48 protein-coding genes and 1 pseudogene (1 of these 49 running past the window's edge) are annotated in these 48,782 nt (G+C 60.5%); 23 read left to right on the top strand and 26 right to left on the bottom strand.

Annotation, left to right across the window (positions count from 1 at the left end; translation table 11 throughout):
- The first annotated feature begins 409 nt into the window (after positions 1 to 409).
- Positions 410 to 739: a hypothetical protein gene (locus tag FBY10_RS28580; protein ID WP_131700292.1), complete on the top strand. Its 330-nt coding sequence runs from the start codon at positions 410 to 412 to the stop codon at positions 737 to 739.
- A gap of 24 nt (positions 740 to 763) precedes the next feature.
- Positions 764 to 1,135, top strand: a complete 372-nt coding sequence (locus tag FBY10_RS28575) for a PH domain-containing protein (protein ID WP_145338487.1) — start codon at positions 764 to 766, stop codon at positions 1,133 to 1,135.
- Between the two features lie 323 nt (positions 1,136 to 1,458).
- Here FBY10_RS28575 and FBY10_RS28565 read toward each other — a convergent pair whose 3' ends face one another.
- The 3 genes from FBY10_RS28565 to FBY10_RS28555 all read right to left on the bottom strand — a co-directional run bounded on the left by FBY10_RS28565 (position 1,459) and on the right by FBY10_RS28555 (position 4,146).
- Positions 1,459 to 2,010 carry a hypothetical protein gene (locus FBY10_RS28565; protein ID WP_145338488.1) on the bottom strand — a complete coding sequence of 184 codons (552 nt, stop codon included), beginning with the start codon at positions 2,008 to 2,010 and terminating at the stop codon, positions 1,459 to 1,461.
- 124 nt (positions 2,011 to 2,134) lie between these two features.
- Entirely contained in the window at positions 2,135 to 3,487 is a 1,353-nt protein-coding gene (locus tag FBY10_RS28560) for a sensor histidine kinase (RefSeq protein WP_145338489.1), read from the bottom strand.
- Complete coding sequence (locus tag FBY10_RS28555; RefSeq protein ID WP_145338490.1) at positions 3,484 to 4,146, bottom strand: response regulator; 663 nt, start codon at positions 4,144 to 4,146, stop codon at positions 3,484 to 3,486. The genes FBY10_RS28560 and FBY10_RS28555 overlap by 4 nt, the downstream gene beginning before the upstream one ends.
- Positions 4,147 to 4,293: 147 nt before the next feature.
- Between FBY10_RS28555 and FBY10_RS28550 the strand changes: the two genes are divergently transcribed.
- Genes FBY10_RS28550 through FBY10_RS28530 form a run of 5 tightly spaced genes read left to right on the top strand, consistent with a single transcriptional unit; the run spans position 4,294 to position 9,016 of the window.
- On the top strand, positions 4,294 to 4,560 hold the full coding sequence (locus FBY10_RS28550) for a PepSY domain-containing protein (RefSeq protein WP_048722823.1): 267 nt from the start codon (positions 4,294 to 4,296) through the stop codon (positions 4,558 to 4,560).
- Positions 4,560 to 5,105 carry a cytochrome b/b6 domain-containing protein gene (locus tag FBY10_RS28545; protein ID WP_131700288.1) on the top strand — a complete coding sequence of 182 codons (546 nt, stop codon included), beginning with the start codon at positions 4,560 to 4,562 and terminating at the stop codon, positions 5,103 to 5,105. The genes FBY10_RS28550 and FBY10_RS28545 overlap by 1 nt, the downstream gene beginning before the upstream one ends.
- A gap of 22 nt (positions 5,106 to 5,127) precedes the next feature.
- Positions 5,128 to 6,396, top strand: a complete 1,269-nt coding sequence (locus FBY10_RS28540; protein ID WP_145338491.1) for an exo-alpha-sialidase — start codon at positions 5,128 to 5,130, stop codon at positions 6,394 to 6,396.
- On the top strand, positions 6,396 to 6,995 hold the full coding sequence (locus FBY10_RS28535) for a hypothetical protein (RefSeq protein ID WP_145338492.1): 600 nt from the start codon (positions 6,396 to 6,398) through the stop codon (positions 6,993 to 6,995). Before FBY10_RS28540 ends, FBY10_RS28535 begins: the two co-directional genes overlap by 1 nt.
- Positions 6,995 to 9,016, top strand: a complete 2,022-nt coding sequence (locus tag FBY10_RS28530; protein ID WP_145338493.1) for an LTA synthase family protein — start codon at positions 6,995 to 6,997, stop codon at positions 9,014 to 9,016. The genes FBY10_RS28535 and FBY10_RS28530 overlap by 1 nt, the downstream gene beginning before the upstream one ends.
- Here the strand turns inward: FBY10_RS28530 and FBY10_RS28525 are convergent, their stop codons facing one another.
- Positions 9,017 to 9,391 (bottom strand): cytochrome c family protein, encoded by a 375-nt coding sequence (locus FBY10_RS28525; protein WP_131700284.1) that lies wholly within the window; start codon positions 9,389 to 9,391, stop codon positions 9,017 to 9,019.
- 43 nt (positions 9,392 to 9,434) lie between these two features.
- Positions 9,435 to 9,977, bottom strand: a complete 543-nt coding sequence (locus FBY10_RS28520; protein ID WP_256663603.1) for a demethoxyubiquinone hydroxylase family protein — start codon at positions 9,975 to 9,977, stop codon at positions 9,435 to 9,437.
- Positions 9,978 to 10,174: 197 nt separating this feature from the next.
- Here FBY10_RS28520 and FBY10_RS28515 point away from each other — a divergent pair, with 197 nt between their 5' ends.
- From FBY10_RS28515 to FBY10_RS28480, 8 genes are all read left to right on the top strand, one after another.
- Positions 10,175 to 10,555 carry a response regulator gene (locus tag FBY10_RS28515; protein WP_131700283.1) on the top strand — a complete coding sequence of 127 codons (381 nt, stop codon included), beginning with the start codon at positions 10,175 to 10,177 and terminating at the stop codon, positions 10,553 to 10,555.
- Between the two features lie 196 nt (positions 10,556 to 10,751).
- Complete coding sequence (locus FBY10_RS28510; RefSeq protein ID WP_131700282.1) at positions 10,752 to 11,366, top strand: biliverdin-producing heme oxygenase; 615 nt, start codon at positions 10,752 to 10,754, stop codon at positions 11,364 to 11,366.
- On the top strand, positions 11,363 to 13,606 hold the full coding sequence (locus FBY10_RS28505; protein WP_145338494.1) for an ATP-binding protein: 2,244 nt from the start codon (positions 11,363 to 11,365) through the stop codon (positions 13,604 to 13,606). The genes FBY10_RS28510 and FBY10_RS28505 overlap by 4 nt, the downstream gene beginning before the upstream one ends.
- 186 nt (positions 13,607 to 13,792) lie before the next feature.
- Positions 13,793 to 13,993, top strand: coding sequence for a hypothetical protein (locus FBY10_RS28500; protein ID WP_131700280.1), 201 nt, complete (start codon positions 13,793 to 13,795; stop codon positions 13,991 to 13,993).
- A 120-nt stretch (positions 13,994 to 14,113) separates the two neighbouring features.
- Positions 14,114 to 16,012 carry an alkaline phosphatase D family protein gene (locus FBY10_RS28495; protein ID WP_131700279.1) on the top strand — a complete coding sequence of 633 codons (1,899 nt, stop codon included), beginning with the start codon at positions 14,114 to 14,116 and terminating at the stop codon, positions 16,010 to 16,012.
- Positions 16,013 to 16,148: 136 nt separating this feature from the next.
- Entirely contained in the window at positions 16,149 to 17,162 is a 1,014-nt protein-coding gene (locus tag FBY10_RS28490) for a diguanylate cyclase domain-containing protein (RefSeq protein WP_145338495.1), read from the top strand.
- A gap of 149 nt (positions 17,163 to 17,311) precedes the next feature.
- A complete protein-coding gene (locus FBY10_RS28485; protein ID WP_145338496.1) occupies positions 17,312 to 18,562 on the top strand; it encodes an aspartate aminotransferase family protein in 1,251 nt (416 codons plus the stop codon).
- 130 nt (positions 18,563 to 18,692) lie between these two features.
- Positions 18,693 to 19,409 (top strand): hypothetical protein, encoded by a 717-nt coding sequence (locus tag FBY10_RS28480; protein ID WP_145338497.1) that lies wholly within the window; start codon positions 18,693 to 18,695, stop codon positions 19,407 to 19,409.
- A gap of 48 nt (positions 19,410 to 19,457) precedes the next feature.
- Here the strand turns inward: FBY10_RS28480 and FBY10_RS28475 are convergent, their stop codons facing one another.
- The 9 genes from FBY10_RS28475 to hmpA form a co-directional block, all read right to left on the bottom strand.
- Positions 19,458 to 20,540: a pyridoxal phosphate-dependent aminotransferase gene (locus FBY10_RS28475; RefSeq protein ID WP_145338498.1), complete on the bottom strand. Its 1,083-nt coding sequence runs from the start codon at positions 20,538 to 20,540 to the stop codon at positions 19,458 to 19,460.
- 149 nt (positions 20,541 to 20,689) lie between these two features.
- Entirely contained in the window at positions 20,690 to 21,388 is a 699-nt protein-coding gene (queC, locus tag FBY10_RS28470) for a 7-cyano-7-deazaguanine synthase QueC (RefSeq protein ID WP_145338499.1), read from the bottom strand.
- Positions 21,389 to 21,491: 103 nt separating this feature from the next.
- Entirely contained in the window at positions 21,492 to 22,379 is an 888-nt protein-coding gene (gene cyoE, locus FBY10_RS28465; protein ID WP_027607620.1) for a heme o synthase, read from the bottom strand.
- 11 nt (positions 22,380 to 22,390) lie between these two features.
- Entirely contained in the window at positions 22,391 to 22,732 is a 342-nt protein-coding gene (gene cyoD, locus FBY10_RS28460; protein ID WP_131700273.1) for a cytochrome o ubiquinol oxidase subunit IV, read from the bottom strand.
- Complete coding sequence (locus FBY10_RS28455) at positions 22,732 to 23,358, bottom strand: cytochrome o ubiquinol oxidase subunit III (protein WP_131700272.1); 627 nt, start codon at positions 23,356 to 23,358, stop codon at positions 22,732 to 22,734. The genes cyoD and FBY10_RS28455 overlap by 1 nt, the downstream gene beginning before the upstream one ends.
- Before the next feature lie 3 nt (positions 23,359 to 23,361).
- Entirely contained in the window at positions 23,362 to 25,380 is a 2,019-nt protein-coding gene (gene cyoB / locus FBY10_RS28450) for a cytochrome o ubiquinol oxidase subunit I (RefSeq protein ID WP_131700271.1), read from the bottom strand.
- Positions 25,381 to 25,383: 3 nt separating this feature from the next.
- Complete coding sequence (gene cyoA / locus FBY10_RS28445) at positions 25,384 to 26,325, bottom strand: ubiquinol oxidase subunit II (RefSeq protein ID WP_027607622.1); 942 nt, start codon at positions 26,323 to 26,325, stop codon at positions 25,384 to 25,386.
- A gap of 791 nt (positions 26,326 to 27,116) precedes the next feature.
- A complete protein-coding gene (locus tag FBY10_RS28435; RefSeq protein ID WP_131700270.1) occupies positions 27,117 to 27,623 on the bottom strand; it encodes a disulfide bond formation protein B in 507 nt (168 codons plus the stop codon).
- Positions 27,624 to 27,773: 150 nt separating this feature from the next.
- Positions 27,774 to 28,955 (bottom strand): NO-inducible flavohemoprotein, encoded by a 1,182-nt coding sequence (gene hmpA, locus FBY10_RS28430; RefSeq protein ID WP_145338500.1) that lies wholly within the window; start codon positions 28,953 to 28,955, stop codon positions 27,774 to 27,776.
- A 147-nt stretch (positions 28,956 to 29,102) separates the two neighbouring features.
- On the opposite strand from hmpA, the gene norR reads away from it, so the two are divergent.
- A complete protein-coding gene (norR, locus tag FBY10_RS28425; protein WP_145338501.1) occupies positions 29,103 to 30,647 on the top strand; it encodes a nitric oxide reductase transcriptional regulator NorR in 1,545 nt (514 codons plus the stop codon).
- Between the two features lie 65 nt (positions 30,648 to 30,712).
- Here the strand turns inward: norR and FBY10_RS28420 are convergent, their stop codons facing one another.
- Positions 30,713 to 31,624, bottom strand: a complete 912-nt coding sequence (locus FBY10_RS28420; protein ID WP_145338502.1) for a DMT family transporter — start codon at positions 31,622 to 31,624, stop codon at positions 30,713 to 30,715.
- A gap of 136 nt (positions 31,625 to 31,760) precedes the next feature.
- On the opposite strand from FBY10_RS28420, the gene FBY10_RS28415 reads away from it, so the two are divergent.
- Complete coding sequence (locus tag FBY10_RS28415) at positions 31,761 to 32,633, top strand: helix-turn-helix domain-containing protein (RefSeq protein WP_145338503.1); 873 nt, start codon at positions 31,761 to 31,763, stop codon at positions 32,631 to 32,633.
- Here FBY10_RS28415 and FBY10_RS28410 read toward each other — a convergent pair.
- From FBY10_RS28410 to FBY10_RS28375, 9 genes and pseudogenes are all read right to left on the bottom strand, one after another.
- On the bottom strand, positions 32,630 to 35,131 hold the full coding sequence (locus tag FBY10_RS28410) for a LuxR C-terminal-related transcriptional regulator (RefSeq protein ID WP_131700265.1): 2,502 nt from the start codon (positions 35,129 to 35,131) through the stop codon (positions 32,630 to 32,632). The genes FBY10_RS28415 and FBY10_RS28410 overlap by 4 nt on opposite strands.
- 181 nt (positions 35,132 to 35,312) lie before the next feature.
- The gene (locus FBY10_RS28405; protein ID WP_131700264.1) at positions 35,313 to 36,671 is read right to left on the bottom strand and encodes a DUF1329 domain-containing protein; all 1,359 of its coding nucleotides are present in this window, start codon (positions 36,669 to 36,671) and stop codon (positions 35,313 to 35,315) included.
- A gap of 26 nt (positions 36,672 to 36,697) precedes the next feature.
- Positions 36,698 to 38,479 carry a DUF1302 domain-containing protein gene (locus tag FBY10_RS28400; RefSeq protein WP_145338504.1) on the bottom strand — a complete coding sequence of 594 codons (1,782 nt, stop codon included), beginning with the start codon at positions 38,477 to 38,479 and terminating at the stop codon, positions 36,698 to 36,700.
- Between the two features lie 482 nt (positions 38,480 to 38,961).
- The gene (locus FBY10_RS28395) at positions 38,962 to 39,873 is read right to left on the bottom strand and encodes an SDR family oxidoreductase (protein WP_131700262.1); all 912 of its coding nucleotides are present in this window, start codon (positions 39,871 to 39,873) and stop codon (positions 38,962 to 38,964) included.
- A 95-nt stretch (positions 39,874 to 39,968) separates the two neighbouring features.
- Positions 39,969 to 40,082 (bottom strand): annotated as a pseudogene (locus tag FBY10_RS31925) (outer membrane lipoprotein carrier protein LolA); the annotation flags it as partial.
- A gap of 28 nt (positions 40,083 to 40,110) precedes the next feature.
- Positions 40,111 to 41,013 (bottom strand): alpha/beta fold hydrolase, encoded by a 903-nt coding sequence (locus tag FBY10_RS28390; RefSeq protein WP_145338505.1) that lies wholly within the window; start codon positions 41,011 to 41,013, stop codon positions 40,111 to 40,113.
- A complete protein-coding gene (locus tag FBY10_RS28385) occupies positions 41,013 to 41,795 on the bottom strand; it encodes a class II aldolase/adducin family protein (RefSeq protein ID WP_145338506.1) in 783 nt (260 codons plus the stop codon). Before FBY10_RS28385 ends, FBY10_RS28390 begins: the two co-directional genes overlap by 1 nt.
- Before the next feature lie 153 nt (positions 41,796 to 41,948).
- Positions 41,949 to 42,635, bottom strand: coding sequence for an LrgB family protein (locus FBY10_RS28380; RefSeq protein WP_145338507.1), 687 nt, complete (start codon positions 42,633 to 42,635; stop codon positions 41,949 to 41,951).
- The gene (locus FBY10_RS28375) at positions 42,625 to 43,011 is read right to left on the bottom strand and encodes a CidA/LrgA family protein (protein ID WP_145338508.1); all 387 of its coding nucleotides are present in this window, start codon (positions 43,009 to 43,011) and stop codon (positions 42,625 to 42,627) included. The genes FBY10_RS28380 and FBY10_RS28375 overlap by 11 nt, the downstream gene beginning before the upstream one ends.
- A gap of 98 nt (positions 43,012 to 43,109) precedes the next feature.
- Between FBY10_RS28375 and FBY10_RS28370 the strand changes: the two genes are divergently transcribed.
- Complete coding sequence (locus FBY10_RS28370; protein WP_131700257.1) at positions 43,110 to 44,006, top strand: LysR family transcriptional regulator; 897 nt, start codon at positions 43,110 to 43,112, stop codon at positions 44,004 to 44,006.
- Here the strand turns inward: FBY10_RS28370 and FBY10_RS28365 are convergent.
- Entirely contained in the window at positions 43,987 to 44,442 is a 456-nt protein-coding gene (locus FBY10_RS28365) for a flavodoxin (RefSeq protein ID WP_131700256.1), read from the bottom strand. The genes FBY10_RS28370 and FBY10_RS28365 overlap by 20 nt on opposite strands.
- A 129-nt stretch (positions 44,443 to 44,571) precedes the next feature.
- On the opposite strand from FBY10_RS28365, the gene FBY10_RS28360 reads away from it, so the two are divergent.
- Both FBY10_RS28360 and FBY10_RS28355 read left to right on the top strand, forming a co-directional pair.
- Complete coding sequence (locus FBY10_RS28360) at positions 44,572 to 45,039, top strand: PAS domain-containing protein (protein WP_131700255.1); 468 nt, start codon at positions 44,572 to 44,574, stop codon at positions 45,037 to 45,039.
- A gap of 59 nt (positions 45,040 to 45,098) precedes the next feature.
- Positions 45,099 to 45,704, top strand: coding sequence for a hypothetical protein (locus tag FBY10_RS28355; RefSeq protein ID WP_131700254.1), 606 nt, complete (start codon positions 45,099 to 45,101; stop codon positions 45,702 to 45,704).
- Between the two features lie 2 nt (positions 45,705 to 45,706).
- Here FBY10_RS28355 and FBY10_RS28350 read toward each other — a convergent pair whose 3' ends face one another.
- The gene (locus tag FBY10_RS28350) at positions 45,707 to 46,666 is read right to left on the bottom strand and encodes a MerR family transcriptional regulator (RefSeq protein WP_145338509.1); all 960 of its coding nucleotides are present in this window, start codon (positions 46,664 to 46,666) and stop codon (positions 45,707 to 45,709) included.
- Between the two features lie 215 nt (positions 46,667 to 46,881).
- On the opposite strand from FBY10_RS28350, the gene FBY10_RS28345 reads away from it, so the two are divergent.
- The 3 genes in view from FBY10_RS28345 to folE are tightly spaced (at most 57 nt apart) and all read left to right on the top strand, a layout consistent with a single transcriptional unit that may run on beyond the window.
- A complete protein-coding gene (locus FBY10_RS28345; RefSeq protein WP_131700252.1) occupies positions 46,882 to 47,442 on the top strand; it encodes an antibiotic biosynthesis monooxygenase in 561 nt (186 codons plus the stop codon).
- Positions 47,443 to 47,499: 57 nt separating this feature from the next.
- Positions 47,500 to 48,210 (top strand): dihydromonapterin reductase, encoded by a 711-nt coding sequence (gene folM, locus FBY10_RS28340; RefSeq protein WP_145338510.1) that lies wholly within the window; start codon positions 47,500 to 47,502, stop codon positions 48,208 to 48,210.
- Between the two features lie 20 nt (positions 48,211 to 48,230).
- Positions 48,231 to 48,782, top strand: the 5' portion of a protein-coding gene (gene folE, locus FBY10_RS28335) for a GTP cyclohydrolase I FolE (protein WP_024077360.1). Its footprint extends 9 nt past the window's final position; 552 of the gene's 561 nt are visible here — the first part of the coding sequence; the start codon lies at positions 48,231 to 48,233; its stop codon lies beyond the right edge, outside the window.

The raw sequence follows: 48,782 nt of genomic DNA, 5'->3' as shown, positions 1-48,782 counted from the left end.
TTTGCTGTCAAGTGATTATTTTCAGAAGCTTTCGAAGATTTCTTCAACAACTTCAACCACTTGCGCTTCCGATCTCTCGTCAGCGGGAGGCGAATAATACAGTATTGAATTGCGTGGTCAACCCCCTTCTGGAAAAACTTTCCTTAACAAAAGCCCCACACACCACGACGCAATAAAGGCCTTCTTATTAAAGGGGGCGTCATTGCTTCTATATAGAAGGTGTACTTGGCCAGCAGCCAAGAACCACGGCCGTGTTGTCAGTGACATCGAACCGTGAAGTCAGGCCGGCCGCATACGGGTTCTCATCAATACTGCAGAACATCCGAAACCCGGTACGCACCAGGTCTTTTTTTTCACGCCCAGAACAGTGATCATCGCCCTCCGCCCCGAACCCTGAGGAACCGACACCATGGAATTGACGCTGGAAGCCGTTGCGCTCTTTGCACTCAAGCTCGTGCATGAGGAGGACGGCGGCAGCCCGGTGTTGAGGGATGACCTGGTGATGGATGGGTATGAGCGGGAGGTATTTGGGTTGCTGGTGCGGCAGGGGGATCTGTCGGGAATTCTGCTGAAGATAGATGAGTGTGTGGTGCAGGCGCTGACCACTTTGGGTGGGGCCGATACGGTGTTGGGGCGTGAGTTGCAGTGGTTGTCTAGCGACGTACAGCAAGTCAGCACGCTGGAGGAACTCAACCCACCGCTCGTGGCACTGAAGGACTACCTTAAAGCCATCCAATAACCGACTCACCACAAGGACCGTCACATGATCGACTTCAACAACAAAGGCTTCTTCAAACTCAAACAAAACAACGAATACGCCGAACGCGTCGCAGCCCTGCTGCTGGACGACGAAGAAGTCGTCGACGCCTACAAAGCCATGCGCGACGGCGTGGTATTCACCACCAAACGCATCATCGCGGTGAACGTGCAAGGCATCACCGGCAGCAAGAAGGACTTCACCTCGCTACCGTACAAAAACATCGTCGCGTACTCGGTGGAAACGTCCGGGACGTTTGACCTGGATTCGGAACTGGAGATTTACTTTTCGTCGCTGGGAAAAGTGAAATTTGAATTCACCGGTAAGACCTCGATTGTCGAAATCTCCCGCCTGATCTCCAAGCACCTGCTGACTTGATCGGCGGGCATGCTTGAGGGGATCACCGATGACGCTGACTGATCGTCATCCACGCTGTTGAACCGAGCCCGATTAATCTGCCACGGCAATGCCGGCTGCGAGCGGACTTTCTTGTGTTTGTCACGAAATCTTGTGGAAGGTAATCAAACCACACCGAAAATTCTGGCGCATTGCGCTCAACAGTTGATCAAGGTTGCAGGCCACCTGGTTGAAGCACGATCAGACGAAGCCCCTGACGGAGAGCGCTGGAATTATCAAACCTTCAGGCCCTTCCAAGCGCAGCATCCGCATTTGTTCGGCCGTCCACCTAACCCTCTTTCGCCTCACTCCCCTCCCCCCACAATCAGAACCCGATTCGCCGGATCCGTAATATCAAACACCTGCTGCGCACACGACGAAGGTTTGAACTGGAACTCCACCAGATACACCTTGCCCTTTTCAGGCTGGAAGCTACTTAACAGAGGCCCGCAAATGGCGTAGATGCCAGGGCGTGAGTCGGTGGACGAACTGGCGACGGTCAGCTTCTTGCCAGGATCTGCCTGGATCTCCAACTGCGGGAAGCGCTTGAACCCCGCGCTGGCTACGGTCTGGTTGAGCTTTGCAATCCAGTTGAAGACGCGGCCTTCACCTGTATCCATCACCGTGCCCAGGGTTTCCATGCGTTCATCGGGGTCGCCTTCGCGGCGTATCGAGAACTCGACGGGAGCGGTGCCGCCATAGGCTTTCATGATGACTTTGGCGTGCTCAGCATCGACGGTCACGGTTTTCTGGCGCAGTTGAATACCATCCTTGAGCAGGCTGGGGGATGAGTCGCGTTGGTTGGATTGGCAGGCGCACAGGGCCAGGGCGAGGGAGAGCAGTGCGATTCGCTTCACGGGAGGATGTCCTTATCAGGGTGACAGATCATGAAAACTGGACCAGTGATTAAACAAAATGTTCCGCAGTGGAGCGACCGCGATGCAGGGGCTCGACAGCTCCCACATTTGAGCAGTGATCGCTTCAGGCCTCGTTAAACACCAAACGCGCGCACAACCCGCCCTGCTCCCGGTTATGCAGCGCCAGCCGGCTGCCGATCTTGCCCACGATCATCTCCACAATTGCCAGCCCCAACCCTGCGCCATTGGCATTGCCACGGCTGTAGAACCGCTCGAACAAACGCCCCATTTCCGCCTCATCAATGCCCGGCCCCTGGTCCTCCACGCTGAGGCAATGGGCACCAATCACTACTTTCACTTCGCTGCCCGGCGGGGAGAAGTTGAGGGCGTTGGTCACCAGGTTTTGCAGGGCGATGGTCAGTGCTACCGGCTCGGTTTCGATCCAGCAGTCTTCATCCCCTTCCAACACCAACTCCACGCCTTTTTCCATGGCCAGCGGTGTCAGTTCGGCGAGTTCTTCGCGCACCAGCTCGGTGAGTTGTACGCGGCTGCGCTTAGGGTTGTTCAACTGCGGCTCGATGCGCGCCATGGTCAGCAGTTGGCTGCCAATGCGGGTGGCGCGGTCGACGCCGTTGACCAGGAAGTCCAACGCTTCGCGCCGCTGGGCCTCGGTGCCGGCACTTTGGGCGTTTTGCGCGTGGATGCGCAGGATTGCCAGAGGGGTGCGAAGTTCGTGGGCAGCGTCAGCGATGAAACGGCGTTCGCGTTCCAACAGGTCATCCACTTGCACCAACAGCCGGTTGAGCGCGGTTTGCATCGGCTCCAAGTCGCTGGGCAGCGGCTTGAGGTGCAGCGGTTGCAGGGTCCCGGCAGTGCGCCCGCGAATCTTGCGGGCCATGGCGCGCAAGGGCTTGAGGCCCCAGCCGATCACCAGCCAGATCAATACAGTGAGCAGCGGCACGCCGATCAAGGTGGGCCAGAGGGTGTGGCGCATGATGCGCTGGATCACGTCCTGACGAATATCGTCGCGCTCGCCCACCCAGATCAGCAGGCCCTGTTGCGGGTCGGCAAGGAGAAAGGCGCACCAGTCGTTGCCGTTGTCGAGGATGTCGTGGGAGCCGAGGGTAGCCGGCGGTGCGGCCAACACTGGCGCTTCGGCGGAGCGTACGAGTAATTGGCCGTCGCTGCGCCACACCTGGAAGGTCAACCGCGTTTCATAAGGGTGGGCGACACCGTCCTCGCCGACACGGCTCATCGCCTGATCGAAGGCCTGATACAAGCGGTCCCAGTCGGCTTCGCCAGGGTCGCGCTGGCGCAATACGCCTTGCAACAGGCGCGCGCTTTGGGCGAGTTGGGCGTCGTAGACTTCCTCGATTTCGTGGTGGCTGTCGCGCAATACCAGCCAGCTGATCAGGGCGTCGCCCAACAGGATCAGCACCAGGACAGGGATGAGGATGCGTGCACGCACGGAGGTCATGATTTAAGCGCCAGTACATAGCCAACACCGCGCACGGTGCGGATCAGCTCGGTGGATAACTTTTTACGCAGGTTGTGGATCAACACTTCCAAGGTGTTGCTCTCGACCCGGTCCTGCCAGCCATACAACGCGCGGGACAGGCGCTCGCGGGTCACCACTTTGCCGGGGCGTACCATCAGTTGGTGCAGCAGTTGGTATTCCATGGGGGTGACGATGATGTCTTCATCCAAATACCGCACTTGCTGAGTGGCCGGATCGAGGCTGACGCCGGCATGTTCCAGCATCGGTTGCGCGCGGCCCTGACTGCGGCGCAACAAGGCGCGCACGCGGGCCTTGAGTTCTTCCACATCGAAGGGTTTGACCAGGTAGTCGTCGGCACCGGCGTCCAGACCGGCGATGCGCTCGGCGGTGCCGTCGCGGGCAGTGAGGATCAACACCGGTAGGTCGTGCTGCTCGGCGCGCAGTTGCTGCAACAAATCCAGGCCATCGAGGCGCGGCAGGCCGAGGTCGAGCAGCAACAGATCGAAGTTTTCCGTGCGCAGGGCATACAGGGCCGCAACGCCATCCTGCAGCCAATCCAGGGTGTAGCCTTCAACGCCCAATGCCACGCGAATCCCTTGGCCAAGGGCACGATCATCTTCGACAAGGAGTAGGCGCATAGCAAAGTCTCTGTGGGAATCGGCGGCATCATGCCGGGTTCTGGCCGAGGCTATTTCGGCAAAGATGTTACCGCGCGTTGCCAACTAAGGTTGCGCTAAGGTTGATTTTGCATTGTGAAATCTCCCACATCTGCTGAGAGCTTTTCCATGCGCAAAATTCTCCTGCTGTCCCTGATTATCGCCAGCCCCCTGGCCGTTGCCGGTCCGCAATGCACCACCGCCGAACGCTCGCAATGGCAAGACGAAAAAGCCTTCCAGGACAAGCTCAAGGCCGAAGGCTACGAGATCAGCAAGTTCAAGGTCACCGACGGCAACTGCTACGAGATCTACGGTTTCGACAAGGACAAGCGCAAGGTCGAGATCTACCACGATCCGGTGACCGGCAAGGCTGTGAAGACTGAGATCAAAGGCTGATGCCAGGCGAATCCCTGCGCCTGTGGGACCCGTTGGTAAGGCTGTTTCATCTGTCGATCGCCGGGGTCTTTGTCGCCAATTACTTCTTTAACGAAGCGGGCGACGACTGGCATGTCTGGCTGGGCTATTACGCCATGGCCTGGCTGCTGGTACGAACGGTGTGGGGATTCATCGGGCCGCGCAGCGCACGCTGGGCGGACTTCTGGCCGACCCCGAAACGCTTGAAAACCCATCTGCGCTCGCTGCTCAACCGCCGCCCGCAGCATCGCCTGGGCCATTCGCCCATCGGTGCGCTGGTGATGCTGTTGATGTTGCTGGCGTTGCTGACCATCGGCATCAGCGGCTTTTTGATGCAGGAAGTGGATGCCCTGTGGGGCGCCGATTGGCCCCTGCAAATCCATGAAACCGCCGCCAATGTGCTGCTGGGCCTGGTGTGCATCCATGTGCTGGCCGCGGTGTTTGAAAGTATCCAGGTGCGGGACAACCTGCCGTTATCCATGCTCACCGGTCGCAGGAAGCGCCTGCCGGATGAACGTGCGCAGTAATCCTTTTCTCGACAGGTCCTCTATGCGCTCCGCCTTACTGATCTGCAGCCTGCTCGCCGTCTTCGTGGCCGCGTGGCTAAGCCACCCGCCCCATGTGCTGGCCCCCTTTGCCCAAGTGGCGCCGAACACCATGAAGGTGGCGGCGGCACCACAGTACACCAGCCGTTTTGTGTCTTCGCAGCTCACGGACTTTGTGCATTCATCCTCTGTTACCGCCCTGCCCGGTGGCGACCTGATCGCAGTGTGGTTTGCCGGTTCCCGTGAAGGCGCCGCCGATGTGCAGGTGCGCACCGCACGCTTCGATGCGCGCAGCGGCGAATGGGGCACCGAGCAGGTGCTGGCCACGCGGGAAAGCACCCGCGACGGCACCCAGCGCTATATCCGCAAACTCGGCAACCCGGTGATCGCCCTGGGGCCGGATAAACGCCTGTGGATGTTTTATGTCTCGGTGTCGGTCGGCGGCTGGGCCACCAGTGCGATCAACCTGATGGTGTCGGATGACCTCGGCACCAACTGGTCGGCGCCCCGGCAATTGGTGACCTCTCCGTTTTTCAACATCAGTACGCTGGTGCGCGCAGCGCCGGTGTTCCACGCCGACGGCTCCATCGGCCTGCCGGTGTACCACGAGTTCATGGGCAAGTTTGCCGAGTACCTGTACTTGAGCGCCGACGGCGCGGTGATCGATAAATTCCGCATCAGCCGCGGCAAGAACTCCCTGCAACCGACCATCGTACCGCTGGATGGCAAGCGCGCGGTGGCGATGTTGCGCTACGCCGGCGACACCCACCACCGCGTCCTGGCCAGCCGCACCGAAGACGCCGGGCAAACCTGGAGCGAGCCGTACCCGCTGGAACCGGCCAACCCCAATTCGTCGTTGGCGGCGGTGGGCACGGTAGATGACGGGTTACTCGTGGCCCTCAACGACCTGCAGGATGGCCGCTTCAAGCTCAGTCTCTACGGCACCGACGCCCAGCTCAGCCAATGGCGCACCGTGGCGCAACTGGATGAATCACCCGACCCGCTCGGCCAACCCTTCTCCCCCGAGGCCTATAAAGAAATCATCGGCGAAGGCTTCCGCGCCTCCAGCGGCGCCAAACGCCTGCCGCTGGAACAGCGCTTTCTCAGCAACCTCGACTACCGCGTGTGCAAACCCCGGGGCTGCGATTTCGAATACGAGTACCCGTACTTCAGCCGCAGCCCGGACGGCATGTACCACTTGGTGTACTCGTGGAATAACACCTTTATCAAACATGTCAGCTTCAACGAAGCCTGGCTGGCGGAACGTCTGTGATGGTTTCTCTGTGGCAGGCCCATTTGAGTTTTGTGCTGCTGGGGTTTGTGCTGTTAAGCACGCTCAGGTTTACCGCACCCTGGCGGCCATGGCTGCTGCCGGCGCTGGTGGCGGTCAGTTTTATCCCGGTCAACGAGCTGCCGCTGGCGGCGTATGTGCGCAGTTTTACCGATGACCTGGCGATCAGCACATTGGTGTTGTTGGCCTGGGTCGTGCTCAGCCGTCTGGGCGTCGTGCAGCCGCTTGCTCGCCGGCATCAGGTACAGATGTTGCTGCTGTTTGGCCTGTTGAGCCTGGTGTTGTATCCGGCCACGTTGGGCCTGACCTACTTCGACCCGTACCGTTGGGGCTACAACCCGCGGCCGATGATCGTCCTGGCGGCAGCGGCCGCACTGTTGATGTTGTGGCGGCGTAATACGCTGTCGGTGTGGATGTTGGCGATGGGCACGTTGGCTTTTGCGTTACGGCTCAAGGCGTCAGAAAACTATTGGGATTATCTGGTCGACCCGTTGCTGACCGGTTACTGCCTGATCGCCGGCGCGGGGCTGCTGATCAGCGCCGCCTGGCGCCCTCTTTTGAAATGGCACAGGGGTCAATGATGAGTGCGTTGCAATCACGCCGCCTGCGCTACGGCGTGGGCGCGATCGGGTTGGTGTTTGTGTTGCTGGCTGCGTTGCGGCTGGTGTTTGTGCTGGGTTTTTCCGGCCTTGACTTGAACACTCCGGCGCTATTGGAAACCCTGGGTATCGGCCTGCGTTTCGACCTGCGCCTGGCGGTGTTGATCCTGCTGCCTCTGGCCGTGGTGGCATGGTTGCCGCGCTGGAACCTCACCACCCTGCCGGCCCTGCGTTGGCTGGCGCGCGGTTATCTGGTCATCGCACTGGCAGTGGTGGGGCTGGTGTACATCATCGACTTCGGCCACTACGCCTACCTCGGCGTGCGTATCAATGCGACGGTGCTGCGCTACCTGCAAGACGCGCAGATTTCCCAACAGATGGTGTGGGAAACCTACCCAGTGCTGTGGATAACCGCCAGCTGGCTCGCGGCGGTGGCGCTTTGGGTCTGGGCGTTGGTCTGCCTGGAGCGGTTGACCCTGGATCGAGCGCCCGCCGCTATCAGCAAGCCGACACTGACGGTGGTGAGTGTGATGGGCGTCGTCGCGGTGCTGCTGGCCCTGCTCGGCCGTGTCGCCCATCTCAACCTGGAGAACCCGGTGCCCCTGCGCTGGAGCGATGCGTTCTTTTCCGGCAACAGCCAACTGGCCGCCGTGGGCCTGAACCCGGTGCTGTTTTTGTATGACACGCTCAAGGTCGGCCAATCGCAGTTCGATGAAGCCCAGGTTCGCGAGTATTACCCGCACGTCGCCCAGTACCTGGGCGTGGCCCAGCCCGATGCCCAGTCCCTGAACTTCATTCGCGAACAAGGCGTACAGCCCTATCGACTGGCCGGCGAGCGCCCGCCCAACGTGATTTTCGTGATGCTCGAATCCCTCGGCACCAGCGCCGTGGGTGCCTATGGCAACCCGCTCAACCCCACGCCGAACCTGGATAAACTGGCGACGCAAAGCTGGTTCTTCAAACACTTCTACGTCCCCGTCACCGGCACAGCCAAAACCGTATGGGCCAGCATCACCGGTGTGCCCGACGTCACCCGCCAGGAGACCGCCACGCGCAATCCGCTGATCACGCGGCAACACACGTTGATCAATGCATTCGAGGGCTACCAGAAGTTCTACATGATCGGCGGCAACGCCGGCTGGGCGAATATCAATGCACTGATCCGCCAGAGCATCGACGATGTGCAACTGTTCGAGGAGAGCGACTGGCAATCGCCACGGGTGGACGTGTGGGGGATTTCCGACCTGGACCTGTTCAAGGAAGCTGACGGACTGTTAAGCGCGGTGCCCAAAGACCAGCCGTTCTTCGCCTATCTGCAAACCTCCGGCAACCATCGTCCCTTCACCATCCCCAAGCACAACGATGGCTTCCAGCTCAGCGACGTGACGCTGGAACAGGCCCAGGCCGCGGGTTCCCGCAGTGTCGAGCAGTACAACGCCGTGCGCCTGCTGGACTACAACATCGGCCGGCTGATGGACATCGCCAAGGCCGGCGGCTACTACGACAACAGCATTTTTGTGTTCTTCGGTGACCACAACACCCGCATCAGCCAGATCCCGCACATGGCGCCGGCCTTCGAACAGCTGGGCCTGGAAAGTAACAACGTGCCGCTGCTGATCCACGCCCCCGGCCTTGAGCCCCGGGTGATCGAAGAAGCGGTGGGGCTGGCCGACCTGCTGCCCACCGTGGCCGGCATGGCGGGCGTACCGTTTCGCAATGGCGCGATGGGCCGGGACATCCAGCAACCGGCGCCCGAGGGCGAACGCGTGGTGCCGCTGGTGTTGCGCGAGGGCACCTTCCCGATCATCGGCGGCGTGACCCAGGACTTCCTGCTGCAGATGCAATACGACGGCAGCTCTCCGACCTTGCATGACCTGGCATCACTCACCCCGCGTGACGATGTGGCCGCGCAGCACCCCGAGGAATTTCAGCGTTTGCAGGCGCTGACCCGTGGGCTGCATGAAAGTGCGCGGTTGATGCTGTTCAGGAATGTGCGTGAGTGATTACTTGGGCTGGAACGTCTCAAGGTACGCCAGGATGTTGTCGATTTTTTCCGGGTCGCTGATGCCCCAGAAAATCATGCGCGTACCACTCACCACCTTTTTTGGCGCTTCGATATAGGCCGCCAGCTTGTCGCGGGTCCAGACCACGCCGGAGTTTTTCATCGCGTCCGAATATTGATAGTCGGCGGTGGTACCGGCGGGTCGGCCGATGATGCCGTTGAGCTCTGGGCCAAAGCCACCGCGCGCGCCTTCGCCGACGCTGTGGCAGCCGCCGCAGGTCTTGCTGAAGAGCTTGGCGCCAGCCTCGGCATCGCCGGCCGCATTAGCCGTGCCGGTGTTGAGGATGAGCGCGAGGGTCAGTAGGACGTACTTCATGGGTGACTCCACATCGGGTGTTGCCGGCGATTATGCCTGTTTGTCAGGAGCGCATGCCCATCCAGATCACCGCTTCGGTCCACGCCGTTACAACCGGCGTCAGCGCACGAAACCAAGGATCCTGCACATCGATCTGCGCAGCCGAGTGGTCGTGGTGGTGTTGTTCTTCTTCGACGATGGAGGCAATGGCCGCCACGGCCAGCGGGTCTACGTCGCGTAAAGCGTGAAGTTGATGAGCCAGGTGCTTGAGCACCACGCTTTCCACCGCCACGGTGGTGGCGACGATAGCCTTGCGCCCGCACACCCCGGTGAGCAGGCCCAGCACCAGCCCACCAAGGCCACACAGCCAGTAGCTGCGGCAGCGTCGGTAGCCTCGCCGTTGCAACTCAGCCTGAAACACGGCGCGGTGGCGGCGCTCGTGGGCGAGGAACTCCTGGAGCTCCCCCACCATGCCGGGGGCGAACAACCGCGCCATAAACAGCTGGCCACTGTAGATACAGATCGCGCCATGTTCGCCGGCGTGGTCGACTTTGATCATGCGGTTACCCAGGTTCGGGTCGATCAAGGGGGCAGCGGAAGCGTTCACGGTTGACGACCTTGTGCGAAGGCCCGTGGGGTTCGGGCAGATCCTGATTGCAGAGCGCCGGTATCGTGCCGTACCACCGCGCAAATGCGCAACCTAGACCCTCGAATCGACCACCCATCGCCCCGTGCAGATCCAATAGAACCTATCCAACCCTATTCCACTCCACCCTACTGAACCCTGATGGTGGAGTAACGATCATGGCTCAGCCATCGATTTTGGTATTGGAAGACGACGAGATCATTCGGTCGTTGATGGTGGATGTACTGGAGGATTTCGGCGCGACGGTGACCTCTTTCCCTTCGGCCGATGAAGGGATGATTTACCTGGAGCGTGGCGATGACCCGGTGGATTTGATTGTCAGCGATGTGCAGATGCCGGGGTTGCTCAACGGTTATGACCTCAGCCGGGTAGTTGCACACCGCTGGCCGTCGGTGCCGGTATTGCTCACCTCGGGAAACGCCAGACTCGCAGAGCAATTGGGAGGCTCCGTGCGGTTCCTGCCCAAGCCGTGGAGCACCGAACATCTACTTGAGTGCGTGCAAACCGCGTTGACCCAGCAGGGGTCGTCCATGCATTGATAGCGTCGCGATATCATTTATGCCGAACTTCACAGCTGGCCTTATGGTCACTTAATTAAGCAGGGAGCGACTTTTCTGATCCACTGGTCAGCCTTTTCGCTTTGTGCGTTCAACTGATGCTTACGTGTTGTGTAGAATCGTCGCCTTTTTTAACGCGTCATTCATGGCCGAAAGGCCCACAGTTCGAGCTCATTGAATGCATTCACAGGCCCATGATGGTGGTACGCCCTCATTGCTGGAAGCGTTGCGCGCAGGCACTGGCCTATTGCACGTAGCGCTGGAAAAACGCCTGCCGTTTTTTTCCGAGCACCTGGATGCCGGCTGGTACCAGCGCTTGATCCAGGCGTATTACGGGTTTTATGGGCCGATGGAAGCGGCGCTGTACGGCTGCGACTTCATCCCTGAAGGCTTCGACCCGGCGCTGCGTGTGAAAACACCGACCCTGTTGGACGATCTTCACGCCCTTGGCCTGGATGCCCCCGCGATCAATGCCTTGCCACACTGTGTGCAACTGCCCTCCTTCGACACCCCCGCAGCCTGCCTCGGCGCCCTGTATGTGCTGGAAGGCGCAACCTTGGGCGGCCAGGTATTGCGCCGGGAAATGGCCCTGCGCCTGGATCTGGACGCCGATAACGGCGGTGCGTTCCTCGATGTATACGGTGCCGAGACCGGTCGGCGCTGGAAGGATTTTCTCGACTATCTGGGCCGTCAGCCGCTGGACGCGCCAGCCAAACAGCGTGCGGTGAACGCGGCACGTTCGACATTCAGCTGCTTTGAGCAATGGCTCGACAGCCAGGAGGTACTGCTATGAAACCCGAAGACTTTGAAGAGCTGCTTGCCAACTGTGCCGACGAGCCCATCCGCTTTCCGGGGGCGATCCAACCCCACGGCGTGCTGCTGACGCTGTCGGAACCCGACCTGAACATCATCCAGGTCAGTACCAACGTCGCCGCCTTGTTCAACCGCGCCCCCGAATCGTTGCTGGGCCAGCCGCTGCACACGCTGGTGGGTGCCGAGCATGCCCAGGCCGTGCAGGTCATGGCGGAACACAACAGTTTTGTCGATGCGCCGCCGCTGCATGTCACGTTCAACGGCGCCGAGTTCGAAGGCCTGTTGCACCGCCATCAGGATGTGCTGGTGCTGGAGTTCGAGCCGCGGCTCAAGGACTTCCGGCCACGGGCGCTGAAGGGTCGCAGCAGTGACTTGGGCAAGATGCTGCAACGTCTGCAATCAGCGAAAACCCTGCAAGCGCTGTACGAAATCAGCGTGACTGAAATCCAGGCCATGACCGGTTACGACCGGGTGTTGATCTATCGCTTCGAAGAGGAAGGCCACGGCCAGGTGATCGCGGAAGCGTCGGCACCGTCCATGGAGCTATTCAACGGGCTGTTCTTCCCAGCGTCCGACATCCCGGAGCAGGCCCGCGAGCTGTATCGCACAAACTGGCTGCGCATCATTCCGAATGCTGCCTACGAGCCGGTGCCACTGCTGCCCAAACTGCGCCCGGATACCGGTGAACCGCTGGATTTGAGCTTCGCCACCCTGCGCAGCGTGTCGCCGATTCACTGCCGATACATGCAGAACATGGGCGTGTTGTCGTCCATGAGCATTTCGCTGATGAAGGGCGACAAACTCTGGGGCCTGATCAGTTGCGGCAACCGCGAACCACTGTTGGTGCCCAATAACTTGCGCATCACCTGCCAGACCATCGGCCAGGTGTTGTCATTGCAGATCAGCGCCATGGAAGCCCTGGACCTGAGCCGTCAGCGTGAGGAAAAAGTTGAGGCCTTGGCGTTGCTGGATAAAGCCATGAAGGCGTCAGAAGAAAACGTGTTCGACGGCCTGGCCCAGCGCGGTCAGTTGCTGATGGACCTGACCTTGTCCAGCGGCGTGGCGATCATCGAAGACAAGCAACTGCACCGCTACGGCAACTGCCCGGAACCCGCTCAGATCCGTGCATTGCACAAGTGGTTGCAAGACAGCGGCGAGCCGGTGTTTTCCAGCCATAACCTGGTGTCGGTCTACCCGCCAGCTGCCGAATTTCAACAGGTGGCCAGTGGTGTCCTGGCAATGAGCCTGCCAAAGCCTGTGGATAACGGCGTGCTGTGGTTCCGCCCGGAAGTGAAAGAGAGCATCAACTGGAGCGGCGACCCGAACAAGCCGCTGGCCCTGGAAAACTCCAACGCCGGCCTGCGCCTTCGCCCACGCACCTCGTTTGAAATCTGGAAAGTGGAAATGGCCGGTATCTCCACCAAATGGAGCCACGGCGACCTCTTCGCAGCCAATGACCTGCGCCGCTCGGCCCTGGAAAACGATCTGGCCCGCCAGGTGCTGCGCGAGCAACAAGCCGTGCGTGCCCGCGATGACCTGGTGGCGGTGGTATCCCACGACCTGCGCAACCCGATGACGGTAATCTCCATGCTCTGCGGCATGATGCAAAAGGCTTTCAGCTCCGACGGCCCGCACACATCGCGCCGCATTTCCTCGGCCATCGACACCATGCAACAGGCCGCCGGGCGCATGAACGTATTGCTGGAAGATTTGCTCGACACCTCGAAAATCGAGGCCGGACGCTATGTGGTCAAACGGGTGGCCCTGGACGTCAGCCAAATGTTCGAAGAGGCCTATTCCCTGCTGGCGCCACTGGCGATGGAAAAAGGCATCGACCTGTCGTTCAACGCCGAGCCTGGCCTGCAGATCAACGGCGACCCGGAGCGATTGTTTCAGGTGCTGTCGAACCTGATTGGCAATGCCATCAAGTTCACCCCGCGCCAAGGCCATATCGGCATCAGCGCATTGAGCAATGGTGAAGAGATCGTGTTTTCGGTGCGCGACTCCGGTGAAGGCATTGCGCCTGAGCAATTGCCGCATGTGTTTGATCGCTACTGGACCAAGGCCGAAAACAACCCCACCGGTACGGGTCTGGGGCTGTATATCACCCAGGGGATAGTCCAAGCCCATGGCGGCAAAATCGTTGCCGAGAGTGAAGTCGGACGTGGCAGTGAGTTCCGCTTTACCGTGCCGAGAGTGATCGAGGACTCCCATACCTGACCGCTCCTGTGGCGAGCCTGCTCGCCACGCAAAAATGGCGGGATGACGTCTGAAGCCGGTTGCCAACCGCCGTCATATCTTGCAGCAGGGCGTTTATAGCCCACCTTCTCCAGGCTCTATAAGTTTGGCGCCACTTCGCGCCAAGGGGCGAAGTAACCCACGACTAATAGAGAGAAGGACACGTCCATGATCAGCTCCATCAACGCCGTACAACTCCCCCCTCAATACCCCACTGCGCCACAGGATGATGCAACCCTCCAACGCAAGAAGCGCAGCATCGAAGCACCTCAGTCGCAACTGGAGCCTCAAGAAGCCGACGGTTCGGCGCGCAACCGCCGAACCGGAAGTGGCGGCCTGGACAGCCTGGGCAGAGGAAACCTGCTCTAAACCGTAGGAAGAAGGGCAGCACACTGCCCTTCTTCTTTACTGACCGCCGCGCCTTAACAAAACACTGACATCCGTTGCGCTAACCTTGCCGGTTCAACCCTGGCCGGAGCCTGTTACTGCATGCCACATCCCGACACATTGCCCGCCGTACTCGCCGGCCCTCTGCTGCGGCGCCTGGAACCCCGGCGCCTGGTGCTGTGGCTGGTGGGAAGCCGGGCATTGCCCCTGACCCTGAAGCTGCACTGTGCCGAACGGAGCCTGGAAATACCCCTGGGCCAGGACCAGTGCCAGATCGTGCCAGTGGGGCGCCAGGCGTTTATCCATCTGATTGATGTACGGTTGGACGAGGCGCTGCCACAGGACGTGGTCATCAACTATGACCTGCTGGTCGACGATGCCGGCATTGCCGAGTGGGCACCGCACCTGCTGTACGCCGACACGCGATGCCCAAGTTTCGTACTGCACAGCCATATCCATCAGTTGGTACACGGCTCGTGCCGTAAACCTCACCACAAGGCCGACGAAGGCCTGCTCTGCCTCGATCGCCTGCTGGCCGATGCACAGACCCCAGCCGACCGCCCAGCTTTGCTGATGATGAGCGGCGACCAGGTGTACGCCGACGATGTCGCCGGCCCGATGTTGCGGGCGATCCATGGGCTGATTGCGCGTCTGGGCCTGTTCGATGAGTACCTGGAAGGCGCCGTGGTAGACGACAGCGCCAGCCTTTACGGGCATCACGCCAGCTACTACAACCGCGCGGATCTGCTACCTGCGCTGGACAGCAACGAGACCCTGCGCGAACGTTTTTTTGGCGGCGTGAAAAAGCCGATTTTCACCAGCAGCACCGCCGACAATCACCTGGTGACGTTCGCCGAGGTCATGGCGATGTACCTGCTGGTGTGGTCACCTACCCCCTGGTCACTGATCACCCTACAGCCACCGCAACTGAACGCCGATGAAGCTGCGCGCTATGCCCGCGAACAGGTGCAGGTGGATAAATTTCGCGATGGCTTGCCGGGCGTGGCGCGGGTATTCGCCCATCTGTCCACGTTGATGATCTTCGACGATCACGACATTACCGACGACTGGAACCTCAGCGCGCAATGGGAAGAAACCGCCTACGGCCATCCGTTCTCCACACGCATCATCGGTAACGCCCTGCTTGCGTACCTGTTGTGCCAAGGCTGGGGTAATAACCCGGACGCCTTTGATGAGTTGGTGGGCCACACCCAGGCACTGGCTACCCAGGCGCAGAACAATCACCTGGACGCCCAGGCACAGGATGATTTACTCGCGGCGCTGCTGAAGTTCCAGCAGTGGCACTATGTGCTGCCCACCACCCCGGCCATGGTGGTGCTCGACACCCGCACCCGACGCTGGCGCAGCGAATTCACCCTCAAGCAACCGTCCGGCCTGCTGGACTGGGAAGCCTTGAGCGAACTGCAACAGGAACTGCTCGACCACCCCTCGGCCATCATCGTCTCCCCCGCGCCGATCTTTGGCGTCAAGCTGATCGAGACCGTGCAGAAAATCTTCAGTTGGTGCGGCCACCCCTTGCTGGTGGACGCGGAAAACTGGATGGCCCATCGCGGCGCGGCCCAGGTGATCCTCAACATCTTCCGACACTCGCGTACACCTGGTAACTACGTGATCCTCTCGGGCGACGTGCACTACTCGTTCGTCTATGAAGTGCTGATCCGCCATCGCAACGCCGGCCCCAGGATCTGGCAGATCACCAGCAGCGGCATCAAGAATGAATTCCCAGCGCGATTGCTGGAATGGTTCGACCGCCTCAACCGCTGGCTGTACTCACCGCGGTCGCCGCTCAACTGGTTCACTCGCCGCCGCACCATGCAGGTAGTACCGCATATTCCGGAGCATGCCGAAGCGGGTGAGCGGCTATGGAATTCGGCGGGGATTGGCCAGGTGTTTTTCAATGAACACGGCCAGCCGGAAACGATTTACCAGCACAACGCGGATGGGAAAGCTCGGACGAGGATGATGGCGCCGAAACAATAGCCTATTGCCACCCCTCTATAACCGGCCATCCGCCCTATTCAAAGCGCACAAGCCCCGTTGTACAGTAGCCCCAGCCACGGAGTATCGGCATCAATATGGCTGGCCCTGGACGCCAGCCCATGCAAGGAGCGCGCAGATGGACGATACCTCCGACGACGGCAACCTGAAGAGTGATATCTCTCACCTCAACGCCGACATGCTGCATACCGTGCTGGAGCTGGTCAGCGACGGAATCTGGGACTGGAACGCCAATACCGGGTTCGTCTACCGCAACCCAGGCTGGTACGAAATGCTGGGCTACCCCCGCCACTCCCTCGAAAACAGCGTGTTCACCTGGGAGACCGTCATCCACCCGGAAGACTACCCCCAAGTGATGACGCTGTTTGATGACTACATCAACCGTCGCGCCCCCCATTATCAAATCGAATACCGTTGCCGCAAAAAAGACGGCAGCTACCTGTGGATCGAAGACCGGGGCTACGTGATTGCACGTAACGCCGATGACTCGGTGGCGCGGATGGTGGGCGCCCATCGCGATATTCATACACGCAAGTGCTCCGTCGAACAGCTGGAGCGGCGCAACCAATCCCTTGAGGCGCTGGTGGCCGAGCGCACGCGCGAGTTGTCACGGGTCAATCAGCAGTTGCAATTGCAGTTGGACGAAAACCGCTCCCTGGCCGAACGGGATGCATTGACCCTCGTTGCCAACCGCTACCGCCTGGAAAAAGTCCTGCTGGAAGAGTGCGACCGTGCCCAGCGTTTTCGCCTGCCACTGGCATTGATCGCGATGGATATCGATGACTTCAAGCCGATCAATGACCAACATGGTCACGGCGTGGGCGACCAAACCCTTTTGCAGGTAGTGGAATGCCTGGAAAGCTGCCTTCGCCAAGGCGACCTGCTGGCCCGCTGGGGAGGCGATGAGTTCATGGTGGTGCTGCCCAAAAGCTCGCTGGAAACCGCCACGGCACTGGCCGAAAACATCTGCCAGACGATGCGCAAGATTCCGACGCGCAGCAACCTCCACGTCACCCTGAGCCTGGGTGTGGCCGAGCGCCGTATGAATGAGTCCCCCGCCGCCCTTATGGCACGTGCCGATCAGGCGTTGTATCGCGCGAAGGCGGCGGGCAAGGATGGGGTGTCGACGTAGCATCGACGGGGCTACGACGTTGCCAAAAACGAGCTTTTGGCAACAGCTCCTTCCGATTTGGAATGACCCGGCGACTTTATTTCGTTTGCGGCAGGGCCTGGTCCACGGCTTAGATAAAAACACGCCCGCCACTGCCGAGTCCGAGATTCATGAGCCGCGAAACCATCAGCCAGTCGATTTCCATCGTTCATCCCATCAGCCTCAGCCATGGCAGGAACGCCGAGGTATGGGACACCACGGGCAAACGCTATATCGATTTTGTCGGCGGGATCGGCGTGCTCAACCTTGGCCATTGCCACCCGGGCGTGGTGGCGGCGATTCGTGAACAGGCGACGAAGTTGACCCACTATGCGTTCAACGCCGCGCCCCACACTCCCTACATCGAACTGATGGATCGCCTGACCGGGTTTATCCCGGTGGACTACCCCGTCAGCGGCATGCTCACCAACAGCGGCGCAGAAGCTGCAGAAAATGCCTTGAAGATCGTCCGCGGCGCCACTGGCCGCACGGCGGTGATCGCCTTTGACGGTGCCTTCCACGGCCGCACCCTGGCCACCCTCAACCTCAATGGCAAGGTAGCGCCCTACAAACAAAAGGTCGGCGTACTGCCCGGCCCGGTGTATCACCTGCCCTACCCCAGCGCCGATAACGGCGTGAGCTGCGCTGAAGCGCTGAAAGCCATGGACCGCCTGTTCAGCGTGGAAATCGACGTCAATGACGTCGCCTGTTTCATCATCGAGCCGGTGCAGGGCGAAGCCGGTTTCCTCGCCTTGGATATCGAGTTCGCCCAGGCGTTGCGGCGTTTGTGCGATGAGAAAAACATTCTGCTGATTGCCGATGAAATCCAATCCGGCTTCGGTCGCACCGGCCAGCGTTTTGCCTTCTCACGCCTGGGCATCGAACCGGATTTGATCCTGCTGGGCAAAAGCATCGCCGGCGGCGTACCGCTGGGTGCGGTGGTCGGGCGCAAGGCATTGATGGATAACCTGCCCAAAGGCGGGTTGGGCGGGACGTACTCCGGCAACCCCATCGCCTGCGCAGCGGCGCTGGCCACCCTCGATGCAATGACCGATGAACATTTGCAGGCCTGGGGCTCGCAGCAGGAAGCAGCCATCGTCGGCCGCTATGAAGCCTGGCGTTCGCAGCACCTCTCACCGTACCTGGGCCGCCTGACCGGCGTCGGAGCCATGCGCGGCATCGAACTGACCAGCGCCGACGGCACGCCCGCGCCCCAGCAACTGAACCAATTGCTGAGCCTGGCGCGAGACGCCGGGTTGCTGTTGATGCCCAGCGGCAAGTCGCGACACATCATCCGCCTATTGGCACCGCTGACCATTGAGCCTGCGGTGCTGGACGAAGGACTGGATATTCTCCAGGCGTGCCTCAAGCAGTTGGTTTAACCCCCCGCCTCCGCCGGTCGGCAGCCTTGCTCCGCGATAAGGGCATTGTGCTGCCTTGACCTGACCTCCCTCCCCGCTGAAAATGCGCGACGCTTTTTTGTCTCCCGTTTACTGAAGTAGTGAAATTTCAATGTCCGATTCTTACACCGAACAATCCGCCGAAGAATCCGTAGTCGCCTTGCACGCCAAAGCTGAATACGAAAACGCCATCAATCTTTCACAGCATGTGCCAGCCGCCAAGATCATCAGCGAGATGGTGCTGGACGCCTTTCACACCTCCAAGGAAAGCGACCAGATCCGCGAACTGCGCGTCGCCATCCGCCAGGCCCACGACGCCTTCGACGACGACAAGGCCTACGACCTGATGGGCCAGCTCAAGCAGCTCAAGGACGCCGAAGCCGCTGACAACATCGCCCTTGAAGACCTGAGCAGCAAGTTCTCCATCAGCCGCATCCTGTCGAGCTTCAAGGATGATCCGCAGTTTCAGGAGCTGGTCTACGGGCTGGCCCTCAAAGTGCTGAACCAGTCTCACCAGGCCATCAGCAACCCAAGCGCCGGCAAAGGCAAGACTGCTCGCCCCAAGAAAGAAGCCGAAGTTTTTGTGATCAGCAAGGACGGCATCAGCGTCACCCTGCCGCTGCGCACGCCACGCTCGCGGTTGAACGTCGACCGTGAGGCGTTCGAGTTCCTGGGTTTCAGCTTTGTAGGCGAAGGCGATGAAGCAGAGCTGGAGGTTGAAAGCTTTGTGGATAACGCCGGCGTCGAGCAGCCGCTGAGCCGCAAGAGCGTGATTACTGCGCTGCAACAGCAGACGGCGTTTGAGGGTTACAGCATCGCGCAACAGTGATACCACTGAACTGAATGCGGGAGGGAGCAATCCCCTCCCACATCGGCGCTAGACCGTCGCCGCAAACACCTCGCGAAACCGCTCCATCTCCCGCTTGCTCCCCACCGTCACGCGCACCCACTGCGGCCAGTTTTTCCACACCCGCCCGATCAGTACGCCTTGCGTGGCAAGTTTCTCGATGACCTGCTCGGCCGGTTGCTTCACATTGATCATGAAGCAGTTGGCCTGGGAGGCCGTGCAGGTGAAGCCACGGCCCTTGAGCCAGGTGATTGTTTCATCGCGCAACTGGGCATTGAGCGCCTTGCGTTGTGGCAGCAGCTTCACATCTTCCAGGCTGGCGAGTCCGCCGAGCAAGGATGAACCTGCCGGCACATTGTCACCGCCGAACACCGCCAGCCGTTCCAGCAGCGCCGGGTGGCCGATCGCCAGGCCCAGGCGGGCGCCGGCCATGCCGTAGATTTTCGAGAAGGTGCGCAATACCAACAGGTCGTCATGCTCCTTGACCCAGCTCACCACGCTTGGGGTGTCGGCAAAGTCGATGTAGGCCTCGTCCACCACCAATACGCTGCCCTTGGGTTTGTTCGTCAGCGCCTGGCGAATAGCCTCAGTGGAGGTGATGGTGCCAGTCGGATTGTTGGGATTGCATACATAGAGCATCCCCGCCTGGGGATCGGCGGCGAGCATGGCGGGGACGTCATGGGCGTGGTCGGCATTAAGGCCCACTTCGCGCACCGGCGCCTTACGGGACTCGGCGGCCTGGCGCGGTACTTCGTAGGACGGCGTGGCCATCACCAGGCCGCGAGTTTCGCTGGTGAACGCCAGCACCGCGTAGCGCAGTGCGGCCATGGAGCCGGCGAACACCGCCACCTGCTCTTCGGCAATCCCGTGCTGCTGGGCAAACAAGCCGGCCAAGGCGTACATGTGTTTGTACGGATACCGCCCGGCTGTCGCGATGCCGCGCTGCATCGCTTCGCGGGCCGCCGTAGAGGGGCCGTAGGGGCTTTCGTTGTAGTTGAGCAGTACCTTGTCAGCGTTGGCCGGCGCGGGCGCGGCGACCGCCCAATCCAGGCGCCCGAGCAAAGGCAGGGCTGCGCCCAGGGCGAGAAGGGACCGACGACTAACGCTGACCATGGTGGCTACTCCTTGTAGGCGGGTGATGGATTCGCACAGCTCGTATAGAAGGGTATGACGAGACAAGGAACGAATGATTTAACCGAGCCGCCATGAAAAAGCCCCGTACGACTTGCGAAGACGGGGCTTTTTTCTGGTGCGTGTCGGGGTTAGTTCAGCTGTAACTTCCGCTTCAGGCCCTGCATGACCGCTGCTTTGTTTTGCAGGTAGTCATTCAAGCCACGTGCACGCAAGTTGCACGCATCACATTCGCCACAGCCGGTGCCGATAACGCCGTTGTAGCAGGTCAGGGTCTGCTCGCGGACCAGGTCCAGTTGCTGGTGGTAATCCGCCAGTGCCCAGGTCTCAGCCTTGTTCAGCCACATCAACGGGGTTTCCAGGCGCACGTCGTACTCCATGCCCAGCTTGAGGGCCTGGTTCAAGGCTTTGACGAACTCATCACGGCAATCGGGGTAGCCGGAGAAGTCGGTTTCACACACGCCGGTGATCACCGTCTCGGCCTTAACCTGATACGCGTAGATAGCCGCCAGGGTTAAAAACAGAATATTGCGGCCCGGCACGAAGGTGCTCGGCAGGCTTTCGCCGGAGCTGTTCACGGTCGGCACCGGGATGTTGTCGCGGGTGAGGCTGCTGATCGCCAGTTCGTTGAGCAGGGACACGTCCATCACTTTGTGAACGGTGGCCCCCAGTTGCTTGGCCAGTTGCTGGGCGACTTCGATTTCCGCCACATGACGCTGACCGTAATCGAAGGTGATGCAGTGCACTTCGTCATACAGCGGCAGCGCCTGGATCAGACAGGTCGTCGAATCCTGACCGCCACTGAACACCATAACGGCTTTTTTACTCATCACTTGCTTCCTGCCGGGGTAGGGTTGGGTCGTAGTTTAAAGCTCACTCAATAAAAAACCCCGCGCTTCTTTCGAAGGCGGGGCCTTTTTACTACTCGGACACTCAGTGTGCGTAGGTCAGCAACAGCTCTTTCGGTACTTGGAAATCCAGGGACATCATCACGCTGAGCGCGGTGATGGTGAAGATCGAGAACACGAACAGCTTGCGCGCCCAGACGGTGTCGTCCACCGCCTTGTAGCCGGTCCAGGCCATGTACAACCAGTACATGCCCATGGCCGCGGCGACGGCAAGGTAGCTCATGCCGGCGTAGCCACTGAAGGTCAACATCAAGGTCGCCACGAGGAAGGCCAGGATGTAGAGCAGGATGTGTTTCTTGGCGACCTGGATGCCACGCTTGACCGGCAGGACCGGAATCGAAGCAGCCAGGTAGTCGTTGAAGCGGAAGATCGCGATGGCGTAGGAATGCGGCATCTGCCACAGGCTGAACATCACCAGCAGCACCAGCGCAGCCATGTCGAAGCTATTGGTCACAGCCACATAACCAATCACCGGCGGCATCGCCCCCGACAGACTGCCCACCAGCGTGCCGTGAACCGACTTGCGCTTGAGGTACAGGCTGTAGAGGCCGACGTAGATGACAAAACCGATCACGGCAAACAACGCCGCCAGCGGGTTGGCCACCTGGTACAACAGCGCCACACCGGCAACACCCAGGACGGTCGCGAAAATCAGCGCCAGTTTCAGGGAGATAAGGCCCTGGACCAGCACGCGATTCTTGGTGCGCTCCATCTTGATGTCGATGTCACGGTCGATGCAGTTGTTGAAGACACAGCCGGAAGCCACCACCAGGGACGTACCGATCATCGCAGCCAGGAAGATGGCCAGATCGACATGTCCCTTGGAGGCCAGGAAGAAACCGCCCGCCACAGAAAGCACGTTACCGAAAATGATCCCCGGTTTGGTGATTTGGATAAAGTGCTTAAGCGACATCGGGTCTTACCTCACTTCGCCATCATGAACGTATGGATGCTGAACATGATCCATATCGACAGGCCAACCAGCAGCAGGATTACTATGCCTGCGAACACGAACGCAACCACGTTATCGCGCTGCTCTTTAGAGCGATCCAGGTGCAGGAAGTACACCAGGTGAACCAGAACCTGAATCACCGCGAACGCCAGCACGATCATCAAAGTGATCGACTTCGGCAGGGTCGGGTACATCACCAGACCGAACGGGATGAGCGTCAGGATTACCGACAGGATGAAGCCGATGGCGTACGACTTAACGCTGCCGTGGCTCGAATCATGGCTGTCATGGTCATGGGAGTGTGCATTAGCCATTACAGAGTCCCCATCAGGTAAACAACGGTGAAGACGCAGATCCAGACCACGTCCAGGAAGTGCCAGAACAGGCTCAGGCAAGTCAGGCGAGTCTTGTTGGTGTTGGTCAGGCCGTGTTTATTGACCTGATAAATCATCACCGCCATCCACAGCAGGCCGGCAGTAACGTGCAGACCGTGGGTGCCGACCAGCGTGAAGAACGCCGACAGGAAACCGGAACGGTGCGGGCCGTAGCCTTCGGAGATCAGCAGGTGGAACTCGTTGATCTCCATGCCGATGAAGCCCAGGCCGAACAGGAAGGTCATACCCAGCCAGGTCAGCACGCCTTTCTTGTTGCCCTTGTAGAAGGCCAACATGGCGAAGCCGTAGGTGATCGAACTGAACAACAGCAAGGCGGTTTCGCCGAGCACGTAAGGCAGTTCGAAGATGTCGTGGCCCGACGGGCCACCCGCTACGTTGTTTACCAGTACCGCGTACACCGCGAAGATCGACGCAAACAAGATGCAGTCGGTCATCAGGTAGAGCCAGAAACCGAAAACGGTCATCGGCCCCGAGTCGTGGTGATGGTCATCGTGCCCATGGTCATCGACATGGGCGTGTCCAGCATTGGTCACTAAGTTCGACATGGTTTAAGCCTGTTCCAACGAGGTTTCTACACGGTTGGCCGGGATTTTCTTCTCGGCGACCAGGCGAGCGTGCTGCTCGGCTTCGATGCGCTCGATCGTTTCGACCGGCACCATGTAGCCTTGATCATCACGTGCTGCGTGGACAATGAAGTAGCCGATGGTGCCCACCAGGCTCACGATTGCCAGCCACCAGATGTGCCAGATCATCGCGAAACCGAACACGGTCAACAGCGCACCCATCACCACGCCAGTGGCGGTGTTGCTTGGCATGTGGATCGGCTCGTAGTGCTTAGGCTTCTGGTACGCAGTACCGTCTTCCTTGGCTTCGGTGAACGCATCGATGGTGTTCGCAGTCGGGATCACCGCGAAGTTGTAGAACGGTGGTGGCGACGAGGTCGACCATTCCAGGGTGTGGCCATTCCATGGGTCGCCGGATTCGCAAGCGTTCTGCTTACGGTCACGGATGCTCACGTACAGCTGGATCAACTGGCAGGCGATACCCACAGCGATCATGATTGCACCGAACATGGCAACGTACAGGTACGGCACCCACTCAGGGTTGGTAGTAGCGTTCAGACGACGGGTCATGCCCATGAAGCCCAGTGCATAGAGCGGCATGAACGCGACGAAGAAGCCCGAGATCCAGAACCAGAATGCAGCCTTGCCCCAACCTTCGTGCAGCTTGAAGCCGAACGCTTTCGGGAAGTAGAAGCTGAAACCAGCGATGTAACCGAATACAGCACCACCGATGATCACGTTGTGGAAGTGAGCGATCACGAACAGGCTGTTGTGCAGTACGAAGTCAGCACCCGGGATGGCCAGCAGTACGCCAGTCATGCCGCCGATGGCGAAGGTCACCATGAAGCCCAGGGTCCACAGAACCTGGCTGGTCATGCGCAGACGACCGTGATAGATGGTGAACAGCCAGTTGAATAGCTTCACCCCCGTCGGGATGGAAATCAGCATCGTCGCCAGGCCGAAGAAGGCGTTGACGCTGGCCCCCGAACCCATGGTGAAGAAGTGGTGCAGCCACACCATGAAGCCCAGTACAGAGATTGCGCCCGATGCATAAACCATCGAGTGGTGACCGAACAGGCGCTTGCCGGTAAAGGTCGAGATCACTTCGGAGAAGATACCGAACGCTGGCAGGATCAGGATGTACACCTCAGGGTGACCCCATGCCCAGAACAGGTTCACGTACATCATTGGATTGCCACCAAGTTCATTGGTGAAAATGTGGAAATCCAGGTAACGGTCAAGCGACAGCAGCGCCATGGTAGCGGCCAGGATCGGGAACGAAGCCACGATCAGCACGTTTGCCCAGGTGCAGGTCCAGGTGAAGATCGGCATGTCCATCAGTTTCATGCCAGGGGCGCGCATTTTCAGGACGGTGGCCAGGAAGTTGACCCCCGTCAGCGTCGTCCCGAGTCCTGATAACTGTAGCGCCCAGATGTAGTAGTCCACACCCACGCCAGGGCTGTATTGCAAGCCAGACAGTGGCGGATACGCAACCCAACCGGTCTTGGCGAACTCGCCGACGCCCAGGGACACGTTGATCAGCACCACGCCGGAAACCAGCAGCCAGAAGCTCAGGGAGTTCAGGAACGGGTAGGCAACGTCACGCGCACCGATCTGCAGCGGCACCGCAAGGTTCATCAGGCCGGTGAAGAAAGGCATCGCCATGAAGATGATCATGATCACACCGTGGGCGGTGAAGATCTGGTCATAGTGTTCAGGCGGCAGGTAGCCAGGCGAACCTTCGGTGGCCATGGCCAACTGGGTACGCATCATGATGGCGTCGGCAAAACCGCGCAGCAGCATGACCATGGCAACGATGATGTACATCACGCCGATTTTCTTGTGGTCGACCGACGTCAACCACTCGGTCCACAGGTAGGTCCACTTCTTGAAATAAGTGATTGCTGCAAACAGTGCCAGACCACCCAGCGCGATCATGGCGATGGTAATCATCACAATCGGCTCGTGGAACGGGACCGCATCCCAACTTAATTTACCAAACATCGTTTACTCCTCTGCCCCAGCAGTTGAATGCGAGCCCGTGTCAGAACCTTCAACCGCGGCCACTTCTTTCTTCTCGTGCTTGACCGGCTTGCCTGGTTTCATACCTTCGTACTTGTCGACGATTTTCTGAAACAGGTTCGGCTCATACGCGGAGTACAGGGCGACTGGGTTGTTCTGGCTTGGTTTGGTCAGGGCATCGTATTCAGCTTGATCAAGCTGTTTAGGTGCGGCCTTGACTTCGGCTACCCAGGCGTTGAAATCTTCCTGGCTCGTCGAGATCGCTTTGAATTTCATGCCGGTGAAGCCAGCGCCGCTGTAGTTCGCGGAGATGCCTTCCATTTCAGCTTTTTCGTTGGCGATCAGGTGCAGGCGTGTCTGCATGCCGGCCATCGCGTAGATCTGACCGCCCAGGGCTGGGATGAAGAACGAGTTCATCACGGCGTCGGAGGTGATCCGGAAGTTAAGCGGGGTGTTTTCCGGGAAACGGATCTGGTTAACCGTGGCGATACCCAGGTCCGGGTAGATGAACAGCCACTTCCAGTCCAGCGCGACCACTTCGATGTTGATCGGCTTGACGTCGGACTCCAGCGGACGGTACGGGTCCAGCTCGTGGGTCGACTTATAGGTGATGTAACCCAGGGCGATGATGATGAGGATCGGAACCAGCCACACCGCGATTTCAATCTTGGTGGAGTGCGACCACTTCGGCGCGTAGGTCGCGCTGGTGTTCGACGCGCGGTATTTCCAGGCGAAGGCGAAGGTCATGATGATCACAGGCACCACGACCAACAGCATCAGCAGGGTGGCAGTGATGATCAGGTTTCGTTGATCCAGACCGATCTGTCCTTTCGGGTCCATCAAGGTCCACTTGCAGCCTCCCAGCATTAACATCATGCCAAGCAGCGGCAAAAAGCCTAGTAATCGGGGGTACCTGTTTTTACTCATCTCACGACCTCTAAAGCAGCTTGCGCAATGCAGTTGGGTTTTGATCGCCAACACTTCACCCTGCCAAGGGTTGGCATTTCTCTTCGATTGAATAAGAGCCTGCCCGTCACGTCATATAGGTACGCTTCACGAGCCTGCGGTGAGTTCTTATTCGATTTCGTGGTTAAAGGCCTTGTTACAGACCAATTCCCTTTGGTGCGGATAGTTGAAAGGCTGCCGGAACCTTGGGGTCGCACAGAGCCGTCCATCTGCCCCTCGACCGCTCCAGTGCTCAAAGATTGAGCAGCACCGGACATTCAGTGCGGGCGATTGTAGTTAGCTGGCGATGTATAAACCATGTCTTATAAAGAAATAATTTTTATCGATTACAGCAATAATCCTTCACCAATATTGCAAAGGTTCGCGATCTTATCGCGTTCGATTCCCAACAAAAACCACAAAAATTGCCGTGTTATAGGGCAATCCGTCACGGCCCTTACACCCCGTAAGGGCCTGCAAAACCTAACCAACCCCCCAGAAAACAAGGCATTCGGACATCACTCAAAGCCTTGTACGGCGTGAGGTACGCGCTGTCACCCAAACCACGAACTGACAGCACATCTTGGAGGTTTCTTGCAAATTTAAGCGCTGGTTTGGCAGGTCAGAAACGTCCTGCGGCGGCTTCCGTGTGACAACATGTCGCACATTGCGCGCACCCAAAATTGTCCGGCGTCACGTTCTGTTCACAAAACCCTACATGCAAAACGCCCCGGCCTTCCTTGAAGAAGGGCCGGGGCGTTTTGCTGATGGATTCACGCCTTGCGCTGGCGATTACGATAGATACCCAGGGGCACCAGGATGACCGTCAGCACGAACGCCACCAGCGCCCATTGCGCCAGGGACAAGCCGAGTACCGGCGGGTATGGGGTGCTGCAGAAACCGTCGACCTGGAAGCCCAGCGGGAAAACCTTGGCCAGGGGCAGGTCGTCGACGATAGGTTGCAGCACATCGATGCCGCAGCTGACCTGCGGGAAGAATTGGGTGTACACATGGTGGCCGGCTGCGGCCACCCCACCGAGGGCGCTGAGTACCACCAGGCCTTCGAACAGCGTGATAGCACCTTTGCTGCGCATGGCCGCGCCAATGAACGCAAAGATCGCAATCAGCAGCAAAGCGTAGCGCTGCAGGATGCACAACGGGCACGGCGCCTCGCCCAACACCACCTGCATGTACAACGCACCACCGATCAGTGCCAGGCAGATGATGCCCAGCAACACCAGAAAGCGCCGCTCCCTGCCTAAACGCAATTCGTCACTCATCCCCGTATCCCTTTGTTTGGTTGTGCCAATGGCCGCAAGTTTACACACAGAGAGTGGTTTAAACAGAGAGGGGTTAACAGGGGATTAATCGGGAAGAACAGAGATCCAAATGTGGGAGGGGGCAAGCCCACTCCCACATTTTTGACCGTGTTACTCCAACGCCGCAGCCGGGCCGAAGAATTCGTAGCGGCTTTGTTTTTCCGGTACACCGAGGGCCTTGAGGTGGCGCTTGATCGCCGCCATGAAACCTTTAGGGCCGAGGAAGTACGCGTCCAGGTCACGTTGCTCCGGCAACCACGCCGCCAGTTGCTCCTGGCTCAGCAGGCCGACTGTATCCGCCGCCGGGCTCACGCCGTCGTCCTCGGCATAGCAATAGAAGCGCTTGAGCTGCGGGTGCTTGGCCGCCAGTGCATCCACCCAATCACGGAACGCATGCACCCCGCCATTGCGCGCGCAGTGGATAAAGTGCACCGGACGCTCGGTGGCCAGTGCCGCTTCCAGCATCGGCAAGGTTGGGGTGATCCCTACCCCGCCGCTGATCAGCACCAGCGGTTTATCGCTGGCCGCCAGAGTGAACTCGCCCGACGGCGGAAACAGGTCAATCGTCGCACCGACCTGCAACTGGTCATGCAGGTAGTTGGAAACCCGCCCGCCGGCCTCGCGCTTGACGCTGATGCGGTACTGACCCGCATCACTCAACGCCGACAATGAATAGTTGCGGCGCACTTCCTCACCGTCGAGCACCAGCTTCATGCCGATGTATTGGCCCGGCGCGGCAGCGAGGATCGCCCCGTTGTCCACCGGCGCGAAATAGAAGGAGGTAATCTCGGCGCTCTCTTCCACACGCTTGACCACGGTAAACGCCCGCGCACCGCGCCAGCCGCCGGGGGCCTGGGCTTTCTCGGCATAGATGGCCGCTTCGGCGCCAATCAGGATATCCGCCAGTTGGCCGTAAGCGGCGCCCCAGGCACTCATCACCTCAGGGGTGGCGATCTCGCTGCCCAGCACCTCGGAAATCGCCCGCAGCAGGCAAGCGCCCACAATCGGGTAATGCTCCGGCAGGATCTGCAAGGCCACGTGCTTGTTGATGATCTTCGCCACCAAGTCGCCCAGTTGGTCGAGCTGGTCGATATGCCGTGCGTACATCAATACGCCATTGGCCAGGGCGCGGGGCTGGTCACCGCTGGCCTGGTGGGCCTGGTTGAACAGCGGGCGGACCTCAGGGTACTCGGAGAGCATCATGCGGTAGAAATGGGTGATCAGCGCTTCGCCGCCGCTTTCCAGCAGGGGCACGGTGGATTTGACGATGGCACGGTCTTGGGCACTAAGCATGGGAGCCTCCTGGGCTTCTTTACTGATTACCCTTAGCTACTCAGTATTCATGCCAACTAATAAATCCTTCCATTTCAACGATTTGAATAATATGTAGTCAGTATGACCTCCTACACTTTATAGTCATAAGGACTACAAGGAGTCATTATGACTGCACACTCGCTGCTCACCACCCTGCTGCCGCTGGTCGCCGACCTGTCACGGGAACTGCCCGAAGGCGAACGCTATCGACGCCTGCTGCAAGCCATGCGCGCCCTATTGCCGTGTGATGCGGCCGCACTGTTGCGCCTGGACGGCGAATCGCTGGTACCGCTGGCGGTGGATGGCCTGAGTGCAGACACTCTGGGCCGCCGCTTCAAGGTCAGCGAACACCCGCGCTTCGCCGTGCTGCTCAGCAGCCCTGGGCCCACACGCTTTGACAGTGACAGCGAATTGCCCGATCCCTACGACGGCCTGGTCGATGGCTTGCACGGTCATCTGCAAGTGCACGACTGCATGGGCTGCCCGCTGTTCGTCGACGACCAGCCCTGGGGCCTGCTGACCCTGGATGCCCTCAATACCGAGCGCTTCGAACGCGTGGAACTGGAAGCCTTGCAAGCCTTCGCCAGCCTCGCCGCCGCCACCGTCAACGTGGCCGAACGTATCGAACGCTTGGCGTTGCGGGCCGAAGACGAACACCAGCGCGCCGAGATCTACCGCCAGGCCAGCGGCCAGCAGCACAAGGAAATGATCGGCCAGAGTAAAACCCACAAGCGCCTGGTGGATGAAATCAAGCTGGTGGGTGGCAGCGACCTCACGGTGCTGATCACCGGCGAAACCGGGGTGGGCAAGGAACTGGTGGCCCAGGCCATTCACGCGGCGTCGTCCCGGGCAGATAAACCCTTGATCAGCCTCAACTGTGCGGCCCTGCCGGAAACCCTGGTGGAAAGCGAGTTGTTCGGCCATGTACGCGGCGCCTTTACGGGCGCGCTGAATGAACGGCGCGGCAAGTTCGAGCTGGCGAATGGCGGCACGTTGTTTCTGGATGAAGTGGGCGAGCTGTCGCTGAGCGTGCAGGCCAAGCTGCTGCGGGTGCTGCAAAGTGGCCAATTGCAGCGCCTGGGCTCGGACAAGGAACATCAGGTGGACGTGCGCCTGATAGCCGCCACCAACCGCGACCTCGCCGACGAGGTGCGCAACGGCCGCTACCGCGCCGACTTCTACCATCGCCTGAGCGTGTACCCGCTGCAAGTGCCGGCCCTGCGCGAGCGCGGGCGTGATGTGTTGCTGCTGGCCGGCTTCTTCCTGGAGCAGAACCGCTCACGCATGGGCCTGGGCAGCCTGCGCCTGACCAGCGATGCCCAAGCGGCGCTGCTGGCCTATAACTGGCCGGGCAATGTGCGGGAGCTGGAACATTTGATCGGGCGCAGTGCGCTGAAGGCACTGGGTAACTGTCGCGAGCGTCCAAAGATTCTGAGCCTGAGTGCCCAGGACCTGGACTTGCCCGATGTCAGCGCGCCGGTGATCGAAGCACCGACAGAAGCCGCCCTTGCCGTCACCGGTGACCTGCGCCAGGCCACCGAGCACTACCAGCGCCAAGTGATCAACGCCTGCCTGGAGCGCCACCAGCACAACTGGGCCGGCGCCGCCCGCGAACTGGGCCTGGACCGCGCCAACCTGGGCCGAATGGCCAAGCGCCTCGGTATGAGATAGCAAGGCCAACTCAGTCAACTGTGAGAAATGCAGGAAATATGGGAGGGGGCTTGCCCCCTCCCGCACTAGACCTGCTTTGCCTGAAGGATCGGATTCACCGGCTGAGCCACCTTAGGCTTACGAAACACCAACACATTCCCCAGCATCACCAGCACCAACCCCGCCAACGCCGGCGCGGTCCACTGGTAGCCTTCGGCAAACGCCGACACATTCAGCGCCACCACCGGGAACAGCACCGTGCAATACGCCGCACGCTCCGGCCCCATGCGCCCTACCAACGTCAGGTAAGCGGTAAACCCAATCACCGACCCCGGAATAACCAGGTACCACAGCGCACCGATGTACCGTGTGCTCCAGTCCATCTCAAACGGAATGCCCCACACCACGCAGTAGGTCGCCAGCATCAAAGATCCATACAACATGCCCCAGGCATTGGTGGTCAGCGGCCTCAAACCGGCCTTCTGCTGCAGACTCGACAGCATATTGCCCGCCGAGAAACACATCGTCCCCAGCAACGCCAACCCCAAACCCAGCAAGGTCTGCGGGCTGGCGGTGTGCCCCACCAGTTCCGGCCAGAACAGCAAGCCCAAACCCGCCAACCCGAGGCCGCCGCCCATCAACACCGTGCGCGCCACCCGCTGGCCGAAAAACACCCGGGAGTTCAGGGCATTCCACAGCGTGGCCGTAGAAAACACCACCGCCACCAGGCCGCTGGGGATCCACTGGCTGGCCGTGAGAAAGCACATGAAGTTGACGCAGAACAGGCACAGCCCCTGGGCCACACAGATCAGGTGCCCGCGCCGGTTCATCACCTGCAACTTGCGACTGACCAGCAGCAACGCAAACAACACCAGGGCCGCCAGGCCGAAGCGGTAGACGATGGACACGGGAATCGCCACCACGCCCAGTTGCCATTTAAGGGCGATCCAGGTGGTGCCCCAGATCAGCACGGTGAGTAGATACAGGGAAAGGTTCATAGCGGGCTCCATCGATTGAGCCACAGTGTCGCCTTCACCCCGGGCAAGGCTCTTGCACAATCTTGCGCTTTTGTCGGGCGATGGGATCACAGCGCCCGTATCGCGGAGTAGGATGCAAGGCGTCGGAGAACACACCATGTCAGACCTGGAATCCCTGCAAGTCTTCCAAGCCCTTAACCGCTCGCCCAACGCACGCCTGGAAGCCTGCGCCGAGCTCGGTGACGGCTTGTCCGCGGCCTTGTGGAGCAACCATCATGATTCCCAGGACTACCAGGCGCCCAGCCATCACACCTTGTCCTGCTATGTCGGTGGCGGCACCGGCACGTTTCGGCGGGGCCAACCGGGCACCAAGGGTGGACCGGACAAGCTGTGCATCCTGCCTGCCGAGCACCAATCGGCCTGGGTGATCAACGGTGAAATCCGCCTGGCCCACGTGTATTTCAGCCCGCAACAATTTGCCCTGGGCTGCGTTACCCTGCTTGACCGCGAACCGCGCACGCTGGAACTGCGGGAAAGTACCTTCCTGGAAGACCAGCGCCTGGCCCGACGCTTCCACCAGTTGATCGCCCTCAACTGGCACGAGCCCGCCGAACGCCTGCTCACCAGCAGCCTCGCCCATGAAATGCTCAGCCACACCCTGCTCAGCCAGGTGGGCGCCCGCGAAGGCCTGCGTTTAAAAGGCGGGCTGGCCGCCTACCAACGACGGTTGCTGGTGGACTACATCGACCAGCACCTGGAAGACCCCATCAGCCTTGGGCAACTGGCTGGGTTATGTACGTTGTCGGAGTACCATTTCGCACGGATGTTTCGCCAGAGTTTCGGCCTGCCGCCCCATCAGTACCTGCTGGCGCGCCGGCTGACCCGCGCGCAAAACCTGCTGCGTGGCGGCGCCCTGCCGTTGGGCGAGATTGCCTTGCTGTGCGGTTTTTCCAGCGCCAGCCACTTTACCCATCGCTTCCGCCAGGCCACGGGCGCCACGCCCGGCGAATACCGTCAGGCGTTCATCTAAACCATCAAGCCCAAGGTCTTGGCCTTGGCCACCGCCTGGGTGCGCCGCTCTACACCGAGTTTGCTGTGAATGCGCCGCGCGTGGGTCTTGACGGTGTGCAGGGAGATAAACAGGCGGTCGGCGATCTCGAGGTTGGAACTGCCTAGGGCGATCAGTTGCAGCACTTCCAGTTCGCGCTGACTCAAGGGGTTTTCCACCGTGCCGGGTGTTGATGCCTGAGGTTCCAGGCCCAGCTCACTCAGCAATCCCGGCGCACGCAAACGCAGTTCGCGAATCGCTTGTTGCACCTGGCAACGCCCGGCCAGTTCCAGGCCGGCTTGCAGCGAGCGGCGCGCCGAGGCCGGATCCCCCAACTGCCAGGCGACTTCGCCCAGCACCAGGTGCAGTTCGATTTCCAGGCAAAGCATGCCGCGCTGATGGGTGGCTTGCAGCAAGGCGTTGAGCCGTTCCACCGGTTGATCGGCGCAGCCCAGTTTCACCTCCGCCAGCACCAACAGGTATTCAAGACGCGGGATCAGTTCCAGGGTGGCCGGCGGTGCTTGCTTGGCCTGCGGCCCACGAAAGTGACGCAGCACGCGGCGCACCGCTTCCACGGTCAATTCGGCGCGCCCCTGCTGCAACCAGAAGTGCCCGCTGACCAACAGCAGCACCGCGCGGTACACCGTGTCCGGAACCTGGCGTTGCTGCATCAGCCGCTCGGCCTCACGCAACTGGATAAAGGCCTGGGCGTAATCGCCACGGTTGGCAGCCAACAGCGCCAGGCCGAGAAAGCCGTAGAGCACGCGCTTGTCCTGGCTGTGCAGGCACATCTTCAAGCCCGTGTCGAAACACTCGGCCGCCAGGCTGTCCTGGCCTTGGCGCAAGGCCAGGTGCCCGCGTCGCAAGGCAATACGCCCCACCAAGGGACCGGCCTTGAGCCGCTGTTCAAGCAATATGGCTTGTACATTTTCCAGCAGGCTCTGAGCCCTGTACGGTGCACCGCGCTGTTCCAGCAATTGAGCGTGATCCAGCTCAAGCAGCGCCTCCAACAGTAACGAACCATGGGCGCGCGCCAGGCACAGCGCTTCACGGTTCAGGCCTTGGGCCACGTCCAGTTCGCCGCGCAACAAGGCTTGCTGGGTCAGGCCCGACAGGCACATCAGCCGCGAGGTCCACGCGCTGTCGGGCAAGGCTTGCAGCGCCTCAAGAAAATGCAGGCGCGAGCCCTCGGCATCGCCGCCCAGGTGCAGCAACCAGCCCCATTGCGCCTGCCAGCGCGCCAATAAATACCGCTGTTGCGCCGCCGTCGGTTGCGGGGCAAACCGGGCCAGTTGATCGATGCACACCGCCGCCTGTTCGAAGCGCCCGGCAAACAGCAACGCCGCCGTCACCAGCCCCACCAGTTGCGCCGAGCCGAGCATCAATTCATCGCCATGCTGCTCATGCAGGTGCAACAGCAAGACGGCATTCTGCTGGCGGAACAGGTCCTCGAAGCTGAAGTGCTGCAACAGGCTCACCGCCATTTCATATTCTTCGGCCAGCAGCGCCTGTTCGAAGGCGGCCTGCCAGTCCTGTTCGGCGCAGAACCATTGGCAGGCGCGCCGATGCCAGGAGCGTTTGGCCGGCCAGGGCTCGTCCTGCATCAGGCGCGCCAGGGGCGGAAAAACCTGCAGCCAGCCGGTGTCTTCCCACGGTTGGATAAAGGCGCCGAGCACCTGCAAATCCCTCAGGTACTGGTCACCGTCACCCGCGCCGAACAAGTGCTCGCACAGGCCGGTGTTGAAGCGCGGCAGATGCGCCAGTACGCGCCAGGCCTCCGCCAGTTCCGGCGGCAGTGTGCTGAACAGCTCGTGTTGCAGGTAGTCGAGCAAGGTCTTGTCGGGGTGCCCATCGCCCAGCAGCGCGATGCGCACACCCGCGCACCAGCCGGCGCTGAACTGCAGCACGCTGTCGACCGAATGCGCGGGCGCATGGCTGAGCAGTTGCTGGATTTCCGCAGGGTTGAAGGCCAGTTCTGCGCCACATTCGAGCAACTCATCGTCGAGCAGCAGGCGCGGCCAGTTGCACGCCGGTCGCCGCCGCGCGCCCAGCCACCAAGTCAGGGCCGGGCTACTGGCGGTGAGCAGACGGTCGAGCAAGGCGTCGGTGTCGGGCGTTGGCAAGCGGCAAAAATCATCGAGGAACAGCCATGCCGAGGCCTGCCAGCGGCTGAGGTCGAGCAGCAAGGTGGTTTCATCGGTAAACGTCAGGCCCAGGTTTTGCGCGAGCCGCAGGCACAGGTCGAGGGGGCTGAGGGTCGCGCCATTAAGCGGCAACCAGTACACCTGGCAACCCGCAGGCGCCTGCAACGCACATTCGGCGAGCAGCGCGCTCTTGCCACTGCCACCGGGGGCGCAGAGTAATTTGACCCTGGCCGGGGCCGTCAGCAAGGGCTCGGCCAGGCGGGGGCGCAGCAGATGGTGAGCGGACAGCCGGGGCATGAATCCAGGACGGTCCAGGCAGCGTGTCATGGCAGTCATTGCTGCATCCTGCTTTTTTATTGTTATGCAACCTGGTGCTTACCCTAGTCCTGTGGCGGGTGGTTGTTGAAGAAGTATTCAGCAGGGTGATTGAAGGCCATGCACAAAACCCCATGTGTAAAAAAACCACTGTGGGAGGGGGCAAGCCCCTTCCCACATTTGACTGCATTTCATATTGGGATCAGCGTACGCCTTCAGCCCTCAACGCCGCCGGGGTGTAGTCCGCTGCCTTGGCCGCAAAGCCGAACACGAAGCTGCTCTTCTCCTCGTTTTTCATGCCCAGTGCGATATAGCGCCCGGCAATGATGTCGTACAAGGTCTCGACGGTGTAGGCCGGCACCTGGTGGTCGTAGTAGAACTGCGAATGACCTTCGGCGACACGCCACAGTTGGCCACGACCGTCGTAGTGATCCACCAGCGCGACTTGCCAGCTGTCTTCGTCGATGTACATATGGCGCTTGGCGTAGATGTGCCGCTCGCTTGGCTTGACCGTGCCGATCACTTCCCACACGCGGTGCAGTTCGTAACGGGTCAGGTCCTGGTTGATGTGACCGGCCTTGATGATGTCGTCGTATTTGAGCGACGGCGAATCGAGCTTGTAGCTGTTGTAGGGGATGTACATCTCTTTCTTGCCCACCAGCTTCCAGTCATAGCGGTCGGGGGCGCCGGAGAACATGTCGAAGTTGTCGGTGGTGCGCAGGCCGTCGGACGCGGTGCCCGGGCCGTCATAGGACACTTGCGGCGCGCGGCGCACGCGGCGCTGGCCGGCGTTGTAGATCCAGGCCAGGCGCGGTTCCTTCACCTGGTCGAGGGTCTCGTGCACCAGCAGCACGTTACCCGCCAGGCGCGCCGGGGCGGTCACCGATTGCTTGAAATAGCTCAGCACGTTGGCCGCCTTAGCCTGGTCGATATCGGGAATCGCCTGAGGCACCGCCACTTCCTCCTCGAAGCGGATCGGCGTGTAGCTGCCATTGGTCTGCGGGGTGGCCTGGGTAATGATGCGGCGCAGGTTGCCGCCGTGATAACGGGTGATGTGGTTCCACAGCACCTCCACGCCATTCTTCGGAATCGGGAAGGCGTAGTAACGGTTACCGGTGAAGTTTTCCAGGCCGTTACCGTCGTTGATCGCCTTGACGTTCAGCGCGCTGCGCTTGATCGACTCGTAGATATCCGGTGGCAGGTTGACCGTACGGTGGCTCGGGTAGACCGGGATCTTGTAGGTCTCGGGGTAACGCTTGAACATCGCCACCTGGCCGTCGGAGAGTTTGTCTTTGTACTTGTCGACGGTGGCCGCGGTGATCACGAACAGCGGTTTTTCACTGGCGAACGGGTCGGCGAGGAAGCCCTTGCTGTCCACCGCGCCGGCGTTTTTCGGGATGCCACCGGTCCACGCCGGGATCGAGCCATCGGCGTTGCCAGCCTTTTCAGCGCCGACCGGGGTCAGAGTAGTGCCCAGCTTGGCCGCCTCTTCCGGCGACACCGCCGCCATCACGTGGGAGGCCAACAGGCTGAGGGCCAACACTGCAATTGTCTTACGCATGGATTCTTGTCCTTCTTTAAGCCAAATCAGAAGTTCACGCCGAAGCTGAGGGCGAGGAAGTCGCGGTCGGTCAGGGTGTTGTAGTCGCCACCAAAGAAGTCGGTGTAACTGAGGCTGGCGGTGTAGGTGCTGCGGTAGTCCGCATCCACGCCGACGCTGATGGCCTTGGCGCCTTTGTTGAAGATCCCGTTGGGCCCGTAGCCGGCCACGTCATGGGACCAGGACAGGTTGGGCTTGAGGTTCACCCCGAAAATGGCGTTGTTGTAGTCAAGGATCGCCCGAGCTCGGTAGCCCCAGGAGGTGGATGTGACGAAACCGTCGGTGTCACCCTCGAAACCGTAAGCGCCGTAGACCGAGTCGCGGCCGTAACGCAGTTTGGATTTGTCTTCCAGGCCGGCGACGTGGACCACCGCCGCTTCGCCTACCAGGGTCAGGCGTTCAGCGCCCAGCACCTGGTCGAAGAACTGGGTCATGGTGCTTTGGATCTGGGTGATTTCCTTGCGGCGGTAGCCTTTGTTGTCGGCGCCGAAAGAGGAACGAATCGGCGATGCCGCATTACCCGCAATCGGGTTGATCAGGGCCAGGGTCAAGTCAGTGGTATTGAGCTGCACCGGTGCATTCGGGCGGTAGCTGATCTCACCGGTCCACGCCGTGCCGGTGGGCAAGGTGGTGGAGAAGCTGGCGCCGAACAGGCGGATGTCTTCCGGGTAGTCGAGGTAGTACTGGCCACGGCCGAGCATGGTGCTCTGGGCCAGGGCCGAACCGAAGCCGGCCGGGGCAGCCGCCGCGATACCACCGATGGTCGCCAGATTGGTGTTGGCGGTAATCGTGCCCACGGTCGGCGTGCGGCTGTGGTAGTTCATGAAGTACAGGCCGTACTCCGTGTCATCGCCCAGCCAGCGCAAGGCTGCACCGAATTGGCCGGAGTCCCGTGCATCGCGGTCACCGGCACGCTGCACCACCACACCTTCGCGGGTCACCACAAAGCCTTGGCCGCGAGCCGCTGCAATCGGTTGCAACGGCGCAATCGCCGGGCTACCCACCGTGTAGTTGCCGGTGCAGCCATCCGCCGCCACGTCACCGCCAAAGAACGTGCCGCAGTTATCCAGCACCGTCTGGTCCCACTCCAACTGATAGAACCCTTCCACGGTCAGTTGGTTGGTCAGGCTCTGGGACGCGAACAGCATGTTGACCGGAATCAGCCCTTCCTTGATCTCGGCACCCGGTCGACGGAACGCCGACACGTCAATCGGGTTGATGCTGTTGATGGAGTTGCCGATGAAGGTACTTTCGCCCCAACTGACCACCTGCTTACCGGCGCGCACGGTGCCCGGCAGGTCGCCCAGGGAATAGTTGTGATAGACAAACGCATCGAGGATCTGCGCACCGCTGGATTTGGCGCCTTCCTTGCGGTTGTGGTCGCTGATCTGCTTGAACTCGCGGTCTTCGTCCTTGAGTTCGAAGTCGTACCAATACTTGCCACGCACGAACACACCGGTGTCGCCGTACTTCAGTTCCAGGTCGTGCAGGCCCTTGAAGATCTTGGAAAAGGTCTCGCCCTTCTTGAAGTTGAGGCGCCCGTCATCTCCCGTGGAAGCCTGGCCCGTGCCGCCATTGACGGTGCCCACGAGTTTTTTATCGGCATCGCGCATGCCCCAGCTCGAGCCGACCGACAGCGAGGAGTCGAATTGCCCTTCGATCTCGCCAATGTTGAAAGAAACAGCCTGTGCCTGGGCACAGCAACCCAACGCAACCGCAGCGGCCAGCGCCTGTGGCGTGAAGATGGCGCGCATTATTGTTTTTGTCATGCGTCTTCCCCGGTGAGTGACAGAAGGCCCCACCCTACTGCCGCGCATCAGGAGCGATAAGCGCACCAAGGAGGGATTCGTGTTGTCGCTCGAAAGGATTACAGGCCGCTCTGGCCTGGGTCTGGGCGAGGGCATGGACCGGGTGGATGGTGGGTTATCAAGAAAATGGATGGCGACTTGGGCGACTGTTGCCATATCGGTAACAGTCCTTGTCCTGAACAGCTATTACTCATTTTGTTACAAGAGACTATTCTTGCCTGGCTTTCAGGGCAAACCGCCCGCTTCCGCTCTCGGGAGAAAAGCCGATCTTGAATAGATTGAAGTGTTTTTTCAGTCTGTTACCCGTGTTCACTGACGTTGATTTGTCGCTCCTTGATCCAACGTCTTACTTCAGCCGCTGCGTTTGCCGCGGCTTTTTTTTGCCTGAAATAAAACGGGGCGCCATCAGCGCCCCGTGGGATTCAAGCTTTTTCAAGCAACGATCACAGGCTGTACTTCTGCAAGTTCGCCATCATTTCCTTTAACGCTTCGATATTGTCCTTGGGATGGGCTGCGCCTTCGAAGTCGCAGATCTGCGCCCAATGTGCCGCCACATCGTCTGGCGAGAACCCGGCCTCTGGGTCAAAGCCTACGCCCAGGCTGCGCTCCCAGCGGGTCTTGCCGATCCAGCCGCCACCCACCTCGAACAGCCCTGAAGTTTCCTGGCACGCGTCGCTGCCCAGGTACACCACCAGCGGGCTGACCAATTCCGGCTTGAGGCGCTCGAACACTTGCGGCGGGATCAGGCCTTCGGTCATGCGTGTGGCGCCGGTGGGGGCGATGGCATTGACCAGGATGTTGTTCTTGCGCCCTTCCAGGGCCAGGGTGCGGGTCAGGCCGTACAGCCCAAGCTTGGCCATGCCGTAGTTGGACTGGCCGAAGTTGCCGTAGATGCCCGAGGTGGACGCGGTGAAGATCACCCGTCCGTAGCCTTGCTCACGCAGGTGGGGCCAGGCGGCGCGGGTGACTTTGTAGGCACCTTCGACATGCACCCGGTAAACCAGGTCCCAGTCGGCGTCGTCCATTTTGTGGAAGGTTTTGTCGCGCAGGATGCCGGCGTTGTTGACCACCACGTCGATGCGGCCGAAGACGTCGAGGGCGTTCTGGACGATCTTGTCACCGTCGGTGACAGAGTCATGGTTGGCCTCGGCGATACCGCCCGCCTCGCGAATCTCTGCCACGACCCGGTCGGCAGCGGACGCATTGGCGCCCTCGCCCTGGGTGGAACCGCCGAGATCGTTGACCAGTACCTTGGCCCCGTGTCTGGCGAACAGCAGCGCATGGGCCCGGCCCAATCCGCCGCCGGCACCGGTGACGATCACGACCTTATCCTGGAACTGTACTGACTCACTCATACCGAACTCCGATGGCGACAATGGGATGGGTTTGAGTGTCCGGCAAGGCGCCGCCGGTCACAATAAATACGGCTGGGGCTGAATGGTGCTCGATAAGGCTGAGGGATGATGACTCGTCTCTCTGTAGGAGCGAGCTTGCTCGCGAAAAATCCCAGAGCGCCGCGTGGTGTCAGGATTCCCACGTTATCGTTGACGATTTTCGCGAGCAAGCTCGCGCCTACAGAAAAGGATTCGGGATCAGGAATAGGCCACTTGCGAGGCCGGCCGCGCGACCCGATCACGAAACGCCTGGTAGTGCTTGAGCACCTGCACCGGTGCCTCGATCTGCGGGTAGTGGCCGATATTGGCCAGCAACACCGTGTCGGCGTGGGGCACCAATTGCTGGTAGCGCTCGACCATATGCGCGCCGGAGATCGGGTCAACTTCGCCGTCGATCACCCGCAACGGCACTTCGCCGCGCTGCATCGCGCCGACCCAGCGATCACGCAGGCGACGGCGCTGGGGGACGTAAGCGATCAGTTTGTGCAGGATGCGCGTGCCGTCGTTGCCGTTGATCAGGCTCCAGAAGTCATCCAGGGCACTTTCACTGGGGCGGGTGTCGGGGCCGAATATCTGGCCGAAGCTGTCAGACAAAGCGCTGCGCCCGAAGGCACGGCCGATCATCCAGCCCAGGGGGCTGAGCAAGAGTTTTTGCACCAGGGCCAGGCGATGGGTTTCGGGGAATAACCCGCCATTGAGGAACACACAACTGGCCATCTCAAACCGGCCCTCGTAGTGCCGGGCCAGGAGTTCCTGGGCAACGCTGTCACCGTAGTCATGGGCCAACACATGCACCGGCTGCTCCACCCGCAAGTGTTTGAGCAAGGCCTGTTGCAAGTCCGCCTGTTCCAGCAGGCAATAATCGTGGTCCAGCGGCTTGGCCGAGTCACCGAAGCCGAGCATGTCGCAGGCGATCACCAGATTGCGCTGGACCAGGGGTTGCCACAGGTAATGCCAATCCCAACTGGCCGTGGGGAAGCCATGGATCAGCAGCAGCGGTTCACCCTGCCCGGCCACCCAATAGCGAATGGTACGGCCGCGAAAGACGAAATCCTGACCACGCTTGCGCCAGGCTCTGAGCGGGATCTCGGCGAGTGGCATCAGCTGTTATACCCCGGGGCTTGCAGGTCCAATTTGCGCAGCAAGGCCGGCCAGGCCAGCGCGCCACCCATGCCTTGGGCGCTCTTGGTAACACCCGCCACCATCGCCTTGGCACCGGCAAGAATCTGCGGCCCGATGGGGATCAATTCGGCGCCGCCGTTTTGCGCCAGCACCTGGATTTCGCAGGCGCGCTGGAAGATGAACATCATCAGGAAGGTGTCGGCGATGGTACTGCCGCAGGTCAGCAGGCCATGGTTGTGCAGCATCAGGAAATTGTTATCACCGAGGTCGGCCTGCAAGCGGGCTTTTTCTTCGTGGTTCAAGGCCACGCCTTCGTAGGCGTGATAGGCCAGGCTCGACAGCACGAATAGCGATTGCTGGCTGATGGGCAACACGCCCTGCTTCTGCGCAGCGACGCCGACACCCGCGGCGGTATGGGTGTGCAGCACGCACGTCACATCGTGGCGAACTTCATGGATGGCACTGTGGATGGTATAGCCCGCCGGATTGATTTCGTAGGGGCTGTCCATCAGTTTGTTGCCGGCCTGATCGACCTTGACCAGGCTGGACGCGGTGATCTCGTGGAACATCAGCCCATAGGGGTTGATCAGGAAATCATCGGTGCCCGGCACCTTGGCCGAGATATGGGTGAAGATCAGATCATCCCAGCCATGCAGCGCCACCAGGCGATAGCAGGCCGCGAGGTCGACGCGGATCTGCCATTCGGCAGCGCTGACCTGATCTTTGACATTCTGCGGCGATAGAACGGGGGCTAGGCTCACGGCAACGACCTCCTTGGCGCACTGTCTTATTGTTATTTTTTTGTGTGATGGGCCAGTCTAGTCAGACCTCATGCCTGCCGTAGTTGCCTTGGCAGCCAGCTTGATGACCGAGCGGGTCAGCTCAGAGAATAGTTGAATTTTGTTTAAAGCGCGTCAGAGAAGCGCCGCCAGAAAAGGCACGGCGAACAGGTTGAGCAACCCCGTCAACACCATCACCAGGCCGGCGACCGAGCCCTCTTCGCCGCCCACTTCATGAGCTCGGCTGACACCCGCACCGTGGGCCCCCACGCCAAACAACGCGCCACGAGCCAGGGGCGTACGCAGCGGCAGCCATTTGAGCAATACACCACCGAGCATGGCGCCGAACACACCGGTGAACATCACAAACACCGCCGTCAACTCCGGCACGCCACCAAGGTCGGAAGACACCGGCATGGCGAACGGTGTGGTGATCAAGCGCGGCACCAGCGACATCGTCACCGAACTGTCCAGCGCCAGTGCCTTCGCCAGGCCGAACGAGGTCGCGATCGATGCCACGCTGCCCGCCACCATGCCCAGCAGCAACGCCGGCCAGTGCCGCGCCAGCAAGCGGCGCTGCTGCCAGATCGGCACGGCAAACGCCACAGTGACCGGGCCCAACACCAGCATCAGCCAGTGGGTGTCGGTGGCGTATTCGGCATAGGCGGTGTGCATCGGCACGGCGACCGCCAACAACAGCGCAGGTACCAGGATCAGCGGCGACAGCAGGTAGCGCCCGGTGCGCCGGTAAAGCCAGCGGCTGAACACGTAGGCGCCCAGGGTCAAGGCGAGCCAGAACACCGGCATCAGTTCAAGCTTCATGGCGCAATCTCCAGCGGCACACGGCTTCCACCGTAAACGCCGTGACCAGCATCACCGCCAGCGTGCTGAAGCCGATCACCAACAGGATGCGCCAGCCGTCGTTGCGCAGCAGGCCGCCGTAATCGAGCAGGCTCATCAGGGCCGGGATGAAGAACAGCAGCATCTCGGCCATCAACACCCCGGCGCCCAATTGCAGCGCCGCCGGCTTGACCAGGCCACTGGCGAACGTTGCCAGCAGCAGGCCCAGGCCCATGACGCCACCGGGGATGGGCAAGGCCAGCCAAACCGCCAACTGGGTGCCCAGCAGATAAATCGCGAGCAGCACGACCAGTTCAGTCAGCAAACGGGCAAGGTGTTTGAAGGGAAAACGTTTCATGGGCTTTGGGTCCTCGCAGGCCTCCATTTTAGAGAGCGACCTTCCATCCCCATAGCGAATTGTTAGACTGCCAACTATTCCAAACTGGAATCAAGGCAATGGAATTCAAACAGCTGCGCAGCTTTGTCGAAGTGATCCACCGAGGCGGGTTTACCCAGGCGGGGAAAACCCTGCATATCAGCCAGTCCGCCGTCAGCAAGCAGGTCGCACAATTGGAGCAAAGCCTGGGCACGCCGCTGCTCGACCGTATCGGCTCGCAGATCCGCCTGACCGCCGCTGGTCAAGTCGTGCTGCAACGCGCCGAAGCCATGCTGCGCTTGCAGTCCGAATTGCTCAGCGAACTGGACGATATGCACCACCTCACCCGCGGTGAACTGCGCCTGGGCCTGCCATTGCTGGCGGGCGACACGCTGTTCGCCGGGTTGTTTGCCGAGTACCGCCGACGCTACCCGAACGTCACCATCCAGTTGCTGGAGGGCGGCAGCCGCAATATCGAGCAGGCGATTCTGAACGGTGAACTGGAAGTAGGAGGCAGCTTGAAGCCCAATGACCCGGCGTTTGCCTGGCAAGCCTTTTGCGATGAACCACTGGATGCACTGCTGCCGATTGACCACCCTCTGGCAGACAACGCCCAGGTACGCCTTGAAGAATTGGCTGACACGCCGTTCCTGATGTACCAGCGCAGTTTTGTGCTCAATGATCGTCTGATGCAGGCGTGTCAGCAGTTGGGCTTTACCCCGAAGGAAATCGGCCGCAGTGGCCAGGCAGATTTCCTCGCCGCGTTGGTGGCCGCCGGCCAAGGGGTGGTGCTGTTGCCCAGCGTGGTCGCCCGTGGGCTGGTGCGACCTGGCGTGGTGCGCCTGACGTTGAAGGCGCCCGACTACCTGCGCTGGGACATTGCCTTTATCTGGCGTGAGGGCGCCTATCTATCGAAAGCCGCCCAGGCCTGGCTGGCGTTGTTACGCGAATTCCCGGTCAAGCGCGCAGTGCAGTGACCAGCTCGGCCAGCCACGGCTCTGCGTCGGTTTCCGGAGTGACACTCTCGCTGGCGTCCAGGCGCAGCATCGGCAGCACTTCACGCACACCCAACTCGCCGAACAGCTCGCGCATTTGCTCGCCGCCGCCGCAGAAGGTATCGCCGTAGCTGGCGTCGCCCAGGCCGATCACCGCGCCGGGCAGGCCACGCCAGGCGGCGGGCAGTTGGTCGCGAAGGGTTGAATACAGGGGTTGCAGGTTGTCGGGCAATTCACCCATACCGGTGGTGGAGGTCACCGCCAGAAAGGCTTGCGGACTGAAGGCTTGTACATCCGCCAAGGTCGCACGGGGGTTGTGCCAGGCCTCGAAGCCGGCCTTGTTGAGGATGTCGGCGGCGTGGCGGGCGACTTCTTCAGCCGTGCCGTACACCGAGCCGGAAAGGATGGCGACTTTCATCAATCTGATCCTGTAGTTGAGCGAAAGCCTGGGATATTAGCAGCTGGCGCAAATATTTCAGCGCCCGCCGTGCAAGATTCAAGGCATGTCTTAAACTGGCAACTCCGACCCAAAGCCATGGACCGCGCAATGATTAACGCCAAGCTGATGCACATGGTGATCAACGCTTCCAACGACGGCATCGTCATCGCTGAAAGAGAAGGCAAGGACAAGCCGCTGATCTACGTAAACCCCGCATTCGAACGGCTGACCGGCTACACCCTCGACGAAATCCTCTATCAGGATTGCCGCTTCCTGCAGTCAGGCGACCGCGACCAGCCGGCCCTGATAGCCATCCGCGAAGCGTTGGAGAACGACGGTGCCTGCCGGGAAATCCTGCGTAATTACCGCAAGGACGGCAGCCACTTCTGGAATGAACTGTCGCTTTCAACGGTTTATAACGCGGCGGACAAACAGACGTATTTCGTCGGTGTACAAAAGGACGTCACGCTCCAGGTCAAGGCCCAGCAGCGTGTCGCGCAGTTGGAAGGCGAACTGGCGCAGGTCAAGGCCGAACTGGCAGCGCTCAAAGCGACAAATGGATTAAACAAAATTTAGAAAGTGCAGGCATAAGAGCGGATAATGGCACTTTAATACCCCTCTATTGAGCAAGCACGATGCGACGCAATGCGCTTCTGACCCAGGATGAGCTGGATTTCATTCAGAATATGCAACACAACCCGCAACTCAACCTGCGGGATGCTTCGTCGAGCCTGACCGTCAACGGCGGTGCACAGATTCGCGACTTGCTCACCCGCCTGGCCGCCCACGACCATCTCACCATCCAGGCGCAGTTCAACAACCAGCAACTGACCTTCCCTCTGCATCTGGTGGAGGATGAGTTCAATGCAATGCATCTGCGTTTGGGCGTGCCGAGTATTTTCGAAGACGGCCCGATGATACGCCCGTGGCGCCTGGCGCTTGAAACGCCGGTGGCCCTCGAGAACATCCGGGGCAATGCCGGCGCCCTGTGGGTGCATGAGGTGTCATTCAAGGGTGTACTGGTGGAAATTCGCGGCCGGATCAAGCCGCCAAAAACCTTTTCCCTGTGGTTCAGCCCATCGGGCTACGAACGCATCGCGCTGCGCGGCGCGTTCGAGCGGGAAACGGCACGGGGCTTGTTTGCTTATCGCTTGAGCCAAAGCGACGTGGATGAAACCGAGCGCCTGCGTCAGTTCATCCTGCACCAGCACCGCCTGGCCCATCCGCACATGCATGCCTGAAATCAGGTATCCAGCCCGCCGCTGAGAAACTGTTGCAAGCGCCGCCGCATCAGGCGACCTTCATTGCCCAGGCAGCCAATGGACGTGCCGGCCAGGTCGTCCTGGGCAAGATCCGAAGCCGCACCCGCAAGAAGCAGCGGGCAATCCAGGGTCAACGCCAAGCGGTTCAAGCGCCCGGCAAGATCATGGTTATGCGAGTAATTGGAGAAGAGGACCAGGGCCTGTGGGTGAGTTTTCTCGCAGACCAGCGTCAACTCGTCAACCGGCTGCCCCATGCCCAGCACTTTCACGGCCAGGTCATCTCTGCTCATCAGGAGCGCCGCCACCAGCAACTCCAACTTACGGCACTCACCCGCCATGGCCGCCAGCAATACCCGCGGCACGGGTGAAGCGCACGCCAATTGCAGGCGCTCCAAGGCACGTACTCGCAGGAAGTTGTCGAAGAACAACCATTCGCTGGCCTGGCCGAAACGCCCCTGATGACGCAACAGCTCATTCCACAGGGGCATCAGAATGTCCTGGAACACCACGTCGAGTGGGTAGGTAGCCAGAACCTGCCCATACAAACGTTCCAGTTGACGGTCGTCGAAGTCGCTGATGACCTGCATCAACCGCGCCTGCCACTGCGGCCATTCACTTTCCTCGACGGCATCGCGCTGTGCACGAACGGCTTCGGCCTGCTGATCGTCACGAGCGAGAATCTTGCCCACTTTGCTCACGGCCACGCCGCGCTCGATCCAATCGAGAACACGATGGACTGTCTGTATATCGACCTTGGAATAGAGGCGATGCCCACTTTCAGTGCGCGTGGGCTGTATCAGCCCATAACGGCGCTCCCAGGCACGCAAGGTGACCGGGTTGACGCCTGTCAATCTCGAGACTTCACGAATCGGAAACAGCTCATCGGAAGCGGTGGAATCCAGATGCGAAACACTATCAAGCGGAGCAGTAATCACGGGCATTTTAGACCAAAAAACCAACGTTAACTGGGCGCTCATTTAACGCCTTTACACCTGTCTTTTTCAAGTTTCCCGCTTTTCGGACCAATGTCGCTGGTGTATTCGGGTAAAACAGGAATAATCCTTGCCTGCTTTTTACACGTCGCTGCAACACCCCCGCAGCGTCGTCTGTGCGCCACCTACCCGGTTCAGCGCACCCGTACATTTGGAGATACACAATGTCTACCTCTCCCGTCACCTTGCTGGTTGCGCGCCGCGTGGCCAAAGGGCGCTATGAAGAACTGATGGCCTGGCTGCGCGAAGGCGAGCAATTGGCCACCGATTTCCCCGGCTATCTGGGCTCCGGCGTGCTGGCCCCACCGCCCAATGACGATGAATTCCAGATCATTTTCCGCTTCGCCGATGAGAAAACCCTGCACGCCTGGGAGTTTTCCGCCTCACGCAGTGCGTGGTTGAGCCGTGGGAGCGATTTATTCGCCGACCCGTCCGAGCACCGTGTACGGGGCATCGATGGCTGGTTTGGCGCAGCGGGCGCCCGTCCGCCACGCTGGAAGCAGGCGGTGGCGATCTGGCTGGCGTTTTTTCCGGTGTCGCTGCTGTTCAACTTCGTCCTGGGGCCGCTGCTCAGTGAACTCGAACTGGGCCCACGTGTGCTGGTCAGCACAATGGCACTCACGCCCTTGATGGTGTACTGGTTCATTCCGCTGTCGACCCACCTGCTGGCGAACTGGCTGCACCCAGCGCCTGCCCCCCGCAAGGCCTCCGAAGCGGCGGCGTGAGTACAGGGGCGGCCCGTCGCTGGTATGATTTGCGCCTGCCAGCGACGCGAGCCTCCCATGACTGCAACGAACGCCCCGATCCTGATCACCGGCGCCGGCCAGCGCGTCGGCCTGCATTGCGCCGAACGCCTGCTGGACGAGGGCCAACCGGTGATTTTCAGCTACCGCAGCGAACGCCCTGGCGTGCAGGCCCTGCGCGAGCGTGGCGCGGTCGGTGTGTTTGCCGACTTTTCCACTGAAGCCGGGATTCTCGCGTTTATCGCTGAACTGAACACACACACACAAAGCCTGCGTGCAATCATCCACAATGCTTCGGCGTGGGTCGCAGAGGCGCCGGGCGACGAAAGCCGCGCCTTTCGCGATATGTTCAGCGTGCACATGCTTGCGCCCTACCTGATCAACCTGCATTGTTCACCCTTGCTGCAACGCTCGACACCTGCCGACATCGTGCATATCAGCGATGACGTGGTGCGCAAGGGCAGCCGCCAGCACATCGCCTACTGTGCCACCAAGGCCGGGCTCGAGAGCCTCACGCTGTCGTTTTCCGCGCAGTTCGCGCCGCTGATCAAGGTCAACGGCATCGCCCCGGCGATGGTGATGTTCAACGAAGGCGACGACGCGGCCTATCGCACCAAGGTGCTGGCCAAGTCGGCCTTGGGCATCGAGCCCGGCCCCGAGGTGATCTACCAGAGTGTGCGTTACCTGCTGGACAACCCCTATGTCACCGGGACCACCCTGACCGTCAACGGCGGGCGGCATATCAAGTAAGCCGCTTGTGAGGATGTTGTATGACCTTATCCCTGCCCCACCATTACCGCGAGATCCTCAAGGGCCTGGGCGAAGACCCGGAACGCGAAGGCCTGCTCGACACCCCCAAGCGCGCCGCCAAGGCCATGCAGTACCTGTGTCATGGCTATGAGCAGAACCTCGAGGAAATCGTCAACGGCGCACTGTTCGCCTCCGACAATGACGAGATGGTGATCCTCAAGGACATCGAGCTGTATTCGCTGTGCGAGCATCACCTGCTGCCCTTTATCGGCAAGGCTCACGTGGCCTATATTCCGACCGGCAAGGTGCTGGGCCTGTCGAAGCTGGCGCGCATCGTCGACATGTTCGCCCGGCGCCTGCAGATCCAGGAAAACCTCACCCGGCAAATCGCCGACGCCATCCAGGAAGTGACCCAGGCGGCCGGTGTGGCCGTGGTGATCGAAGCCAAGCACATGTGCATGATGATGCGCGGCGTGGAAAAACAGAATTCAACCATGAACACCTCGGTGATGCTCGGCGCGTTCCGCGAGTCGAACACCACGCGCATGGAGTTCCTGCAACTGATTGGACGG

Source organism: Pseudomonas sp. SJZ103 (assembly GCF_007828335.1).
In the GTDB taxonomy this organism is placed as follows: domain Bacteria; phylum Pseudomonadota; class Gammaproteobacteria; order Pseudomonadales; family Pseudomonadaceae; genus Aquipseudomonas.
Note: the sequence above shows the minus strand (reverse complement) of the source record. Positions and strands in the feature narration are given on the sequence as shown.

Bases quoted from the DNA above. Each gene is read 5' to 3' on its own strand.
- FBY10_RS28580 (WP_131700292.1), top strand. From the start codon at position 410: ATGGAATTGACGCTGGAAGCCGTTGCGCTCTTTGCACTCAAGCTCGTG.
- FBY10_RS28575 (WP_145338487.1), top strand. From the start codon at position 764: ATGATCGACTTCAACAACAAAGGCTTCTTCAAACTCAAACAAAACAAC.
- FBY10_RS28560 (WP_145338489.1), bottom strand. From the start codon at position 3,487: ATGACCTCCGTGCGTGCACGCATCCTCATCCCTGTCCTGGTGCTGATC.
- FBY10_RS28555 (WP_145338490.1), bottom strand. From the start codon at position 4,146: ATGCGCCTACTCCTTGTCGAAGATGATCGTGCCCTTGGCCAAGGGATT.
- FBY10_RS28550 (WP_048722823.1), top strand. From the start codon at position 4,294: ATGCGCAAAATTCTCCTGCTGTCCCTGATTATCGCCAGCCCCCTGGCC.
- FBY10_RS28545 (WP_131700288.1), top strand. From the start codon at position 4,560: ATGCCAGGCGAATCCCTGCGCCTGTGGGACCCGTTGGTAAGGCTGTTT.
- FBY10_RS28540 (WP_145338491.1), top strand. From the start codon at position 5,128: ATGCGCTCCGCCTTACTGATCTGCAGCCTGCTCGCCGTCTTCGTGGCC.
- FBY10_RS28535 (WP_145338492.1), top strand. From the start codon at position 6,396: ATGGTTTCTCTGTGGCAGGCCCATTTGAGTTTTGTGCTGCTGGGGTTT.
- FBY10_RS28530 (WP_145338493.1), top strand. From the start codon at position 6,995: ATGAGTGCGTTGCAATCACGCCGCCTGCGCTACGGCGTGGGCGCGATC.
- FBY10_RS28525 (WP_131700284.1), bottom strand. From the start codon at position 9,391: ATGAAGTACGTCCTACTGACCCTCGCGCTCATCCTCAACACCGGCACG.
- FBY10_RS28515 (WP_131700283.1), top strand. From the start codon at position 10,175: ATGGCTCAGCCATCGATTTTGGTATTGGAAGACGACGAGATCATTCGG.
- FBY10_RS28510 (WP_131700282.1), top strand. From the start codon at position 10,752: ATGCATTCACAGGCCCATGATGGTGGTACGCCCTCATTGCTGGAAGCG.
- FBY10_RS28505 (WP_145338494.1), top strand. From the start codon at position 11,363: ATGAAACCCGAAGACTTTGAAGAGCTGCTTGCCAACTGTGCCGACGAG.
- FBY10_RS28500 (WP_131700280.1), top strand. From the start codon at position 13,793: ATGATCAGCTCCATCAACGCCGTACAACTCCCCCCTCAATACCCCACT.
- FBY10_RS28495 (WP_131700279.1), top strand. From the start codon at position 14,114: ATGCCACATCCCGACACATTGCCCGCCGTACTCGCCGGCCCTCTGCTG.
- FBY10_RS28490 (WP_145338495.1), top strand. From the start codon at position 16,149: ATGGACGATACCTCCGACGACGGCAACCTGAAGAGTGATATCTCTCAC.
- FBY10_RS28485 (WP_145338496.1), top strand. From the start codon at position 17,312: ATGAGCCGCGAAACCATCAGCCAGTCGATTTCCATCGTTCATCCCATC.
- FBY10_RS28480 (WP_145338497.1), top strand. From the start codon at position 18,693: ATGTCCGATTCTTACACCGAACAATCCGCCGAAGAATCCGTAGTCGCC.
- FBY10_RS28475 (WP_145338498.1), bottom strand. From the start codon at position 20,540: ATGGTCAGCGTTAGTCGTCGGTCCCTTCTCGCCCTGGGCGCAGCCCTG.
- queC (WP_145338499.1), bottom strand. From the start codon at position 21,388: ATGAGTAAAAAAGCCGTTATGGTGTTCAGTGGCGGTCAGGATTCGACG.
- cyoE (WP_027607620.1), bottom strand. From the start codon at position 22,379: ATGTCGCTTAAGCACTTTATCCAAATCACCAAACCGGGGATCATTTTC.
- cyoD (WP_131700273.1), bottom strand. From the start codon at position 22,732: ATGGCTAATGCACACTCCCATGACCATGACAGCCATGATTCGAGCCAC.
- FBY10_RS28455 (WP_131700272.1), bottom strand. From the start codon at position 23,358: ATGTCGAACTTAGTGACCAATGCTGGACACGCCCATGTCGATGACCAT.
- cyoB (WP_131700271.1), bottom strand. From the start codon at position 25,380: ATGTTTGGTAAATTAAGTTGGGATGCGGTCCCGTTCCACGAGCCGATT.
- cyoA (WP_027607622.1), bottom strand. From the start codon at position 26,325: ATGAGTAAAAACAGGTACCCCCGATTACTAGGCTTTTTGCCGCTGCTT.
- FBY10_RS28435 (WP_131700270.1), bottom strand. From the start codon at position 27,623: ATGAGTGACGAATTGCGTTTAGGCAGGGAGCGGCGCTTTCTGGTGTTG.
- hmpA (WP_145338500.1), bottom strand. From the start codon at position 28,955: ATGCTTAGTGCCCAAGACCGTGCCATCGTCAAATCCACCGTGCCCCTG.
- norR (WP_145338501.1), top strand. From the start codon at position 29,103: ATGACTGCACACTCGCTGCTCACCACCCTGCTGCCGCTGGTCGCCGAC.
- FBY10_RS28420 (WP_145338502.1), bottom strand. From the start codon at position 31,624: ATGAACCTTTCCCTGTATCTACTCACCGTGCTGATCTGGGGCACCACC.
- FBY10_RS28415 (WP_145338503.1), top strand. From the start codon at position 31,761: ATGTCAGACCTGGAATCCCTGCAAGTCTTCCAAGCCCTTAACCGCTCG.
- FBY10_RS28410 (WP_131700265.1), bottom strand. From the start codon at position 35,131: ATGACTGCCATGACACGCTGCCTGGACCGTCCTGGATTCATGCCCCGG.
- FBY10_RS28405 (WP_131700264.1), bottom strand. From the start codon at position 36,671: ATGCGTAAGACAATTGCAGTGTTGGCCCTCAGCCTGTTGGCCTCCCAC.
- FBY10_RS28400 (WP_145338504.1), bottom strand. From the start codon at position 38,479: ATGACAAAAACAATAATGCGCGCCATCTTCACGCCACAGGCGCTGGCC.
- FBY10_RS28395 (WP_131700262.1), bottom strand. From the start codon at position 39,873: ATGAGTGAGTCAGTACAGTTCCAGGATAAGGTCGTGATCGTCACCGGT.
- FBY10_RS28390 (WP_145338505.1), bottom strand. From the start codon at position 41,013: ATGCCACTCGCCGAGATCCCGCTCAGAGCCTGGCGCAAGCGTGGTCAG.
- FBY10_RS28380 (WP_145338507.1), bottom strand. From the start codon at position 42,635: ATGAAGCTTGAACTGATGCCGGTGTTCTGGCTCGCCTTGACCCTGGGC.
- FBY10_RS28375 (WP_145338508.1), bottom strand. From the start codon at position 43,011: ATGAAACGTTTTCCCTTCAAACACCTTGCCCGTTTGCTGACTGAACTG.
- FBY10_RS28370 (WP_131700257.1), top strand. From the start codon at position 43,110: ATGGAATTCAAACAGCTGCGCAGCTTTGTCGAAGTGATCCACCGAGGC.
- FBY10_RS28365 (WP_131700256.1), bottom strand. From the start codon at position 44,442: ATGAAAGTCGCCATCCTTTCCGGCTCGGTGTACGGCACGGCTGAAGAA.
- FBY10_RS28360 (WP_131700255.1), top strand. From the start codon at position 44,572: ATGATTAACGCCAAGCTGATGCACATGGTGATCAACGCTTCCAACGAC.
- FBY10_RS28355 (WP_131700254.1), top strand. From the start codon at position 45,099: ATGCGACGCAATGCGCTTCTGACCCAGGATGAGCTGGATTTCATTCAG.
- FBY10_RS28350 (WP_145338509.1), bottom strand. From the start codon at position 46,666: ATGCCCGTGATTACTGCTCCGCTTGATAGTGTTTCGCATCTGGATTCC.
- FBY10_RS28345 (WP_131700252.1), top strand. From the start codon at position 46,882: ATGTCTACCTCTCCCGTCACCTTGCTGGTTGCGCGCCGCGTGGCCAAA.
- folM (WP_145338510.1), top strand. From the start codon at position 47,500: ATGACTGCAACGAACGCCCCGATCCTGATCACCGGCGCCGGCCAGCGC.